A 57,671-nucleotide genomic window follows, 5' to 3' on the forward strand; every position below is an offset into this window, starting at 1 on the left:
CCGCCGCCAAGTTGAGACAGGATTGACCGTCGGGGAAGGCGCCGATGACACGGGGTCGTCGCCGGATCTCCTTCATGATGCGCTCGAGCGGATTGTTCGTTCGAATCTTCCGCCAATGGATATCTGGAAAGGCATAGTAGGCGAGCGTCTCGTGAACTGCCTGCTCGACGAGATCAGCAGCTTTGGCCATACGGCTTGCCCGCAGATCCGCGATGACGGTCCTGGCTTTGTCGTCGGCCGCGGCGCGGCTCTCCTGGGCATGAATGGCCTTGAGCATGTGGCTCACCTCGCGGACCCGGGTCGACGGCACGTGGCTGAAGACATTGCGATAAAAATGCACCATGCAGCGTTCATAGCGTGCCTCGGGCAGATAATCCGCAACGCTTTCGACAAGACCTCGGCACGCGTCGGAAACCACCAACTGCACGCCCTTGAGACCGCGATCGACGAGATGCCGCAGAAACGATGACCAGCCGGATTTGTCCTCCTTGGCGCCCTCACAGATGCCGAGGATCTCCCGGACCCCCTCGGCATTGACTGCCGAGGCCACCAGCAGCGAGACGTTGCGAACCTCAGCGTGCCGCGCGTCCAATCCGCTTTGATTCCCTCGCTCAAGCCGCGTTCAGCGCCTGCGCGAGGTCCGCGATCAGATCCGACGGGTTCTCGATGCCGATCGACAGCCGGATGGTGGAATCGAGCACGCCGATCTTTTGGCGGATGTCGGCGGGAACGCCGGAATGGGTCATGGTCGCGGGCAGGCTCGCGAGCGATTCTGTGCCGCCAAGGCTCACCGCCAGCTTGAGGATCTGTAGCGCGTTGAGGAATTTCACCGCCGCGTCCTTGCCGCCGACGATGTCGAACGAGAAGGTCGATCCCGCGCCCAGGCATTGCCGCGCGAATACACGGCCCGAGGGCGAGGCCTCCTCGTGATGACCGAGATAGTGAACCCTGGCGACCTTGGGGTGGTCGCGCAGATAGCTCGCCACCAGCCGCGCATTCGCATCGGCCTTTTCCATGCGCAGGTTCAGCGTCTCCAATGAGCGGTTGATCATCCAGCACGAATGCGGATCGAGCTGGGTGCCGATGGCGCCGCGCAGCGCCTTGATGCCCTTCATGATCGCCTTCGATCCGAGCGCGGCGCCCGCGATCAGGTCGGAGTGGCCGCCGACATACTTGGTCAGCGAATACAGCGACAGGTCCGCGCCGTGCTCGATCGGGCGCTGAAACACCGGGCCGAGCAGCGTGTTGTCGCAGGCGATGATCGGCGTGTGTCCCTGGGTCTTGCCGACGGAATCGGCGATGCGGCGGATCATCGCGATGTCGACGAGGCCGTTGGTCGGATTGGCCGGGGTCTCGATCAGGATCATTGAAACCCGCCCCCGACCCATCGCTTCCTCCGCGGCCTGCCTGACCAAGGCTTCATCGATTCCGTCGGCAAAGCCGGCCGCGCCGATCGACAGCCGCGCAAGCGTGTTCGTCAGCAGCGTTTCCGTGCCGCCATAGAGCGGCTGGGAATGCAGGATGACATCGCCGGGGCGGACGAAGGCGAGAATCGTGGTCGCGATGGCCGCCATGCCCGACGAGAACAGCGCGCAGCTTTCGGTGCGCTCATAGACCGCGAGCCTGTCCTCGACGATCTCGCTGTTGGGATGGTTGAAGCGCGAATAGACCAGGCCCGCGCCCATGCCTTCCGGCGGCTCGCGCCGGCCGGCGACGTAATCGAAGAAGTCCTGGCCGTCTTCGGCCGTCTTGAACACGAAAGTGGAGGTCAGGAACACCGGCGGCTTGATGGCGCCCTCCGACAATTGCGGATCATAGCCATAGGTCAGCATCAGGGTTTCCGGATGCAGCATATGGTTGCCGATATGGGTCTTCGACGGGAACGGTTTTACCATGGCTGCCTCGCTGTTCTGATGCTTGCCCCGCGTTGCGGGCCGAATCGGTGGTACACGGCGGTGGTCACAAAATCGAGCCCCGCCTTTTTGGACTCCTTGTTTTCCGGCGGTTTTCGTGCAGTTGCGGCATCGGGGAAGGGAGTCCGACTCTCACCGCTACTTGCACGAATTTTAGCCGCTCACCTGAGCATGCGCCGGCTTTTAGGTCGGCGCTCCGCAGTCTGACGGACAGCGCTACGCCTCATGCGAATTAACAGCCTCCTGCAGTCAAAGGCTGCTTCACAGCCTGAGGCCGTGATCATTGAGCACCCTATCCCTTAGAGCGCCCTTGATCTCGCGGGCAATTTCCTTACGGACCTCGGCACCTAATTCTCGCTTGGCATCCTCGACGAGATCAGAATCAGTTCCACTCAAGCCTCTGTCGGCGAGCTGTTGCTCCAGTCTGTTGTCGAACTCTTCGCCCATTGCATCAATGAGCTGGTCCTGCATCGCAGCATGGTCGTCAGGGGCGATGCGAGAAACCACATCGTCCCAAGGTTGCCAGTCCGTCGCCAAATAGTCAGCAATTTCCGCCGCTTCCTTATTCCGCACGGTTATCTCTGCATTGTCAACGTGAGCGTCGGTGACGCCGGAAACTTCAAAGAAGCGCATATTCGGCGCGACGTGCTGCAGTCCCAGCCGCTCGCGTAGCTTGTTCTGATAAGCAAGATAGACCTCGATGGGATCGATGTTTTCGGCGCTGTCGACGGAGCCGAGCGAGTCAGCCTTCTCGCGCGCGATCCCCTCCAGAGCGTCCAAGCCGAACATGACGCGCCCCAGTTCGATGAGATCGGGAAGGCGTGCCCCATCGTCATAGACGCCGTTCTCCACGTCTGCGATGAGACGTGCGGTTTGCATACCGTTCCAAGTCAACGTTCTGCGATCCTCGCAGGTCTGGTTAGCATCGGCGGCCAGCTGAAAGTACTGCGCACGCAATTGCGGGTTCTTCGCCGCCTCTCGTAGATCATTCGCCACCGACTGTTGGAATTCCTGATTGTCAGAGTTGACGGACTCGAACAGCTTGCCGAGGAAAAGCGCGTACTCTTCAGCACCCGGCTCTTCTGCAGAGGTCCGCCAAGCGTCCAGCACCTCCCGATCGCCGTCTTTTGGATTGCCCCTGAGCCAGCCTGCGACGGCTTCAGTGAGAGAGGCGTCCTGTTCATCGTCTGTCGATGATAGTTCACTCGCGTCGTTGTCCGGAAGCATGACGGATGGACCGGCATAACCCGCGGCGCTGACGGCTGTATGCAGGTTCGTCAGCACCTGCTCCGGCAGCGGATTTCCATACAGATCTACGTTGGCATCAGCCCCCAACTGCGTCAGTAGGTTCTCGGGTAGGCTGGTTAGCTGGTTATAGTTAGCAAAGAGGTGCTCGAGCCCGGGCGGGAGCGCCTCGGGTAACCTGGTTAGCTCGTTGCGGTTAACTGCGAGAGTAGTTAGCGTAGCAGGGAGGTTCTCCGGCAGACTGCTCAATTGATTGTGGCTGACGTCGAGCCACTCAAGCCCAGCAGGGAGGACCTCCGGCAGATTCGGCAACTGATTGTGGCTGACATCGAGAAACTGAAGCGCGGGAGGAAGATGCTATGGGGCGGTGGCGAGGATATTGCATCTATCGTTGCTAATGTGAACCGATGGAGCGCCCCATGCAAAAGTTGAACGATCTGAGCCGATCCCCGAGCCCACTCGATCCGGACGGCACGCTGATCGCCGTTATCGAACTGAGCCTGTCGAGCTGGCTCGTCGCCGGCATTGTGCCTGGTGTCGAGCGCCAGCCATTGAAGAAGCTCGCGGTCGATGAGAGCGCATTGCTGAAATTGCTGCATCGATGGCGAGATGAAGCGGCGAAGGCTGGGCATCACATCAAACGCATCGCTGTCGCTTTCGAGGCCGGCCGTGACGGCTTCTGGCTGGCGCGCTGGCTCAGGGCACATGATATTGAGGTCCACGTCATTCACGCATCGAGCGTCGCGGTATCGCGCGAGCACCGGCGCGCCAAGACCGATCGGCTCGACACCAGCTTGCTCAAACGCTCTTTTCTCGGCTGGCTGCGCGGCGAGCGTGATCACTGCAAGATGGTGGCGATCCCGACAATCGAGGACGAAGACGCCAAGCGGCCCAACCGCGAGCACGAGAGCCTCGTGGGAGAGCGGAGTCGGATCGTCAACCGAATGAAAGCAGCGTTAATTCGGCTGGGCATCCGCGGCTTCAATCCCAAGCTAAAGAAGGCAGCCGGACGCCTTGAAGATTTGCGCACTCCTGAGGGAGAGCCAATACAGCCCAACATGTTGGCTGAGCTGCGTCGCGACATGGAGCGCCGCCAGCTGATCAATGATCAGATCCGCCAAATCGAGGATGCTCGCCTGGAACGCATCGAGCAAGCGCCCGGTGATGGACCAAACGCCATGGTGCTCCTACTGGCGCGGGTGATCGGGGTTGGCATCGAGACGGCCGCCATGCTGGTGCAGGAGGTGCTGGCGCGAAACATGCGCGATCGACGGGCCGTCGCACGTTATGCCGGCCTCACGGGTTCGCCCGACGAGAGTGGATAAAACGGCGAGAGAAAGGGCTGGCCCGTTCCGGCAACGCTCGGGTTCGACGCGGCATGATCCAATTGGCGTGGCGATTTCTCATGCTCCAGAAGGACAGCACCTTGGCGCAGTGGTTTCGAGGCCGCACTGAGAGCACCCGCGGCACTCGCAAGACCATGATCGTGGCCTTGGCGCGCAAGCTTCTGATCGCCCTGTGGCGGCTGGTGCGCGAGGGCGTGGTACCGGACGGCGTCGTTCTGCGCCCGGCGCAATGAACGGAGGTCACTGAAGGCACCCGACAGTTTCGGCCCACTCCGTCCGCTTGTGACGGGCCGCCGATGACGGTTCGAGGTGGCGGGGTCCCGAGTTGCCCCATGGCTGTCATGCCGAGAGGAAGAATGGGTCCGCCGCCTCGGAGCTTCGCTGCCGATGCGCATGACTGCATCATGGTTCGGGTCCCTGGACCCACCGGATACAAGGTTGTGGCGCGACTGATCCGCGCCCGAAAGCGGGCTCCCCTCTGATCGTCATCCCGACCGCACCCACCGTGCCGGCGTGCTCGAAGCTGTCAAGGTGTGGCCTCGCAAGAGCGAAGCATCTCGAAAGGTTGGTCCGCCGGCCAACCTTGACAGCCCCTGCGCGCGACGGCCTGGCGCTGCCGCGGGTCGGGACGAAGAAACGGGCTTTCAGATCGAACAAAGAAACTGACGAAGGACAAGACATGCGTTGCACTGCCGAACTTCTTGACAAAAGAAGCCCCATACAAGGGCCTCAGGCAGGCTAGCTAGTCGGTTATCACTCGCGTTGAGATAATCGAGACGGGCCGGAAGGGCGGGCAAGTTGGTCAGCTGGCTGTGACTGACGTTGAGCGACTCGAGGGTGGCGGGCAGGCTATCGGGCAGCCTGGTTAGGCGGTTGAAGGGAACGTCGATCCGCCTGAGGTCGGTCGAAAATCTGGGCAAACTGGTCAGGGACAACGATTCGAGATCGAGATGTTGATTGAACAAAGATTTAATCGCGTTAGGGCTTCTTCTCGATCCTCGAGCGGGCCCACGTCCCGTTCGGCAGCCCAATTTTCAACCGTCCGGTCTTGGTCGTCCTCCACATGAGCTGAATCTGCCACGTCATAGCCTGTCAGCACTCCGTCCCACTGCGTTTTCCTGCCCCTCTTGTCCGTTCGAAGAGATCCCATCGCCGCGCTGAATACGTCCTGCCTCAAAAGGATCCATTCCATACTCCCTTGCCAAGACTGAGCAGACTCAGTCCACTACGACACGTTGTAACCTCTGAAGCACTTACCTGTCGGTAAGCTGACGAAGAAGCTATCGCCAGGTGGCGGCTATCGGATTGGAAAGGCGGTGATGTTGCTCCTGAGGGGTAAGCGCGATTTTCCCCGCACGTTGACGCCGGCGGTTTTGATGGATTACCGCAGTATCGGGCGATGCCGGCCGTTCAGGCAGTGGCGGCTTTGTGGAAGTTGAAGGGCAGCAGATCGGTAATATCGGCGTCGCCGGCGCGCTGAGGCAATTCAGTGAGGACGTGGCGCAACCACGCTAACGGCTCGACACGTGAGGCGCGGCAGGTCAGCATCAGGCTGTAGACGACGGCACTGGCCTTGGCTCCGTCCACGGTATCGCTGAACAACCAACTCTTCCTGCCAGTTGCAAAAACCCTGATGTCGCGCTCCAGAAGATTGTTGTCGATCGGCATGCTGCCGTCCCCGGTGTAACAAGATCGACAGGGCTGCTCTGCGCAAAACCGTTCTGGAATGGCCTTGCCCGTCAGGTCAATTGATTCTCGACCTCGGCCAGGGCACCTTCCCTACTCGACCTTGACGTGGCGCTCCTCGATCACCTTGCGCCACGCGGGTATCCCTGCCGCAATCAGGTGGTGCAGTTCGGCAGGCGTGCTGACGCCGTACGCAGAAAGCGATCGCGCGCCGACTGATAAGCTTTGTGTAATTTCCTTATCAGTTCGCCGACTGACCCCATTTCTGCAATTTGCTTGTAAGTAGGCGAGTTTACTCAATTTTGTCTGAAACCTTATCGCAGCAGACCAACTGTACGACTCGCCGATCAACTTCCATATGTAGAGCCTTTGTATCCGGTCGAGTCGAAAAGACGGAGCGCGAGCTCAGCGCATGCGTCCTATCTGCCCAAGCCGGGAATTGCCGGCCGGAACACGTTCATGATATCTTGAGTCCGCTCTTTCCTAGCTTCAAGGCCGGGTAGATATGGTGCAACCCATAGCTCGATATGCAAGTGGGTCGGAATGCTGATACCTGCCCTTGATCTGTGGATGTAGTTCAGCCGCAACTTCCACGTCTGACCTCGCAATGTATCTGCCACCCCACATCTCGATGATGTTCTTTAAGAGGTAAGTTGGCTTTGCGAGCCTCTTTGTCGTGGTTTGCGCATCAAACCACTCAAACGCGATCCTGATGCAGTCATCGTGTTCATGCACATTGGTCGGCTGTTGGTATCGGACGCGTTTTTTGGCCTCGGAGATTTGTTCAGTGGTGAGCATACGAGATCATCCTCGTCGCGTCCGCCGCATTGCTAGCCTTGCTACAGACCGTCGATAAATGTCGGGCCCGTTTCCGCAGCACTACGGACGCCTTTGCTCGCGAACAAGCGCGCAGCGGCTTCCCGCCCCCGCTCGTATCCTCTACCATAGCCCAAGCGCCAAGCAAGAAAACCGCTGACGCAAGCTATCAATACGAACGCACACCCAATTACAAAAAGAGAGGGGGCTGCTTGCGGCACAATGCATTCAGGGGTCATTGCGCCTGATCCATCGTCGGGCGCGAGTTGTCCTTCCCGCATTTCACCTCGATTAGATCAAACAGATCTGAACCTCCAACATTCATAAAATTCCGGCCCACTGAAAGTGCCGCCAAACTTACGGAGGTTGTATTGCCGACGTCGAAGGTTGTGGGTGACCCCACATACCATCGGCCGTCCGATCGCTTTGAAAATGCAGAACAGTCGATCGTATTGGACTGTGCGTCCTGCGCGAAAGCCGCGCTCATGAGAGCAATCGGAGGCAATAGGATGCAAGCAATATTCTTCAGCATGGCATGGACCACCAATGAAGGGAGACACCATATGCTGAGGCACTCGCTCCGAGCTAACAAGCTACCAAAAGTTGGAGGGAAGCCATTCTGGAGCATCGCGACGTACAGTGACAATCTCTTGGCTCTATCTGAGTGCAGATGACCAAGACTCTCGGTGCGGTGGGGTCAAACCCCGCCCCACCCGGTTAGCCAAACGGCTCAGTCGACGGCGTGGGCCGACGAACCTCTGCAACAACGTCGTCCTCCGGGCCACGAATGATGACGACGAATCGATGGTTAAACGAATCCTCCACTGAGCCGCCGACCACGGTGCAGGGGCGCCAGGCTTTGCGTCCGGCACCGTTGCGGCGGGCTGACCTCGGCCTCGGACTGCGGCGACAGGAGTTCGCCCACAAGGTCGACCGCGCCAGCGTGCCGGACGATTGGTTTCGGTTTGGGTTTTGGCTGCTGAGTGACCCAGCCCAACAGCGCGCGACGCTCCTCCTGGCCCAAGGGATTGGCCTCTGCTTGCGCGGCAGCTTGGCGGTCGAGAAGCTCGCGCTGTTTTTCCAGTAGCGCCGCGTATTTCGGGTGCACTTCGCGGATGCGATCGATCAGGGCGGGTTCGGAGTTTTTAGCCAATTGATTGACTCTCGATAGGTACGCACACGTGGCGCGATGGTGGGGTGGAAGGTTAGTCGGCAGGGGTTAGTGGTTGGCGTGAACGTTGTGCTCGATTGCCACAACGACCGGCCTGCCATCGCGTTCGCCGATTTCAAAAAGAACGCGCGTCCCGATTGCGGCGGCCACGCCAGCGCGCTGCAGGTCATTGAGCCTGCAAAAAACGCGAACGCCGCGCCGGTCATCGCGCGCAACGAAAGCGTAGCGCTTCGACTCGTTGATGTGGACGATCCGACCAGCGATCGGCCTGTTGCTGAGCCCCGCGTCGGCAGGGTGCTGCGCTTCAGGTTGATGATAAACGTGGTCTTTGTCGAGCAGCCACAAGCATCAGACGGAGAAGCGCAGCATGAAACATTACGCTGGACTGGACGTGTCGGTCAAAGAGACGTCCCTGTGCATTGTCGACGAAACGGGCCGCATTTGCCGGGAAGCGAAGTTGGTGAGTCACCCGGACGATGATCTTCTTGCTGCACTCAACGATCCGATTTGGCGGTTTGATCGGATTGGGCTCGAGGCTGGACCGCTGTCGCAATGGCTGTTCAGCGGGCTGGCGGAGGCTGGCCTGCTGGTAATCTGCATCGAGACGCGACATGCCAAGGCGTTCCTCAAGGCGCAGGTGAACAAGAGCGACCGCAATGATGCGCGTGGCATTGCGCAGATGATGCGCGTCGGCTTGTTCCGGCCTGTCCACGTCAAGACCCTGACCAGCCAAAAGCGACGGGTCCTGCTTGCCGGTCGCAAGCTGCTTCAGGAGAAGGCCATTGCCATCGAGAATGACATTCGTGGGCTGTTACGCAACTTCGGCTTGAAGGTCGGAATTGTGGGGGTGATCGGCTTTGAACAACGTATCCACGAACTCGTCGGCGGTCAGCCGGAGCTGGCCGAACTCATGGAACCGCTTCTCATCGCCCGACGCGTTTTACGCGAACCGGCGACGCCGCGGTTCCTCAGATCGTTCATGACCTTGAGCCAGAATTTGGCGCCTTCGGTTTGCTCGATCCAAAGCCCGAGCACGTCTTTCTCGCCCGATGCAGTGATGCCCAGCACGACGTAGACTGCCTTGTTCTTGACCATCCCCTCATCGCGAATCTTGACCCTGAGCGCGTCGAAGAAGACCACCGGATAGATCGCTTCCAGCGGCCGGCTCTGCCATTCGCGGACCTCGTCGAGAATCGCGTCGGTGACCTTGCTGATCAGATCGGGGGACACCTCGGTGCCGTAGAGCTCGGCCAGATGGCCCTGGATCTCCCGTACCGTCATGCCCCGCCCGTAGAGACTGATGATCTTCTCGTCGAAGCCGTCGAAGCGGGTCTGGCCCTTCGCGACGATCACCGGTTCGAACGTGCCGGCGCGGTCGCGCGGCACCTCGATCTCGATCTCGCCGTCGTCCGTCAACAGCGCTTTGCTGCTTGTGCCGTTGCGGCTGTTGCCCGACCCGCGGCCCGCCGGGTCGCCCTTCTCATAGCCAAGGTGGTGGGTCAGCTCCGCACCCAGTGCGCGCTCCAGAAGCGCCTTCTTCAGTCGTCTGAAAAGCCCGTCTTCGCCGGCTAAGTCTTCTGGCTTGAGGCTGCCCCCGGCAAGAAGCTGGTCCAAAATCTCAGGTGAAAAATTCGTAGCCATGTGAGTCTCCTGTCAAAGGTAAACTCACAGAAACCATCTTACACCGAGTTACTGACACCCTCTCAGCACGCGAGTCAGATTGTTCCGTCTCGTTCTACTGATCCCATGCTGGGAGAGCCATACGGCTGATCCCGAAGAGAAGCACGGCCCCGCGAGCGGTACCGAACCCAAGGAGGCACCCAATCAAGCCCTTGACTAATTCCGGCTCGAGTGATTTCCAGCTTCTGTCTGATCTTCGGATGCTAGCCGGGGAAGTCGCGGAACTCCTTGACGAGATTGAACGGTTTCACACAACTGCATCGCAAAGTGCTTCTACTTGCCCGGGAAAGCGAGGTCTGTCATCGGTTGATGACGATCCCTGGTGTCGGCCCCGTCACGTCGCTGGCCTTTATCAGCACGATCGACGTTCCCGCCCGCTTCAAGAGTTCGAAAGCCGTCGGGCCGTCCCTTGGATTGACGCCAGTTCTCAACCAGTCCGGCGAAAGCCACCGCATCGGCCGGATTTCGCTGTGCGGTGATGAAGCCATGCGAGCGCTACTCTATGAGGCCGCACAGGTCATGCTGACGCGGGTGCAGAAATGGTCCTGGCTCAAGGCGTGGGCCATGCAGATCGCCAAACGAACATCCTGATCGCCGTCGTCGACGGTCTGAAGGGCTTTCCCGAGGCGATCAACAGCGTCTTTCCCAAGGCGATGGTCCAGACCTGCATCGTGCATTTGATCCGCAACAGCCTATCCTTCGTGTCCTGGAAGGATCGCAAGGCGATCCTTCCCTCGATCAAGGCGATCTATCATGCCGAGAATGCCGACGCCGCTCTGCTCAGGCTCGAGGACTTCGAAGCCGAGTGGGGCAAGCGCTATCCCGCGATCGGGGCGGCCTGGCGCCGGGCGTGGGAGCACGTCATTCCGTTCTTCGCCTTCGCGCCGGAGATACGCAAAATGATCTATACCACCAACGCGGTCGAGGCGCTGAACCGTTCGCTGCGCAAGATCATCAAAACACGCGGCAGCTTCCCCAACGACGAGGCGGCGATGAAGCTGCTTTACCTCGCCATCAGAAATGCCGGCATCCATTGGCGACGACCGGTTGCATGGACGGCCGCAATGGGCCAGTTTGCCATCCAGTTCGGCGAGCGCTTTGCAGGCTCAGCGGACTGACCCCATGGGGTCAGTCCGCTGACCCCGCAAACCCCTCACAGAGACGCTCTTACACAAAACTTCTGACACTCCCCGTGCTGATCGCAAGGACGCGACCGTACAAGAGCCCAAAGCGAACTCATCTCGTCCATCGTCCCGCGAGGGACCTCCTCCCGCTAAACAACGGGTGCGTGGACCGCGCGTCGCACTATTGTGCCGCGGGCGTGGCCTCCCGTGTCCAGCGGAATTCCGTTCCGTCGCTCCACATGCGGTGCATGATGACGGCGAGCCGCCGCGCCAAAGCGACGATCTGGACACTCGAGGTTCTCGGGTTCGATCACCTGCTCGATGCGCGGCAGGTGCGCGGGAAAGGCACGGGCAGCGCGCCTGGTCCGGCGGCTGGACGGCGCCGTGCCGGCGCGGCGCGCACGATCGTCCTGGCGTTCCTGGACTTCGGCGATGGCAATCTCGATGTCCTCGAGAACCAGTTGCATCTGATCGGGATTGAACTTCTCCGAGCGTTTACCGAAACGTGCGCGCTCGTACTCCTTCACGAGCAGTTCGAGGCGTTCGACGCTCTCTTTGGACGCAGCCAGTTCACTCTCGACATGAAGGCGCGCCGAGCATTCATCGTCTGCGCGACGACGCTCGGCTTCAATCATCGCTTCCTGCGCGCGGAAGAGCGCGCGCACATCGGCGGGCAGCGCTGCAAGACGGGCGGGATCAATGGGGGACGGCGGCACATCCGCAAGCTATCATCCCAAAGCCCCGCGCGAAACAGGTTGTCGGGTCTGAGTCAGTTCGCCGCAGCTGGCGTCGTCGCGACAATCCGTTCGCCCACTCGCTTCCAGTTCAGCCCTTCAAACGAGGGGATTGAGGAATGTCCCTGATAGTGAGTCTGACGAATCATTTCCGGAGGTGGTCGAGGTTGGGGACCCCCACCATCCTTTGTGGGGGCGCTCATATCGAGTGATTAGGAAGATCGGTCAGCGAGGCCGAGGCATTCCCGCTTCGTATGAAGTTGAGTATCGCGCAGGAAGCAGTCTTCTGATTCAAGCAACCGCAATCGAATATTATGAGCAAGAGGCAAATCAGATTAAGCTGAGTATGGAGGCTCTACTCGAGCTTTTATCGACAGCGGATTGTCCCGACGCACATGAGCATGGATCCAGCCGATCTTTGGTCGACGCTGACGCCCGCGCTCCGACGCCAGATCGTCGAAGACGTCGCCGCAATTTTGGCGGAGATCCCTCATGAAGTCCGAGCTGGTCACACCAAGCCACTTGGCGCGCAAAGCCGTAGTCTACATCCGGCAGTCGACGCCCCATCAGGTCGTAAGCAATCAGGAGAGCCTGCGCCTTCAATACGCGCTTCGCCAGCGCGCCCGCGAACTCGGATGGCGTGAGGCGGCCATCGACGTGATTGATGCCGATCTCGGGTTGAGCGGCGCGTCTATAGCACAGCGTAACGGCTTCAAGGAACTCGTTGGCCGTGTTGGCCTGAGTGAAGTGGGACTCATCCTGTCGATCGACGTGACCCGCTTGGCGCGTAATTGTACCGACTGGTATCCGCTCCTGGATATCTGTGGTCTACGTGGCTGCCTGATCGCCGACCGCGATGGTGTCTATGATCCGGGCACTCCCAACGGACGGTTGCTTCTCGGGCTGAAGGGTTCGATCTCCGAGCTTGAGCTACATACGATCCGCAGCCGGCTGACCGCCGGCCTGCTGGCCAAAGCCGAACGCGGCGAACTTGCGGTTATGCTGCCAATCGGGCTGATGCGGGACCCGAGCGGTGTGGTCGTTAAGGATCCCGACATGGCCGTGCAAGGGCGGCTCGGTCTCGTCTTCCAGTTATTCCTGCAGCTGCGCAGCGTTGCCAAGGTCATGCGAGCGTTGAACGAGCGTGACCTGGAACTGCCGCGTCGTGATCGATATGGCGATTTGTGCTGGACGCGCGCGACGCTGGCTGCCGTCGCGGCGATCTTGAAGAACCCCGCATACGCGGGCGCCTTTGTCTATGGACGAACCCGCTTCCGGCCGCCGAAGCGGGAGGGGGCCCTGCCACAAAAGGCTCCGCGGCCGATGGAGGAGTGGCGGATCGTCGTTAAAGATCGATATCCAGCCTATATCGACTGGCCAATTTATGAAAAAATCCGATCCGTCATCAGAGATAACCGAGCCGAATACATGCGCATCAAAACCCGCGGCGCGCCTCGCAATGGCGAGCTCCTGCTCCACGGCATTGCCTGGTGCGCACGATGTGGCCATAAGATGTACGTCCGCTACAAGGGCGGCGGCGAATATGTATGCAATCACCTGCGTACCCAGGAAGGTCAGCCAACCTGCCAACACATCCGCGCCGCCCATATCGATGCAGCCGTTGGCGACGCATTCCTAACCGCACTAGCGCCGGCCGAACTCGATGCCTTGTCGCGCTCCCGCCGGGTGCAGCAGCAGACGAACAATGCGCTACGCTCCAGTGCAGAACGAGAGCTCGAGCGCAAGCGATACACGGCGGCGCTCGCCGAACGGCAGTTCAACCGAGCTGATCCAGATAATCGGTTGGTCGCCTCGGAACTCGAGCGTCGATGGGAAGCGGCGCTAAACGACGTGCGCGCCGCCGAAGAGGCGCTTGCCCGACAGACGCCGCCCAAAGCCATCACACAAGTGGCCATAAGCAAGGAGCTCAACGACAAGGTCATCAGCCTCACCGGCCGCCTCCCGCAGATATGGGGTGACGAGACTATCTCGGATGCGCATCGCAAGGCGTTGTTGCGATGTCTCATCGAAAAGGTCGTTCTCGACCGCGGTGAGCGCGACTTGGCCCTGGCTAGGATCGTCTGGCGGGGAGGCGCCGTGACGGAGCTCGAAGTGAAGATGAGCGTCAACTCCGTCACCAGATTGACGCGAGGCACAGAGATGCGGGAACGCCTTCTGACGCTCGCTCGCGACGGCGTCCCAGACGACAAGATCGCCACAATCCTTACTCGGGAAGGTCACCGCTCTCCCCGTTGCGCCGATAAGGTGCTGCCTATCACCGTTGGGCGGCTCCGTCGTGCCGCCGCCATCAAGGTAACTGCCCAGCGCAGCCGATGGGAGCATGACGACTCATACCTCAGCCCGCCCGAACTGGCCCGAAGGCTCGAGATTCCAGTAAACTGGCTCTATGTTCAGATCCGAACCAAGCGTTTGCTAATTGATCGCCAGCCCAGCGGCGCCTATCTCTTCCCGAATACACCATCCGTTCTTCACGCCATCGGAGACCTTCGAAACCACGTCATCGCGCAACTTGATCTAAGAATCTGTCAGCCTAACAAGGAGGGGCATCAACATGGGTGATCGAACAGCGCTTCGAACTGCACGCGCGTCAGATGCATGACGCCGTCGCTGATCTGCGGCCACTCGAAACGACCATCGCGGCCAAGGCGCTTGTAGACCAAAACGAGGCCCGTGCCGTCCCATAGCAAAATCTTCAGCCGGTCGGCGCGCTTCGAACGAAAAACCACGATCAGGCCCGAATGCGGATCGAGCCCAAGCGTGTTTTGCACAAGACCGGCCAGCGCGTCGTGCCCACACCGGAAGTCAACAGGACGCACAGCAAGCACAATCCGCAGTCCCTGCGCCGGAATGATCATGCGCCGCGCTCGATCGCAGTCACGATCTCCGCGATCCGCACCGCCGACACGTCCGCATCCAGGCGGACCGAAACCTTGCCAATCGTAATCTCGACGGGCCCCTCGCTCTTGCCTGACGCCGCTGGATCGCTCAGCTCGATCGACACGAAATCCGCCGCGTCGTCCGTGACCAATGCGAGCCGGCCAGCACGCGCCAATCTGCGCCACGTCGTCAACTGCTGGGCCTTCACACCATAACGCCGTGCGACATCACATACCCGGGCGTCGGGCTTCATGCTCTCGAAAACAGCGCGCCCCTTGATCTCCGCAGACCATAACCGGCCTCCAGAACGCGTCCGGCGCGTAAGCTTCCCTACAAAGCCATCAGCTTCGGCTCAAGCCGCGCCGAACTGTTTGCCGAACTCGACAAACCCAAGCTAACCCCGCTGCCAGATCAGCCTTATGCCTTCGCACGCTGGAAGCGCTGCCGCCTCGCTCCCGATTATCATGTCGAGGTCGACGGCCATTGGTACTCCGCGCCGTATCGTCTGATTGGCGAGCTGGTCGATGCCCGTATCGACGATCGGACGGTCGAGATCTTCCACAAGGGCCAGCGGATCGCCAGCCATGCCCGCGCGCCCAACCGACGCGGACACACCACCATCGCCGACCACATGCCCAGCGCCCATCGCCGCTACGGCAAATGGACCCCCGCCGCGGTGATCGCCGCCGGCGAGCGGATCGGTCCTTCGACAGCAGCGTTTTTCCAGGCCGTGATCGACGCCCGGCCCCATCCAGAACAAGGCTTTCGAACCTGCCTTGGTATTCTGGCGCTCGTCAAAAGCTACGGCGCCGAACGCCTCGACGCAGCCTGCCGGAGGGGCATCCTCATCAAGGCGCGCTCCGTCGCCTCGATTAGATCGATCCTCCAGAACGGCCTCGATCGCACGTTCTTCGACGAATCTTTCGAGCACCAGCCCCTGCGCCACGGCAACATCCGCGGACGCGACTACTTCCACTGAAGCAAGGAGAGACCCGGCATGCTTAACCACCCAACCCACGAACGGCTGATCGAGCTTGGCCTGACCGGAATGGCCAAGGCCTTCGAGGAGCAGCGCCGATCGCCCGATCTCGAAGCCCTGCCGTTCGAAGATCGCATCGGCCTGTTGGTCGACCGCGAAGCCGCCGAACGCGACACCAGGCGGCTCACCACGCGCCTCAAGATCGCCGCACTGCGCCAGACTGCTTGCGTCGAGGACGTCGATCTGCGCACCCCGCGGGGCATCGACCGCGCCGTTTTCGCCAAACTGGTCGAAGGTCGCTGGATCGATCGCCACGAGAATTTGCTCGTCACCGGGGCAACCGGCCTGGGCAAAAGTTGGTTAGCCTGCGCGCTCGGCCACAAGGCCTGCCGCGACAACCGATCAGTCCTCTATCATCGCGTTCCAAGGCTGTTCGAGGCGCTCGCGCGCGGAGACGGACGTTACGCCCGGCTCCTCAAAAGCCTCGGCCGCGCTCAGCTTCTGATTTTGGATGATTGGGGACTATCGGTGCTCACCGCCGCGGAACGCCGCGATCTGCTCGAAATCCTCGAGGACCGCCATGGCCGCGCATCCACCATCGTCACAAGTCAGCTCCCCGTGGACACCTGGCATGGAGCCATTGGGGACCCCACGGTCGCCGACGCCATTCTCGATCGCCTCGTCCACAACGCCCACCGCCTCCAGCTCACCGGAGAAAGCATGCGAAAACGCAGCGCCAAAACCATCACCCTTGACGGCCAACCAGAACACTGACTCTATCTCCCATCGGCCGTAGCGGGCTGCTCACGATCGTCTGAATTCAGTGCTCACGATCGCGCGAAATCGATGCTCACGATCCGTGAAATCCGCAGCCTTGCCCAGCAGGGCCGTCAACGCCTCCTGGAAATCGCCGGTCGAGATGCCGCGCAGATACAGCACCGGCAACAGCGCATCCAGGCTCCGGGTGCGCCGCGCCCACAGCGGCAGGATCGCCGAGCTGAACCGGATCCGCTCGCCGTCACCGGCCGCTCCGCGGTCCCGAATCTTCGCCCGCGCGACCTCGACCGGTCCGATGCCGGTCGCAATCGTTCGGGCGGGCCGTAACCATGCCGCACGACACGGGCGCGCCCGTCGGCAAGCTTCAAATCTTCACCGTGGCAAGAAACGTCTCGACTTCGATCTCCACGGCCTGCGCCAGAAGCTGCCGCGCTCCGGCTCGCAGGATATTGGTCAGTGGATCGTCGATCTCGTCGGGCTGACAAAGGGCAACAATATTGCTAGTCTCGTTCATGGCGTATCGCTCTCCTTGAGAGGTTCTGGCAGGCTCGACACCCGCCTCGATACGCCGGCCTATCTCAGGCCGTCATCACCCAGCTTCCCCTCCGTCAAAGGCGGCTAAGCTTCGAACGGCCCACGCGGGCCGCTTTCCGTTTTTTGGATACCGCGCGGTCTCGTCAGCTTTCAGTAAGCTAGGCCCGATACATGATTGTTGGGTTTAGCGGGGGTGGGACGGACATTGCTGTGGCTTCCAGAGCAGTGGGGTGGAGTGTCACCTTTCCGCTAAACCCACCAGCAGTGCGGATGCGGCAGGGACCGTGCCTTCAACTCAGCCCCCCAGCCGTCAGGCGCCGAGTCGCGCCCGCACTGCTTCCAAATCCCGTTCCAGTAGATATACGCTCGCTCTGCGGGCGATGTCCTGCCGGTCAGCTTGAGGCTGGCCGTGCGAGGGTTAGCGGCGCGTGGCAGGGACAGCGCTTCCCCTGTGTATGCGTGGGGCCTTTCAAGCGCCGAGTCACGTAGCCGCTAACTTAATCGGCAGTGCGGGCGGGGCAGGGACAGCGTCCGCCCCAGCGCAACTGAACGGCGCCGAGTCGCGCCCGCGCTGCCTGCGATCTGAGGCCGATCGTCAAGCCCAGTGAGGGGCAAGCGGTTCTGGTAGTTGTGGCACGGCTTTTTGCGGTGGATGTATCCTACCGTCAGCCTCTTTCGCCGCGAGGCTGGCGGTGGAGTTAGCGACGCGTGGTAGGGCCAAAGGATGCATATATTAGAGCGGCACATCACAGCCCTACGGTCGCAAGCGCTTGAGGTGCTTGCGGCCAATCAGGCCCGCGCGGCCGATCAGTCTTTGAGCCTGGCAGATCGCCAAGTCGCGACGTTTGATGCAGAGGAGGCTCAGGCAGTGTTAGGCATACTCGATAGCGTGAAGCTCAACTCCGGGCCGAAGGAGGCGGGGAAGATCGCTGCACGTATACGCGCGCTTCTAGAGGGGGAGGGGTGAGTGCCACCCGACTCTCTCGGGGCTAGTCGTCCGTTCTTTAATCGCGGGCACGATGTCAACCCCGATAGATAAAAGTGATCCACTGCCGGGTTCATGGTTCTTTCCGCGGTCGTCTCTACAGCCGCCGCATGATGGCGTTCAACAGGTGTGCATCTCGATGTGAAGAGCGCGGTGCGTAACGCCCGCAGGGACGACTTCGAAATTGCCAGCACCCTCGTCCCGGCAGGGACGCTTGTTACGCCGAAGGCGGATCTGGGTCGGTTTAAGGCAGCTTCATGCGGCGCGCATCTCTGCCTGGAACTCAGTGCCGTCGGTCCAGATGGTGTGGAGGATGACAGCCATTTTGCGAGCAACGGCAACCTTCGCCTTTTTGGCGCCGATCCGTTTGGTCAGCTTGCTGCCCCAGCGCTTGAGGGCAGAACCTCGCCTGACAACGGTCAGCAGGACGTTCGCGGCTTCGAACAGATAAGTCCGAACCTGATGGTTGCCGCGTTTGGAGATGCGGCGAGTTCGGTCGACCTCGCCGGATTGATAATGTCTTGGTGTCAGGCCGAGATAGGCACCGACGTCGGCGGAATGTCTGAAGCGAGCGGGGTTGTCGATGGTAACGACGAAGGCCAGAGCGGTCAGGGGACCGATACCGGGAACGGTGTAAAAGTATGCACTTGACCTGACAACTGGCTCTTCGTCGTGGCGGGGTGTCCGACGAAGATTTGTGTCCGGCGCCTACGCGGCCGGCAGCAATTTCTCCCTCGCAACGGGCAGCGCGTCAAGGAAGGTTTGCATGGGTGTTTTTCCATAGCACCATCGTCCCTGATGCGGGCGCGTTTCGTTGTACGCCGTCACCCAACCATCGAGATCATTCTGCAACTCGTCGATGGGCGGCTTGACCGCCGCGGTCCGGACCCGCTTCCAGTCCATCCCATCGAACGAGGGGATTGAGGAATGTCCCTGATAGTGAGTCTGACGAATCATTTCCGGAGGTGGTCGAGGTTGGGGACCCCCACCATCCTTTGTGGGGGCGCTCATATCGAGTGATTAGGAAGATCGGTCAGCGAGGCCGAGGCATTCCCGCTTCGTATGAAGTTGAGTATCGCGCAGGAAGCAGTCTTCTGATTCAAGCAACCGCAATCGAATATTATGAGCAAGAGGCAAATCAGATTAAGCTGAGTATGGAGGCTCTACTCGAGCTTTTATCGACAGCGGATTGTCCCGACGCACATGAGCATGGATCCAGCCGATCTTTGGTCGACGCTGACGCCCGCGCTCCGACGCCAGATCGTCGAAGACGTCGCCGCAATTTTGGCGGAGATCCCTCATGAAGTCCGAGCTGGTCACACCAAGCCACTTGGCGCGCAAAGCCGTAGTCTACATCCGGCAGTCGACGCCCCATCAGGTCGTAAGCAATCAGGAGAGCCTGCGCCTTCAATACGCGCTTCGCCAGCGCGCCCGCGAACTCGGATGGCGTGAGGCGGCCATCGACGTGATTGATGCCGATCTCGGGTTGAGCGGCGCGTCTATAGCACAGCGTAACGGCTTCAAGGAACTCGTTGGCCGTGTTGGCCTGAGTGAAGTGGGACTCATCCTGTCGATCGACGTGACCCGCTTGGCGCGTAATTGTACCGACTGGTATCCGCTCCTGGATATCTGTGGTCTACGTGGCTGCCTGATCGCCGACCGCGATGGTGTCTATGATCCGGGCACTCCCAACGGACGGTTGCTTCTCGGGCTGAAGGGTTCGATCTCCGAGCTTGAGCTACATACGATCCGCAGCCGGCTGACCGCCGGCCTGCTGGCCAAAGCCGAACGCGGCGAACTTGCGGTTATGCTGCCAATCGGGCTGATGCGGGACCCGAGCGGTGTGGTCGTTAAGGATCCCGACATGGCCGTGCAAGGGCGGCTCGGTCTCGTCTTCCAGTTATTCCTGCAGCTGCGCAGCGTTGCCAAGGTCATGCGAGCGTTGAACGAGCGTGACCTGGAACTGCCGCGTCGTGATCGATATGGCGATTTGTGCTGGACGCGCGCGACGCTGGCTGCCGTCGCGGCGATCTTGAAGAACCCCGCATACGCGGGCGCCTTTGTCTATGGACGAACCCGCTTCCGGCCGCCGAAGCGGGAGGGGGCCCTGCCACAAAAGGCTCCGCGGCCGATGGAGGAGTGGCGGATCGTCGTTAAAGATCGATATCCAGCCTATATCGACTGGCCAATTTATGAAAAAATCCGATCCGTCATCAGAGATAACCGAGCCGAATACATGCGCATCAAAACCCGCGGCGCGCCTCGCAATGGCGAGCTCCTGCTCCACGGCATTGCCTGGTGCGCACGATGTGGCCATAAGATGTACGTCCGCTACAAGGGCGGCGGCGAATATGTATGCAATCACCTGCGTACCCAGGAAGGTCAGCCAACCTGCCAACACATCCGCGCCGCCCATATCGATGCAGCCGTTGGCGACGCATTCCTAACCGCACTAGCGCCGGCCGAACTCGATGCCTTGTCGCGCTCCCGCCGGGTGCAGCAGCAGACGAACAATGCGCTACGCTCCAGTGCAGAACGAGAGCTCGAGCGCAAGCGATACACGGCGGCGCTCGCCGAACGGCAGTTCAACCGAGCTGATCCAGATAATCGGTTGGTCGCCTCGGAACTCGAGCGTCGATGGGAAGCGGCGCTAAACGACGTGCGCGCCGCCGAAGAGGCGCTTGCCCGACAGACGCCGCCCAAAGCCATCACACAAGTGGCCATAAGCAAGGAGCTCAACGACAAGGTCATCAGCCTCACCGGCCGCCTCCCGCAGATATGGGGTGACGAGACTATCTCGGATGCGCATCGCAAGGCGTTGTTGCGATGTCTCATCGAAAAGGTCGTTCTCGACCGCGGTGAGCGCGACTTGGCCCTGGCTAGGATCGTCTGGCGGGGAGGCGCCGTGACGGAGCTCGAAGTGAAGATGAGCGTCAACTCCGTCACCAGATTGACGCGAGGCACAGAGATGCGGGAACGCCTTCTGACGCTCGCTCGCGACGGCGTCCCAGACGACAAGATCGCCACAATCCTTACTCGGGAAGGTCACCGCTCTCCCCGTTGCGCCGATAAGGTGCTGCCTATCACCGTTGGGCGGCTCCGTCGTGCCGCCGCCATCAAGGTAACTGCCCAGCGCAGCCGATGGGAGCATGACGACTCATACCTCAGCCCGCCCGAACTGGCCCGAAGGCTCGAGATTCCAGTAAACTGGCTCTATGTTCAGATCCGAACCAAGCGTTTGCTAATTGATCGCCAGCCCAGCGGCGCCTATCTCTTCCCGAATACACCATCCGTTCTTCACGCCATCGGAGACCTTCGAAACCACGTCATCGCGCAACTTGATCTAAGAATCTGTCAGCCTAACAAGGAGGGGCATCAACATGGGTGATCGACCAGGGCCATCAACTGCGCAGCATTCAGCTGCACCCGATGATGTCCGATTCGTGGCCAGCAGAACCTCGCTTTCTCCAGCCGTTTTAAATAGAGGCACACGCCGGAGCCATCCCACCATACGATCTTTATTCTGTCGGCTCTTTGGCTCGGAACACATAGAGTGAACCGTCGAACGGATCTGAGCCCGCATCGCGCACCAGCGCAACAAGGCCATCGATACCCTTACGATTATGTGGTGCACCACATAATCGTAATTATGCGGAGCCCACGATTATGCGGAGTGTGCGGCCGTTCAATCCGAGACCCGCTTCGTTATCAACAGTTTAGTTCCTGCTGCCCTCTTTCTCACTCAGCATAATCTGAGGCCTTTCTTCCTGCCTTGATGGCAACGAAAGGGAGACAAGGAATGGCCAAGTCGAGTGAGGATCACTGCCACGGGCTGCGCTGCATGGACGCAGGCGATCTCGACCCGCTGGTGACGGAGTTCACACGACACCTGACGGTGTTGGGGCATAAGAGCTTGACGGTGAGCGGCTATGACGCTGCAGCCCGTCACCTCGCGCAATGGCTGACGCTGGCCAAGATCGCAGTCGCTGATATCGATGATGGCGTCGCCGATCGGTTCGCTCGGCATCGCTGTCGATGCCACGGCATCCGTCGCGAGAGGAGCGTGTCCGCGAAGTACGTGAGGCGGGTACGCCGGTTCATCGAGTTTCTCGGCGAGCGCGGAATCGTCCAGCGCAAGCCGAAGCCCGCATTACCGACGCCCCACCGCCGGGTGGTCGAGTTCCAGGACTGGCTGCGACAGCATCGCGGCGTCACAGAGCTGACAATAGATCGGCACGGTCGCATGGTCATGCGGCTGCTCCCGGCGCTTGGCATCAGGCCGCGAAGTTGGAATGCTCAGCTCATTCGCGACGTGATCATTGCAGAGACGAAGCGGGTCTCGCTGGCCTATGTGAAGACGATGACGATGGCGCTGAGAGGATATTTGCGGTTCCTCAGCGCACGGGGGTTGTGCCGAGCTGGACTCGATCAGGCTGTGCCAATCATTCCGCAGTGGCGACTGTCGTCGCTGCCGCGATACATCCGCTCGTCGGATGTCGAGACGTTGATTGCAACGTGCGATCAGACCACGGCGACTGGCGTGCGTGATCGGGCGATCCTGCTGCTGTTGGCACGACTGGGCTTGCGGGCCGGCGACATTCTCTCTCTTCGTCTCACCGATGTTGATTGGCAACAGGCGACACTGTCGGTTCGTGGCAAGGGGCGGCGGGAGACGAGATTACCATTGCCGCAAGACGCCGGGGATGCCTTGCTCGCTTATCTGGATCAGGCCCGGCCGCACGTCGCCGATGTTCGAATCTTCTTCATGTCGAATGCACCAATCCGGCCGCTGACAGGTTCGAGCGCAGTCTCTGATGTTGTGCGTAGTGCAATACGAAAGGCCGGTATCCCCGTTCCGTCGAATGGGGCCAACCTGCTTCGGCATTCGGCCGCGACGGCCATGCTCCGGGGCGGCGCGACGCTCGACACGGTTGGCGCCGTACTGCGCCACCGCTCACCGGACATGACCGCACACTACGCCAAAGTCGACGTGACGATGCTGCTGCAGATCGCGCAGCCCTGGCCGGGAGATGCGTGATGCTGAGTCGATATCTTGCCAAATATGTGGACCAGCAGCAGTCGCTGGGGTTCAAGTTCCGTGTCCAGCAAATCCTGCTGAGGGGCTACGTCAGCTTCGCCGAGGAGTGCGGCGACCGGCACATCAGAAGTGCCCGGGTCCTGGCATGGGCCGCACGTGCGCCGTCACCGGAGCAGCGCCGCAACCGGTTGCTTACCGTGCGGCGGTTCGCGCTGGCGATGCACGCCGAGAATCCGCGCCATCAGGTTCCGGCGGCGGATGCACTCGGCCACGCTGTCGTCAAGAGGCGACCGCCGTATATCTATAGTGCGGACGAGATCGCACGATTGCTTCGTGCTGCGGCGGCACTCCGGCCAGCGGGCTCGATCAGACCGACCATGTATGCAACGCTCTTCGGCCTGCTCACCGCTACTGGCATGCGGATCGCAGAAGCATTGGCGCTGCAGATCGACGATGTAACTGCCGATGGGCTCGTCGTCCGACAGACCAAGTTCCAGAAGAGCCGGCTGTTGCCACTTCACGCAACAGCTCGGCTGGCGCTCGACAGATATCTGGTCACCCGGCGGTCGCTAACCACCACAGATCGTGCTCTCTTCGTATCGGTTGCCGGGCAGTCGCTGCCCTACAACACCGTGCGACGCATCTTCCTGCAACTCCTCGACAGTACCAATCTCAGGGGCGCCTACGCGGGGCGAGATCCGCGCATCCACGATCTGCGCCACACCTTCGCGGTCCGCTCGCTGGAGCAGTGCCGCCACGATCGTGCTGCGATCGCCCGCCATATCGTGGCGCTCAGCACCTACCTCGGCCACGCCCACGTGACCGACACCTATTGGTACTTGCAGGCGACGCCGACCCTAATGGGCCAGATCGCCGAGGCCGGCGAGGCATTGCTCACTGGAGGCGTCGCATGACTGCGCTCACCCCCTACCTGAGCAGCTTCCTGCGCGAGCACCTGCCCAAAGAACGCAGGGCGAGCCAGCATACCTGCGAGGCGTATGCCCAGAGCTTCCAGCTGTTGCTCCAATTTGCCGCCGGCCGACTCAAGCTCAAGCCATCGAAGATCGAGATCGAACGGCTCGACGCGCCGCTGATCTTGGCATTCCTGGAGCATCTAGAGAAGCAGCGCGGCAACTCGGCGCGAACCCGCAATGCCCGGTTCGCTGCGATCAACTCGTTCTTCCGTTACCTGGAATACAGAGTGCCATCCTGCCTCGACCAATCACGTCGGATCCATGCGATCCCGATGAAGAAGACCGATCAGGCGCTCGTCGGCTATCTCACCCGTGACGAGCTACAGGCTCTGTTAGACGCGCCAGACGTCAGCACCGTGTCCGGCATCCGTGATCGAGCGATGCTGCATCTGGCCTTCGCCGCAGGCATGCGCGTGTCGGAGCTGGTCGGCCTCCGGCTCGATCAGATCGACCGCCAGACCATGTCCAGCGTGCACATCATGGGTAAGGGCCGTCGTGAACGTGTCTTGCCGCTCTGGAAACAAACGGCTGCAGCTGTGAAGGCTTGGCTCAAAGTGCGCCCAGTCACCGACGCTCCTGAGCTGTTCTTCAACGCCCGTGCTCAGGCGATGACCCGCTCGGGCTTTGAATACATCCTGACCAAGCATGTCGCCGCGGCCGCTCGCAAGGCGCCGTCGATCGCCGGCAAAGGCGTCAGTCCGCACGTACTGCGCCATACCTGCGCCATGCATACGCTTCAGGCGACTCGCGACGTCCGGAAAGTCTCGCTATGGCTCGGACACGCCAGCCTGCAAAGCACCGAGGTCTACCTTCGCGCCGATCCGACAGAGAAGCTCGAAGCGCTCGCCGCCATGTCGCCGCCGATGCTGACGCCCGGTCGATTCCGGGCGCCCGACAAGCTCCTGGCCATGCTGAATGTGGCCGGACGCAAGCCGAATTATGCGGAGTGAAATAGGCGAGAAGACCGCGGCGGGAACCAACTTCCCGCCGCACACTCCGCATAATCGTGGGCTCCGCATAATTGCGGAAGTCGACTGGATGGCTGGCCAGGAACACCTTCACGCCGGAGGGGATCATGCCGAACGGACCGCCCGGATCACCCGCTGCAACTGCGCCTCGTCGACGTCCACGTCGGCGCGCACGATCACCTCGCCAATGGCAATTTCGATCACCGCGCCTGACACAGACGCCACCACAACCTCGCGACTTGACGGCCGCGAGGGACAATGCAACTCGGCCCGAGCATCACGGCGCCAGGCGAACAGCTGCGACGGGTGAATGCCGATCCGGCGGGCGATCGCCGATACGCTCGCGCCAGGCTCCAGCGCCTCTACCACAATTTGTGCCTTGAACTCGTCCGACCAGCGTCGGCGAAGCTGCCGCGGTGCTCCATCGAGACGGTCGGCGACCGCCTCGATCATATGGAAGGTTCTAGTTCCAGAACTAGCCCGTCCTATTCGTGAGAGTGCGGCTTTTGGGCCCGATTGATGCGGCCGCACATCTTGTCTGACGAGGCGCACAGGATTGCCTTCGGCTTTTCGCCGCCTGACGACCGGTACTTTGCAACGCGCTTGAGGGATGGGTTGGGCGAACGGGGGCGGACGCCCCGCCGGTCAAGGACCGAGCGGCAGCAGCGCGCCGGGCAAGCCGCAGATCAGGTCGGCTTCGGGACATGCCGCGGCAAACGCAAGGCGAATGCGGCTCGTGGTCTCGACGACACGGGCGGCGATTTTCAAGAGCCGAAGACGCAGCGTCGCGAACTCGGCAGCGGCCAATTCCCGGGCTTTGGGAATGGCGTCGCGCACGGTCAGCATCAGCCAATAAGCGGCCGTATGGAGCACGAGACGGACCTGGTTGGCGAGCGCCGAACGGCAGCTGGTGCGATCGGAGGCGAGCTGCGTCTTATGCAGCTTGATCAGATTCTCGGCTTGGCCGCGCGCGCAATACAGGCTGTCGTAGATCCACTCGGCCGAGCCGACATCGAGGCTGGTGACGACGAAACGGATGTCGAGGCCGAGCATCGTCGCCTCAATACGGGCGACAGTGCGCCGTTCGCGATCCCAGGACTTTGCCTTGTGGCGGGTCTCGGTATAGCCACGCAGAACCGGCAGGTTCTCGATGGCGCGTCGGGTGCGGATGTCGTCGGCGACCTCGTCGACTTTTCTGGCGAGAGGCTTGGTGCCGGACAGACCGAAGATGTAGTCGATGCCGTTGGTCTCGCACCACGCCATGGCCTCCGGCCGGGCATAGTGCCCGTCGCCACGGAACGTAATTTGCGTGTTGTGCCATCGCGTGCGGATATGCCGTACCAGGCGGCGCAGATGGGCACGCACCTCGACGCCGCCCGGCGTCTTGCCGGGCCGCAGCACGACCGCCACGGGCCGGCTCTTCTCCGTGTCGTAGACGTGGATCGGCAGAAAGCAGCGTTCATCATAATGAGCGTTGAACAGCGAGAGCTGCTGATGGCCGTGGACGACGTCGCAGGTATCATCGATGTCGAGCGTGACGGATGCCGGCTCGCGCGGGTAGCTATCCATCCATGCGTCGACCAAAATGTAGGTCAGCCGGATCACGTCGCGCAGGCGCGGCGCATTCTCCAGGCGTGACAGCGTCGGTTGGGAACACAAATCCCGGCCCGTGTCCGGTAGGCGACCGCAGGCCAGCTTGAATGCGGGATCGGACCGCAGATGATCGAGGTCGTCGGCGTCCTCGTAGCCGCAGCAGATCGCGAACATGCGCGCGCGGAACATATCGACCAGGCTGTGCACGACCCGCGTCGGATCGCGCCGATCCGGGAACACCCGGGCCAGATTGTCGGCCAAACCGAGACGCCGCTCGGCCATCGCCAGAAGCATCACGCCCCCATTCGAGGTTAGGCGTCCACCATCGAAGGCAGCTGTGACTTTCTTGGCGTGAATGGCTGGAAACGAGAAGGGCGGAATCGTATCGTCGGTCATGGCGGGCGTGGCGTTCGCGGTTGGAGGTGATGGGGTTGGCTTCACAACCGAATCCTACGCCGTATCAGCGCTTTACACCACGCTCGCCAGCCTCTCGGGCGCCTCTTACGAATAAGACGGGCTAGGCTCAGACATAGAAGCTCACATCGGCTCACAAACTCAACAGCCGATAGCCGATCGCTCACCCACTCCGCTAGACGGGGTCTCTTTGCTTTCAATTACCCATAGTTGTAGCTTCGATCGCGGCTCCCAGTTCGATGTCGGTCAGCCGCGATAATCCGCGCCAGATCACGGTGTTTCCTGGAGGCGGATCGTTGGCTCGGGCCAAGTATCCTCCGAGCCGCGCGATCTTGACGACATAGTGCGAGAGCGTGCTTCGTCGAGAGCAATCACCACCCCTGTGTTTCACCAAATGATCAAGAAGCCTGATTTCGGGATCTGTCAGCGCCATTTGCGGTACGGCATTCGGCGAGGAGCGATTGAGCATCGTCATCCAGAAGACGCGCCAACTCACAATGCAGAAGACCGCGATCAGATTGACCAGACGCTCAGCAGTTCGCAATTTTGAGTCCTCTGCTTTGCAGCCCGATTTGAGGATCTTATGGAAGACTTCGATCTTCCATCTCAAGGCGTACCATTCGATTTTATTGATGGCGTCCTTGCGCGATTGGACCGGGAGATCGGTGAGGAGCTTCCACTCGATTTTCTTCCGCCGTTTCGGCCTTCCCCGCTCTTGAGCATGGATCACGGTCAGAGTGAGTGCGGGATATTTCGTCTGTTTGCCAATCGGCGGCAGGACTCGTATCTTGCGGTACCTGATCTCAAGAACGGCGTCGTCGGGGTCGCCTTTGTCGTCCTTGACCTTGATCCGATGTAGACCCTTGATCGTAACCTCGTCCATTTCGTCGGCAATTGTATGATTGCCGTCCCCGGCAAGCCGATCAACACAGGTTCGCACCAGGAAATGCGTTCCAGCCTCCTGGGCCAGGCAAAATAGCTCATAGATGTCGCTCTCGCGATCACCAATATGAACGCATCGTCCAGGGGCAGCGAGAAGGTCGGTCGATTGCCGTAAGTTCTCGAGCCAGCGGATGCTCTCCTTCTGCTCGATCGGCACCCGCGTCGGATTGATCTTTCGCTTCAGCGCCGTCGTCCCCTTGAACTTCTTGCGGGTCCAGAACTTGATTGCCGACAGTCCGAGCGGAAGCCCCTCGGTCGTCACGGCGAGACTTGAATGCATCAGGATGCCGCACTGCGTGCGTCCTGCCGTCTTGCCCGTAAAGCCGATCAGATCCGGCTTCTCGCGCTTGAAGCTGAATTCCGTCGTGTCATGGAGGACGAAAATCGGTCCCTCCGTCGCCGCTACGCGCCCGCGCGTCGCCTCGAAATGACCGCAAAGAATATCCGCCTCGTCGACCCGCTCGTTGGAGAAGAAGCGATAGGCGGCCTTCGTGTTGGCCCAATCCTGACAAACCAGCGGGATGCTTTGACCCATGTCGCTCCCGATTTGTGCGAGCAATTTGCCGAACCGGCGACCAAGCCGCTCATCCTTAAACTCGCATCCCGCAACTTCCCGATCAACCCACGTCTCGATACCGGTCGTCAATCGCTGAGCACGCGCCCCCGCGCGTTCCTTCACCAAGCCCATCGAACACCCCGCGCTTCCGAATCAGGTGCTCAACACCGAATCACAACGGATTCTACCGATTCAAGATTTCGCCCGCGGCGCCTCGCTCAAATCCGACGTCAAATGTGGGTAATTGAAAGGTCTCTTTGCCGCTTACAGCTTTGCGGCGAGCCCGCCGCTTACGGACGGTGAGCCCTTGTATGGGGCTTGTTTTGTCAAGAAGTTCGGCAGTGCAACGCATGTCTTGTCCTTCGTCAGTTTCTTTGTTCGATCTGAAAGCCCGTTTCTTCGTCCCGACCCGCGGCAGCGCCAGGCCGTCGCGCGCAGGGGCTGTCAAGGTTGGCCGGCGGACCAACCTTTCGAGATGCTTCGCTCTTGCGAGGCCATACCTTGACAGCTTCGAGCACGCCGGCACGGTGGGTGCGGTCGGGATGACGATCAGAGGGGAGCCCGCTTTCGGGCGCGGATCAGTCGCGCCACAACCTTGTATCCGGTGGGTCCAGGGACCCGAACCATGATGCAGTCATGCGCATCGGCAGCGAAGCTCCGAGGCGGCGGACCCATTCTTCCTCTCGGCATGACAGCCATGGGGCAACTCGGGACCCCGCCACCTCGAACCGTCATCGGCGGCCCGTCACAAGCGGACGGACTGGGCCGAAACTGTCGGTGCCTTCAGTGACCTCCGTTCATTGCGCCGGGCGCAGAACGACGCCGTCCGGTACCACGCCCTCGCGCACCAGCCGCCACAGGGCGATCAGAAGCTTGCGCGCCAAGGCCACGATCATGATCTTGCGAGTGCCGCGGGTGCTCTCAGTGCGGCCTCGAAACCACTGCGCCAAGGTGCTGTCCTTCTGGAACATGAGAAATCGCCACGCCAATTGGATCATGCCGCGTCGAACCCGAGCGTTGCCGGAACGGGCGAGCCCTTTCTCTCGCCGTTTTATGCCACTCTCGTCGGGCGAACCCGTGAGGCCGGCATAACGTGCGACGGCCCGTCGATCGCGCATGTTTCGCGCCAGCACCTCCTGCACCAGCATGGCGGCCGTCTCGATGCCAACCCCGATCACCCGCGCCAGTAGGAGCACCATGGCGTTTGGTCCATCACCGGGCGCTTGCTCGATGCGTTCCAGGCGAGCATCCTCGATTTGGCGGATCTGATCATTGATCAGCTGGCGGCGCTCCATGTCGCGACGCAGCTCAGCCAACATGTTGGGCAGTATTGGCTCTCCCTCAGGAGTGCGCAAATCTTCAAGGCGTCCGGCTGCCTTCTTTAGCTTGGGATTGAAGCCGCGGATGCCCAGCCGAATTAACGCTGCTTTCATTCGGTTGACGATCCGACTCCGCTCTCCGACGAGGCTCTCGTGCTCGCGGTTAGGCCGCTTGGCGTCTTCGTCCTTGATTGTCGGGATCGCCACCATCTTGCAGTGATCACGCTCGCCGCGCAGCCAGCCGAGAAAAGAGCGCTTGAGCAAGCTGGTGTCGAGCCGATCGGTCTTGGCGCGCCGGTGCTCGCGCGATACCGCGACGCTCGATGCGTGAATGACGTGGACCTCAATATCATGTGCCCTGAGCCAGCGCGCCAGCCAGAAGCCGTCACGGCCGGCCTCGAAAGCGACAGCGATGCGTTTGATGTGATGCCCAGCCTTCGCCGCTTCATCTCGCCATCGATGCAGCAATTTCAGCAATGCGCTCTCATCGACCGCGAGCTTCTTCAATGGCTGGCGCTCGACACCAGGCACAATGCCGGCGACGAGCCAGCTCGACAGGCTCAGTTCGATAACGGCGATCAGCGTGCCGTCCGGATCGAGTGGGCTCGGGGATCGGCTCAGATCGTTCAACTTTTGCATGGGGCGCTCCATCGGTTCACATTAGCAACGATAGATGCAATATCCTCGCCACCGCCCCATAGCATCTTCCTCGCGATAAAGCCGGTAGATCCGGTTGATCCCCGATGGCTCGCCCTCCCGCCGCAGCAGGACGAACAGCCGGCGGTAGCCGAAACGCCGCCGCTCGTTGGCAAGATCGCGCAACCGGCCGCGCAGAGCCGCGTCCGCAGGGCGGCCGGAGCGATAGCGGATCATCTTCCGATCCGCGCCCACGATCGAACAGGCCCGCCGTTCCGACAGGCTCATGACGGCCTGCAGATGCGCGACCGCAGCGCGCTTGGCGGCGGGCCCTACCATTTTTTTGAAAGGAGCTCGCGAAGGGCGGCCGCATCGAGCATCTGCTCGGCCAGAAGCTTCTTCAGCTTCGCGTTCTCCTCCTCCAGGGCCCTCAGCCGCTTCGCCTCGGAAACGTCCATGCCGCCGAATTTGGCCTTCCAATTGTAGATCGTCGCTTCGGAGACCCCGTGCTTGCGAGCTAGGTCGGCCGTCTTCGCTCCGGCCTCATGCTCCTTCAACACCGCGATAATCTGCTCTTCTGTGAACCTTGCTCGCTTCATCTGTCCGTCCTTCTTCGGGCCGGACTCTAACTCCTTCTGGAGGAAATACTCAGTGGCAGGTCAGGCCCTTCAAACTCACGACGATAGCATGACGATCAAGCCCGTTGCCCACGTCACGAGGGCCGCGTAACATTCATTCCGGCAACGCCGGCCCGACCTAGTTCGACAGCGATCGGGAGATCCCAAAACTTGTACGGGCCAGCGCGACATCACCGCCTTCATCGAGGGCTTCTGCAACCGAACCCCGGCTCCATTCCGCACCGGATATATCACCGCGGTGTCGAGATGGAGGAAGATCAGTTCGGCGCGTCAGTGTGCGCACAGAGGTCGGATATTGAAGGATCCGATGCTGCGCGGCGGCACACATTCGCGACCGATCTGCTGGAGACCGGAGCCGAAGTGCGCATCAACTTTTGGAGCGAGAGATGAACAAGCTCGGGTTAGCGATCGTGTACTCGGCCAGACGCAAAGCTGGGTGCCGAAGCCTCTTCGAGTGTCATCTTCTCAAGCATCAGATCCGTGACAAGTTTGCGGAGGCGCCGGTTCTCGACCGTGAGCTCTTCCAACGCACGACGCATTTCATCCATGCTAGCACGAGGAGGAGGATCCCTGCCCGCGTTAGGCCCCTCCGAAGATTGCCCCACGTCCTTGCTGAGCGGCAGTTTCCGCCAACGATGGAGCGTCATAACGCTCACGCCAAGCGCCTCACAGATCGAGACCTGGGAGCTGCCTGCTCGAGCCAATTCATCCGCCTGAGCGAGTTTCAGTTTAATCTCTTGATGAGAATGTTTTTTCATTCGGACTAGGCCGGGTTCCGACAAAGTAACTCGCCGCCGGCTTGAACTGAGTGGCGGGTGCTGTCAAATAACATACAACGACGTCTGCTAACCTACAAAGGTATCATACAGCCCCGTTGTTAGCGCTACCAATGAAAGCGTTCAAGATGAATATCGAGTTTCGATCGGCATTTTCATCTTTCACAAAGCAGTCATCCGGCCTGAACGGCAACAAAGCAGGTGGAGCATGATGCGAGCCTCCAAGTTTTGAACTCCCAGCAGGCGCTTCATCCTGGAGCTAGGCAGGAACGGGGTTGCCGGCCGAGACCTCCCGAATGGCGGGATTGCCCAAGTTGCCCATCTGAGACGGAGAAGACCGAGGGGCTGCTGACCATCGATATGATCAGCTGAAGCGGACGGCAGAAGGGCGCCAATCGCAATGTGTGTTTGGGCAGCAAATGGAGGAAATCGTCCTTGCATTACGTTTTGACATCTTCATCTCAATGATCTGGATAGCCGGCAAGTGGTTGTTGCGCAAGGACCTTCAATGGGAATCAGTGACTCCGTCACGTGCCATGATTGTTCAGCATCGATGACTCTTTCGGGCAAGCACGTCGCAAAGAGCTGGCCCCGCAAATTCGGACAGTAGCTTGAGTGGATTTTCTGCCTGACAGCGGCGAGGATTCTTGCTGCGAATCAGGAGCGAAGATGACGAAGAAGAGCCGCCGGACGCATTCTCCGGCATTCAAGGCGAAGGTTGCTTTGGCTGCGGTCAAAGGCGACAAGACACTGGCGGAGCTGGCGCAGCTGTTTGATGTTCATCCGAACCAGATCACGATCTGGAAAAACCAGCTCCTGGAAGGCGCCGCCGGCGTGTTTGGGCATGACAAGACATCGGCCGAGACGCCGGTCGATTTGAAGGCGTTACATGCCAAGATCGGCGAGCTGGCGTTGGAAAACGATTTTTTGTCCGGCGCGCTCACCAAGGCGGGCCTGCTGAGCGCAAAGCGATGATCGACCGCGATCATGATCTTTCTATCGTGCGCCAGGCGAAGGTCCTGAAGCTGGCTCGCAGCACGGTCTACTATGAACCTCGGCCAGTTTCGGCCGAGGACCTTGCCTTGATGCGTCGGCTCGATGAGCTGCATCTCGATTATCCCTTCGCGGGAGCGCGTATGCTGCGATCGTTGCTGCGGCGGGAGGGCGTATACGCCGGTCGCCGCCACATCGCGACGCTGATGAAGCGCATGCGGATCGAGGCGGTCTATCGTCGCCCGAACACGAGCAAGCCGGCTCCGGGTCACAAGATCTACCCGTACCTGTTGCGCGGATTGAAGATCGAGCGGCCCGACCATGCGTGGGCAATGGACATCACCTACATTCCGATGCGGCGTGGCTTCGTCTATCTCGCGGCGGTCGTCGATGTGTTCAGCCGACGGGTCCTGGCCCATCGCGTCTCGATCACAATGGAGGCGGCCTTCTGCGTCGAAGCGGTCCAGGAGGCGTTGGCGAAGCACGGCAGGCCCGAGATTTTCAACACGGATCAGGGCAGCCAGTTCACCAGCCTCGAGTTCACCGATGTGCTGCTGGACGCGAAGATCGCCATCAGCATGGACGGCAAGGGCGCCTGGCGCGACAACGTGTTTGTCGAGCGGCTCTGGCGCACGGTCAAATACGAAGAAGTTTATCTCCGCGCCTACGACAGCGTGTCCGAGGCGCGAGCGTCAATTGCCAAGTATCTGGCCTTCTACAATCAGGGACGCCCTCACTCGAGCCTTGACGGGCGCACGCCCGACGAGGCTTACTTCGGCACGCAAGCTATGGTGATGGCCGCATGACCGTCGCCGACGGTTTTGTCGTCGCTCTGGTCGGGCTACGCCCTCCCGACGCAACGACAAAACCGTACAGCCCCGCGTTCAGCATAACCCGGCAGGAATCCACTTAAATCCAGCGGGGCGCTGTCCAAACAACCGGGGCCAGCTCTCAACCTGGTCGCGCTTGGTCACGTGCCGTGCTGACATCGGTGTAGTTTGTGGGCCATTCTTGCACAGGAAAAGCGACTATTTGCCGCGGGTCAACCACTGCAGAAGCTATCCAACCTTCAGCGAGGGGTCGTGTTGGTGGGGATCAGGCGCAGAACAGGACTGATCCAGCCTTTCCTGGGGGATAGCAATATCCCTCCCCGACCCGCAGTGTTGGCTCAGAAACCTCCGGAGTCGCCAAGCAGATCGCCGAACTTGCGAGGCTAAGCTCGGTGAAATGAGTGCGGCCAGTTGGATCTTTTCATCCTTGACACGCACTACTCACAATCTTAACATTGAACATAACATATGCTGCGGGTTTCTAATCTTCGCAATCCCGCGCGGCGACTGGATGGTCACAGCGTGAAGCGCCTTGACGTGACCGGAGCATCGCGTCGTCCTCAATAAAAACCGAAAGGGCCTCCAATGGCTATATCTTACCTGACGAAAACTGAGTTGGACCAGTTTCTCCACCATAACGGAAATCACATTGAGGCGAGCGTCAGGTCGGCACTGATCGACTCGTTAGAACGTAGCGGAGTGTACAGCGATCATCCTGGGGATACTTCGAAGGCTGCGTTTCAGTCTGGACCGTTCGGAGGGGCTGTTCCAGCAGGCGTTCAGATCCTCGACATTACGCAGTCGACCACCGTCGAGACCACGCCAAACCTGAAGGCGATTATTTTCGACGACGCTGGCGGCAAGACGCTCGATGTGATTGGCGGGCATAATGATGTGTTCATCGCCATGGGAAAAGGTTCCGATAGCGTGAACCTATATGATTATGGGAACGACACGGTCTATGGCGGTAGCGGCAACGACGCGATCCGCGGCGGACACGGTAACAGCTCACTGTTCGGCGGCGCAGGCAACGACAGTATCTATGGTGGCAGCGGCAACGACACTTTGGATGGCGGCAGCGGTAACGACTATCTTGAGGCGGGCACCGGCGCTCAGGTGCTCGAAGGCGGCAGCGGCAACGACATTCTGCGAGATCTATCGTCGGGACACAGCACGCTTATCGGTGGCGATGGCAACGATACGCTAATTGGCGTTCAGGGCGATGTCTTTGCGGGCGGTGACGGCAATGACGTCTTCTGGGTCTATGGTGAGTCAGGAGCGAACTCGACGCTGCAGGGAGGAAATGGCAACGATACATTCCATCTTCAGACCCACACCGGAAATGATACGATTATAGGCGGCGCAGGCTCGGACACCGTGGATTTCGCCGATCGCTCCTCCTTTGATGTCACCAAGGTCGATGTCGACGAGAAGACGAACTCCTACACGCTGCACTTCGGAGACAGCCAGACGGTGGTGGTCAGTGGCGTCGAATATCTCCACTTCACCGATGGAGACGTGCACTTGCCGAAGCTCTGAATCGGCACCTGCAAGCTGCGCTGAGAAAGCCCCGCTCATGGCGGGGCTTTGCCTTTGAGCTCAGCGCTTTCGCATCTTATGTAGGATGTCCTTTCGTTGGTGGCTGTGTTGTGGTTTGCTAATGTTATCATCTGGCCCTTTCACCGCGCGGTGCGGGCACGGATTGGTCTCTCACGATGAAGCGATTGCTCAACGCGGGCTCAGGATCCGGTACGGCACAGCGCATCGCCCGGATGATGCTCAACCATGATTGGGAAGAAACCCGATTCGACATCGACCCCGGCGTCAAACCAGATGTGATCGGCTCGATCCTTGAGTTGACTGGCGCGTTCAAGCCTCAGTCCTTCAACGCGGTGTGGACATCGCATGTGCTCGAGCACCTGTATGCCCACGAGGTCTACCCTACATTGCGGCAATTCCACCAGATCCTCAAGCCCGATGGTTTCGCCTTGATCGTGAGCCCGGATCTGCAATCGGTCGCTCACTTCATAGCCCAGCATGGGATCGGCGCAATAGCCTATCATTCGCCGGCGGGGCCGATCAGGCCGCTGGACATGCTCTATGGCCATTCGCGCGCCATCGAGGAGGGACGCGTCCACATGGCCCACCGCACCGGATTTACGGCCGAGCGACTCGGTAATCTCCTGCTGATGGCCGGGTTTGCGACCGTTTCGGTCAGCAGCCAAAATTTCGAGGTCTGTGCGCTCGCGCTGATGCCTGAGGCCGACGACGAGGCCATCCGAAGGTCTTTGTTAGAGTACGGCTTCAATTTCCAGGAAGCCAAGGCCTGAGGTATTTGTGAGTGCGGCCAGCCGTTCCTCACAATTTAACGATGAGTGAGGCTGGTTTTTTTCGCCGCTCAATGTTATGTTGGTGTTGAATGTGACGTCATAACACAACGGCGGATCGCTTGACCCCAATGACCGTCCACTGCGCCGATGACCGAAACCTGGCCGATGCGGCGCCCGCATCGGCACTAGGGTGCCTGATTATCGTCGCACGACAGCACGGGCTGCACCTCACGTCCTCACAGCTCATTCAAGACAACCTTCTGCGGGAAGAGAACGTCACACTCCATCAGCTTGTCCGCTGTGCGGAGAAAGCAGGCATGCGCGCGAAGTGCGTCAAGCTCGATTGGAGCGGGCTGTCTCATCTGAAGAAGGCGCTCCCGGTCATCATTCGGCTTCGCAATGGGAGCCACATGGTACTCCAGCGTGTCGAGGGAGACGCCCACAATACCCGCATCGTGCTGAGGGACCCGAATGCCGCGGAAGACGCGCTGCTCGTGATCGACCAACCACGCTTTGAAGGTATCTGGTCCGGCGATCTGGTCCTGATCAAGCGCAGCTACGAGATATCGGACGAAGCGCAGCCGTTCAGTTTCGGCCTGGTAGCCGCGCTGTTGTTCCGCGAACGCCGCATGGTCCGCGACGTCGCGATTGCCGCCGTGATCCTCGGGCTTCTCAGCTTGGCGCCGATCATGTTCTGGCGCCTGTTGTCGGACAAGGTGATCTTCTACAAGGCGTACAACACGTTCTATGTGCTCTGCGTCGCGATGCTGGTGGTCATAGCCTTCGAGGCAGCCTTCTCGTTCTTGAGACAATTCCTTGTCCATCGCTTGACCACCAGGCTGGACGTCAAATTGTCGACCTACGTCTTCGAAAAGGTCCTCAATCTTCCCATCGACTATTTCGAGCAGACGCCCGTCGGCCTCGTCGCGCGCGACATTCGCGAAGTCTTTCGCATCCGCTCGTTCCTAATGGGGCAATTGTTCGGCACCATTCTCGACTCTACGACGCTGATGTTCTTCCTGCCCGTCATGTTCTTCTTCAGCCCCGTCATGACGTTCGTGGTTCTCGCCTTGTCGGCATTCATCGTCGCGTGGCTCGTCCTAATGTTGCCGAATTACCGCAAGGCGTCGACTGCCGTGCTGGCCGCGGAGGGCGCGCAGGGCGCGTTTTTGGTTCAAACTTTGAATGGGATCCGGACGATCAAGTCCCTCGCGCTCGATACGCGGCAGCGCCACATGTGGGATGTTCTGGTCGCACGCGTTGCCAAGGCGCGGCTTGTGGAAGGCATGACTGGAAACGCCATCCAGTCGGTGGTGCGTCCCCTGGAGCGGCTGGCCGTCAGCGGCTCCTATGCGCTCGGCGTCTATCTCGCGCTCGAAAGCAATGACCCGGTCTATATCGGGGCGCTGTTCTCATTCCTGCTGTTGTCACAGCGCGTCTCGGGTCCGCTGATGCAGATGGCGCAGCTCATCAATCAATACGACGAGGCACGAAGTGCGGTTGCAACCGTCGGCAATCTCGTCAACCTTCCTCCCGAAGAGGGACGTTCCGGCCATGGCGTGCGTTCGCCACTCGAGGGCAAGGTGGAGTTTTCCGGCGTCACCTTCAAATACAAGGGAGCGCTATCGCCAACGCTAAACAACATCTCCTTCGAGATTCCGCTAGGGACTACTTTAGGCGTGATGGGCAAGAGCGGATCTGGCAAGACCACGATTGCGCGGCTGCTGCAGCGGCTGCATTGCGACTATGACGGATTGATCAAGATCGATGGCATTGACGTTCGCGAGTACGACATCGACCATCTCCGTCGTAACGTGGGTGTGGTGCTCCAGGAGAATTTTCTTTTCAGTGGGACCATCCGCGAAAACATCACAGCGGCCACGCCGGACGCGTCGTTCGATGATGTGGTCAGGGCGGCGAGGCTGGCGGGTGCGGAAGAATTCATCGACAAGCTGCCGCGTGGCTACGAGACGCATATCTATGAAGGCTCGCCGAACCTCTCGGGAGGGCAGCGGCAGCGGCTTGCGATCGCGCGTGCGTTGATCGTCAACCCGCCCATTCTGATTCTCGATGAGGCGACAAGCGCGCTAGACGCCGACAGCGAGACGATCGTGAACGCCAACATAACGCGCCTCGCGCATGGCCGGACGCTGATTATCATCTCGCATCGCCTGTCGTCCCTGGCAAAGGCGGACGCAATTCTCGTCCTTAATCGTGGTGTGGTCGACGATATCGGGCGGCATGAGGAGCTCCTGGCGTGCAACGATATCTACAGCTCGCTGTGGTATCAGCAGAACGCGCATTTGGTGCCGGCAGCCCGCAACGATCGGTCAACATTCGGGAGTCCAACGCTTGTCTCGTGATGGTGCGCTTGCGACTGTTCGCCAATTTCAATCGGAAACGGATGCGATCCGAGAGGAGGCTGAGCCTCTGGTCGCGCGAGCAACGCTGTTTGTCCTCTCGGCCTTCCTGGTCACGATCGTTGCCATTCTGGCTCTGACGCGGATAGATCGCGTCATCACCAGCGTTGGCGGGCGGATCGTGCCGGTGGGACAGATCCGCGTCCTTCAGGCCCTGGATCAATCGATTATTAAGACGATCGACGTGCGGGAAGGCGAGCAGGTGCAACCGGGACAGCTTATTGCGACCCTGGACGCGACCTTTACGTCGGCGGACCTGACCCAGGCGAAGTTGCAGATCGCTAGCCTCGAGACTCAGGTGGCACGCGATGAAGCCGAGCTGAACCAGCATCCGCTGGTTTTTGCGAGCAAGCCAGACCCCAACGACCAAAAATACGCAGCCTTGCAGAAGGCGCTCTATGATCAGAGGATGGCGCAATATACCGCGCAGATCAATAGTTTCGATTCGAGGATCAAGCAGACCCAGGCGACGATGGAGAAGCTTCGCGGGGACGATGCGAGATATCGGCAGCGTGACGAGATCTTGCAGAAGATCGAGACCATGCGCACGACGCTGGCCGAGCACGGCACGGGCTCGCAGCTCAATATGTTCATTTCCCAGGACTCAAGGCTTGAATTGCTGCGGACCCTGGAGAACACCCACAACAGCCTAATCGAAGCCCAGAATACGCTCGCGGTGTCAACCGCAGACCGTGACGCCTTCAAGCAGCAGTGGTTTGCGCAACTGAGTCAGGATCTCGTGGCGACCCGCAACAAGCTGGACGAGGCGAGAGCGTCTTATGAGAAGGCGCTCAGGCACCAGGATCTGGTCCGATTGACCGCTGCCGAAGACTCGGTCGTGTTGACGATGGCAAGGCTCTCGGTCGGATCGGTGCTAAAGCCCGGCGATCCTTTCATTACGCTGATGCCGACCGACACCAAGCTCGAGGCTGAAATTCGCATCGCCTCGCGCGATGTCGGTTTCATCCGGCCCGGAGACCCCTGCACGATGCGGATCGATGCGTTCAATGCCGCGGAGCATGGTACAGCCGATGGCAAAGTGCGCTGGATCAGCGAGGGCGCGTTCACCACCGACGATGATGGAAAGCCTATCGAAGCCTACTACAAGGCGCGGTGCTCGGTGGACTCAGCCAACTTCAAGGATGTCCCAAAAAACTTTCGCCTGATTCCTGGCATGACGCTTGCGGGGGACGTCCATGTCGGCACGCGGGCGGTCGGAATGTATCTGCTTGGCGGAATGCTGAAGGGTATCCGGGAGGCCATGCGTGAGCCATGACGGTATTGACCCGATCGCTCCTCCAATGGCTTCGTCCCGCGTCTCGCGGATCAGATGAAAAGCGGCTCGGTCCGGCGGAGGCAGCGTTCGAGCGCGGTCACTATCTGGAGGCACTTAAGCTCTGGAAGCGTGCCTCGCAAAACGGCGACGCGGAAGCGGACTATCGGATCGGCATGCTCTATGCCGAGAACCGGGGAGTGGCAGGCAGCATTCCGGATGCCGCGGTGTGGTACGACCGCGCGGCGCAGCGAGGTCACGTCGAGGCGCAATATCAACTCGGCCTGATCTATCTTTACGGAGTCAACGCCAGCCTCGGACCGAGTAGGCCGGAGACCTGGCGTCAATCCTCAGCCGCGCGATTGGGCGATAGCGCGTCGGATGTGCATCACCTGATATTCCCGCACGGGATCAGTTTCGCGAAGGATATTTGCGCCGCGTTTCGCTGGATATCGGCCGCCGCCGGGTCCGGCAAAGCGGATGCTCAGACCATCCTGGGCAATCTCTACAGTGAAGGGCAGGGGTGCACGAAGGACTTCGCTGCTGCATTGCGTTGGTATCTGGCGGCGGCCGATCAGAACTTTGCGCCGGCCGAGTTCGCGCTAGGCGATGTCTATTACCAGGGACGCGGAGTACTCGTCGATTTCGCGCAGGCTACGATCTGGTATGGCAAGGCCGCCGCGCAGGGGCACGTGAGGGCGCAGATTGGGCTCGCATTTATGACGTTGAAAGGTATGGGCTTGCCCGAGAACCCCACTGAGGGTGCTCGCCTGTTCCAGAGTGCAGCCACGCATGATGATCCGATCGCACTCTACAACATCGGCCTGTTACGGCTGAGCGGCAAGGGCGTCGCCAAAGACCTCGACCGCGCCGAGACCGCGCTGCGCAAGGCGGCGCGGAAGGATTATCTTCCCGCAATTCAGGCACTCGCGGAATTCTATTCGAGCGGAGCCGATGCCGAGCCCGATTTGCGTGAGGCGGCGATTTGGTATGAGAAGGCGGCCGAGCGGGGCGATGTGCAGGCGCAATTCTTCGTCGGCCGGTTTTATGCGACTGGTGTCGGTGTTTCGCCTAACACTCGACAGGCCGCGAAGTGGTTCGAGCGCGCAGCCGAAAATGGCCATGCCACTGCGGCATTCAACGTTGCGATCTTCTATCTCAACGGCTCCGGCGTTCAGCGCAACGTGGAGGCCGCGATCAAATGGTTCGAACGTGCCGCAGATGGCGGCATGAGCGCCGCACAGGTGCAACTCGGAAAGCTCTATTCGACCGGTGCGGGCGTTCCCAAAGATCAGGAAATGGCTTCGGAATGGTTGAGCAGGGCCGCCGGTAGCGGAGATCCTGACGCCAAGACCGCCTATGCACTCTTTATGATTCATCAGAATGCGTCCGATGATAACGTCGCACGCGCGCACTCTTTGCTGGCAGAGGCGGCCGAGGCAGGTCATCCTCCGGCGGCGTTCCAACTGGGCGCGCTGAAGATGGGTAAGTTCGGCGGGATCGCCGATAAGCTAGGCGCGACCCCATGGTTCACGCGGGCGGCGGATGCCGGCCATGTCGAGGCTCAGTACATGCTGGCACTTCTCCATCTGGATTCGACGAGCGGCGTGGGGAATGCGCGGGCAGCATCATCGTGGATGACCAAGGCGGCGCGCGCGGGGCATGCACCAGCGCAATTCCAACTGGCCGTCATGTACTGCACGGGCTACGGAGTGGGCCTGGATCTTGCAGAGGGTGTGAACTGGTACGAGGCCGCTGCAGAGCAGGGACATAAGATTGCGCAGTACAACTTTGCCGTGATGCTCCGGAGTGGGCAGGGGCGCGCGGCTGACGTGACGAAGGCGACGGAATGGTTTCAGAGGGCCGCCGAGCGAGGAATGGCGGAAGCGCAGGTTGCGCTGGGCGACGCGTTGATGTCGGGCCGAGGCACGGCGCAAGATCGCGAAGCAGCGGTCAATTGGTATCGATACGCGGCGCGGCAACGCAATGAAGGCGCCGTGCGGCGCCTCCAGTCGATCGGCGGCGACGGGGCTGTCACACCGTACACAGAAACTTTGTGCGGAACGATGCCTCTAATGCACGAGTGAGTAACAATGGCTGATTTTCTTTCGAACCTCGCGCGCGACGCCGGTCGAAGAGGACCTCGGGCGAGGCGCAGCGCTGCTGCAAGGCTGCAATCCAAGTCAGAGCCGGTCGCCGCAAAACTGAACGGTTCTGCGAAGCTGCTCGCCGCCGAGGGATCGGCGAGCAGTCCTGCCGGCGACCTTGCAGATGCCGCGCGCACCCTCAAGGGCCTCGGGCTTTTTGACCAGGATTTCTACGCGGCCAGCTATCCGGACGTGATCGCGGTCGGCGCCGATCCGTTTGAGCATTTCTTCCTCTATGGCTACAGGGAAGGTCGAAAGCCAAATCTGATCTTCGACCCGATCTGGTACGTCACAACCTATCCCGATGTGAAGGAGGCGGATGAGCATCCGTTCCTGCACTATGCGACGGTCGGCGAGCGCGATGGGCGGCGGCCAAGTCCCTATTTTCAACCGGCCTGGTATCGGGAGAAGTACGGCATCCCGGAAGGCGAGAGCCCGCTCGCGCACTATCTGAAGAACCGCCTGGGCCCGTTCAGCCCGATCCCGGAATTCGACGCGCAGTATTATCGTCAGATCTATCCGGACGTCGCAGCGGCCGGCGTCGATCCGTTCGAGCACTTCATCTTTCATGGCTATAAGGAAGGGCGCAACCCGTCGGCGGAGTTCGACACCAAGTTTTACATTCAGCGCTACTTCAAGGGTAAGACGGATCAGAATCCGCTTTTGCACTATCTTGCGCATCGCCACGAGGATGGCATCTATCCGTCACCTCCGGAGAACGAGGCCACCATCCCGGCCGAGATCAAGCGGTTCACCCGTCCGAGCCGGCTATTCGAGGAACTGCGTCCATTGCCCGACGGCGCAAAGCCGCGCGCCAAGGTGCTGGCCTACTATATGACGCAGTTTCACGCTTTCCCTGAGAACGACAAATGGTGGGGCACCGGCTTCACCGAATGGACGAACATCGCGCGCGGCATACCTCGGTTTAAGGATCACTATCAACCGCGGATTCCGCGCGACCTGGGTTTTTACTCTCTCGCCGACATCGAAACCATGCGCAAGCAGGCGAAGCTAGCCAAGGCGGCGGGCATCCACGGCTTCGTCTTTTACTACTACTGGTTCAACGGCAAGCGCCTATTGGAAAAACCGCTGGAGAAATTCCTGAAAGCGCGCGATATCAACATGCCGTTCTGCCTGATGTGGACCAACGAGAACTGGACGCGGCGGTGGGACGGCATGGAGGGCGAGGTCCTGATTTCGCAGGACTACCTGTCTGACGATGACGAGCGCCTGTTGTCGGATTTCAATCGTCACTTCACGGACAAACGCTACATCCGTGTCCAGGGCCGTCCCCTCTTGATGATCTATCGGCCGCGCCTCATTCCGGACACGGCAAACGTCATCGCGCGCTGGCGCGCGATCTTCGCGAAACGGTTCAACGAAGATCCAATCATCATCATGAGCCAGAGTTTTGATGATTACGATCCAACTCCGAACGGCATGGACGGCGCGATCGAATTTCCGCCGCACAAGCTTACCAAATACGTGCCGCTGGTGAACTCTGACGCCAAACTCCTGGACGATACCTATGCGGGGCAAATCTACAGTTACGACGACGTCGCCAAATATTCAGTTGATGAGCCGCGTCCGAATTTTCCGCTGATCAAGACGGTGGTGCCGAGCTGGGACAACGATGCGCGCCGGCAAGGCTCGGGCCTCGTGGTCCAGGGCTCGACCCCCCAGAAATACGAGGCGTGGTTGTCAGCGCTGGTCGAACAGGCGCAGACGCACACCTTTTTCGGCGAATCGTTCGTCTGTATCAACGCCTGGAATGAATGGTGCGAGGGCGCGTATCTCGAGCCCGATCTCCATTTCGGTTCGGCCTACCTGAATGCTACCGCGCGCGCGGCCACTGGTCTGACCTCCGATCGGTCAGTGTCCAAGATTCTGCTGGTCGGACATGATGCGTTTCCCGCCGGCGCGCAGCATCTCTTGCTGAACATCGGCAAGACGCTGCGCAGCGCCTTCAATATCGAGATCGACTTTCTCCTGCTTCAGGGCGGAGCGCTGGAAGCCGAATACGCCTCGGTCGCGCCGCTCACCGTACTCAAGCAGGCTTCCGATATCCCTGCGACCTTACAACACTTCCGGGAGAAGGGCTTTACAGCGGCCATCGCCAACACGGCCGCGAGCGGGCGCGCCACAAAATTCCTCGTCGAAATGGGCTTTCGGACCGTTTCCCTGGTCCACGAATTGCCGCGGATCCTGCACGAGAAGCAGCTGGAAGAGGCCGCTGCCGCGGCGATTGGGAGTGCGCATCGTGTGGTGTTCGCCTCGGATTTCGTGCGCGACAAGCTCGTCGAAGCGCTTGGGCTTGACGGGACGGATGAGCGTTTCCTCATTCGCGCGCAGGGCAGTTACAAGCAGATTGAGCCGGTGCCGACGGAAGCCGTGCTGTTTCGCAAGGAATTTGGCATCGCCGCTGGCGACAAGATGGTGCTCGGCGTCGGATATGCTGATCTGCGCAAGGGCTTTGACCTGTTTTTGCAAGTCTGTAACTTGGTTCGACGACGCAATGCAAATGTCCATTTTTGCTGGGCCGGCGGCATCGATCCAAGCCTCCAGGAATGGCTGGGGCCGGAGATCAAGCGTGCCGAGGCCACGGGCCACTTCCATCTCGCCGGCTATCGCTCGGACATGCAGGCGCTCTATTCCGCATCCGACGTCTACGCGCTGACGTCGCGCGAGGACCCGTTTCCGACGGTGACACTGGAGGCGCTCAGCGTCGGCGTGCCCGTCGTTGCGTTCCAGGACTCTGGCGGTATCCCCGGCTTGCTGCACAAGGAGAACGTGGGGTGCGTCGTGCCCTATTGCGATGCGCCGGCGATGGCACAGGCAGTGGAGACTTTTCTACGCTGGACACCGCCCGAGTCCGAGCGGGACCGCATGGCCGAGATTATCCGGAGCAAATTTGACTTCGCGGACTATGTCCGCGATCTGCTGCGGTTAGCCGTTCCATCATTGCCCAGCGTCTCGGTCGCCGTACCAAACTACAACTATGCGCGCTGCCTTCCTGAGCGGCTGTACACCATCTTCGATCAGACCCATCCGGTCGAGGAGATTATCGTGCTGGACGACTGCTCGTGCGACGATAGCACTTCCATCATCATGAAGCTTGCCGATCAGCGCCAGCGCGATCTGACGCTCGTCATTAACGAGCAGAATTCCGGCTCGGTGTTCGCGCAATGGGCCAAGGCTGCAGAGATGGCGAAGGGAGAGTTCCTTTGGATCGCCGAAGCCGACGATCTCTCGGAGCCGATCTTCATCTCGAGCCTGCTGGCGCTGATGCAGGGTGACCCCGACATCGCTATAGGCTTCACCGATTCGAAGTCGATCGACGCCGATGGCGCTCATCTTTACGCGAGCTACAAGCCGTATTTTGCCACGATCGAACCTGGCGCGCTGTCGCGCACGGAAGTGTTTGACGGTCGCGATTTCGTAACGCGCTATCTCGGTGTCAAGAATACGATCCTGAACGTCAGTTCAGTGCTGTGGCGTCGCGAGACGTTGCTGCGCGCGCTGAACGCCTGTCGCGATCGTCTGAAAGAGTTCCGGATGGCCGGCGACTGGGTGCTCTATCTGGAGGTTCTGGCTGGACCGGGCGCAAAGATCGCCTACGTTGCCGACCCCCTCAACGTCCATCGGCGCCATGCGGCGAGCGTCACCAATTCGTTGAAGGCCCAAAAGCACATCGAGGAGATCGACACTATGCATCGTCTCGCGCGGAGGCGTTTCGGCTTCGGGGAGCGGGAGCTTGGGGCACAGGCCGCTTATCGCAACGAGGTGTCGGCGCAACTGGCGAGCGCCGCTACCAAGCCTGATGCGCCCAGGCGGGCAGCGAAATCCGCAGTGCGTGCGACGGCGACGACGTGATCGGCTAGGGAAAACAACCAGAGCAAGTCGGGGCTGTCATGTTCGTGCCTTCCGCCGTTTCACTGTTGAGTGCACTCAACGTAGACAGTGCGGCCTTCGAGAACGGAGGCAAGATCGAAATACCAGGTGCGCTTCTGAAGCTGTTGTTGCAAATCGCATTGGCGGCCGCTGAGTTTGATGAGGACGGTTATCTCAGGGACAATCCGGACATAGCGAAGGCGCTCGTGAGCGGTGAAATCGAGAGCGCGCACGTGCACTATATCGGCTTCGGCTATTTCGAGGGACGACAGGGTGGAGGACCCGAAGTCGACGAAGCTTGGTACATGGGCAAATATCCGGATGTGGCGATTGCCGTTCGGGAGGGTCGGATCAAGTCGGCCAAGCATCATTTTCATTTGGTCGGGGCGGCGGAGGGACGCAGTCCTAACCTCGATCAGGAGGAGAATGCCGCTCAATGGAAAAACGCGCTTCGCTCCTGAAGCAAAGCGCATGATTACGGATCGAATTAGGTGGAGGACCACAATTTGCCGAATTGATATGTGAGGTATCTCGGAACAGGCGTTAATTCATACCGAAGCGAGTCCGATGATCGTTGGATCGGCAGCGCAGGCTGAGCATCGTCGAAGCGCTTTCCTGACAGGGGGGGAAAGCTCAAAATGTTAGAGAGATGTTTGAGATGTCGGTTCTTCAATGGGACACGGATCAGCCGGAGATTCTGAGGCGCCTGCAAAACCGGGCCAAGCTCAAGATTTGCTGCAAGACTCTCAGCGAGCCCGAATTTGTCCAGAGTTGGATTAATCATCATAGCGCCATCGTCGGTCCGCAAAATCTGATCATAGCGGACAATGGATCGTCAGATGCCGCGACGCTCGACGTCTATCGTCGGGCTGCCCCTGATATCACGATCTTCCGCTTCTCCGGGGTTCACAACGATATTCACTGGCATCCTAGGTTCCGGCCATTGTTCGATCGCTTGAGGGAGACCGTCGAGTTCTTCTCCTTCGTCGACGTCGACGAGCGGCTCGTCTGGATCGATACGAAGCGTTGGTTCGCGGATGAGCGGATCCTGGATTGCCTGAAAGAGCGTGGCGCAATCTATCCAGCAACGTGGCTAATCAACGCGATCGGACGCATGGATCAATTCACGTTGTTGGACACCGAGCGCCGGCGCAACTTCTCGAACAATCTGAAGTGGGGAAAGCCCATTCTTCCGCCCGAGCTGATTGCGGCTCAATCGGGCATTCACAACATCCAGTACGCCGGTAGCCGATTTTCGGCGAGTTGCAGCAGTAATCTGTTTCTGCTGCATTTGACACAATTTCCTGATCAGCGGATCGCGGCCAATGTGAGAAAATTGGCGAACCGGAGTCTTGTCGATCACGCCATCGATCCGGAGGCGGTTTCGAGGATGGACTTCAGCAGACATCCCGATCCAGCCGTGCTTCGGTTCCAGAAGGAGGTTGCGGAAATGATTGCTTATCTCAAGGGCGACAAATCGATTCCCGATAGCGAGACCGAGGTTATAGAACTAGGACGGGGAGGGACGGTGGTCTTCTCCAACGCGGACGCGCGCGGGATTTTCTCGAAGTTCATTGAGGATGGCCCCTCCATCATCGTGAAGAGTTTCAAGTGAAGGGTCGCGCCATCAGAGCCGCGACCGTGATTGGGACGTTCCTGCCGCTCGTGCTGGGCGGACACCGCGCGACTGAAGCGGATGATCTCCCTCACGTCGTGCCGGACGCGAAATGCGACGCCCTGGACATTTCTGATGCTCCGTTGCGGGCATTTCGCTCGCCGGATGGTTCGATTACGGCATTCGCGACGCATTATCGCAACCGGGCGCTGGTTGGCAGTAGCTTCGGTGCGATGGCGAAGAACTGCTCGGTCGCGTATGAGGGAACGTTGGATCCCGATCCCTCGCATTTCAACTACAAGACGTGGATCACGGCGACGTGGATCGGCGATGATGGATCGGTCATTGCGCTTGGGCACAACGAGTATCAGGCCCACGAGTTGGTGGGGCATTGCCGTTTCGCGGACTATTCGTCGTGCTGGTACAACAGCATCGTGCTCCTCAGGAGCAATGACCGTGGTCGGACGTTTCACCGGGCTGACGATTTGGACAAAGCAGTCGTAGCCCCCGACTTTGCAGACACGCTCGGCCAGGGCCATCCCAGAGGCTATACGAGTCCGACAAACCTAGTGAAATGGGGGGACTATCTGTACACGCTGGTTGGCTATTCCGGCGTGGATAAGGGCGATTCTGGGAGATGCGTGCTCCGCAGTCGGCTGCCGGTGACGACGAGCTCTTGGGAGATTTTCACGCGCGACGGCTTTGTGCGGCCAAACCAGAGCGCTTATGAAGATCAGGCGCGCGTTCGCTGCGAGTATGTGACGGGCATGCGAGGCTTTGTCGGATCAATTGCCAAGCTAGCAAATTCGAATCTCTTCGTCGCAACCGTCGCGGAGGACATCAATGGTGGAAGCATCGTCGCATATTTCTCGGACGACCTGGTTCATTGGCACGATCGACAGGTCCTGGAGCAGGTCCCCCTGTTCTGGTCGAAGGATTGCTCGATCGGAAAGCGGTTCAGCTATCCAAGCCTGATCGACGAAAACTCCCCTGGGCCAAATTTTGATCAGGTCGGCCGAACGCCGACGCTCTATCTAGTGCAGGGGGGATGTGAGATCGGATCGGACCTAGCGTTGGTCAAGACCAAGGTCAAGATCAAGCCGCCGTCGGAAGCTCATTGAGCTTGAGCGGGAACTGGGGTGCGGTGCTAGGACGGCTCCGTGTAATGGGAGCGAAGGATAGCTTCCGCGGCGTCCCGTCTGGGCAGCGGAAGGAAAAACGATAGGTCGCCGGCCGTTGCGATCTCCTGGGCTATCTTTCTCACGCAATGATAGGGACGCCGGGAGCTGAAGTCGTGAAAGCCGATGATGGCTGTCGGCTTGCAATGCAAGACGGTCTGCGCAAAGCACGCAATCCTGAAGCGGCCATCGACAAGGTAGAGATCAGCGTCTGCACTCTGCTCATACCTCCAGATGGCCGAATGGTAATCAGGCCAGCGCGACTTGGTGGCACCATCGGTTGGAAAACCCCAATCGCCGGTGGGACCGATGTCGACAAGCATCAGCTCGGGTTGGGTCTGGCATTCGGCGCATGCGCTGCCCACGCGCTTCAACCATTCCTGAGAGGAGTCAACGGACCGTATCGAACGTTTGACGTACTTCGAAGCGAGAACGGTGCTGCCACCCGTGCCGAATTCCACGTAGTCGCGGCTGTTTCTGACAAACGACAGGAACAGAGCCGTTTCTTCCTCTGACATTCTTGGCAGCATGAGCGCCTCGCGTTCAGGTGGACGCGGCAAGAGAGGCCTCACCGCCGTACGACGCGATCCTTGAAACCGAGTGACGGTTAATCATGAATTCAGTGAGACGACGCGGTTCGGCGACGACTCATTGACTCTATTGACTCAGTCCGACCCGCTTGGTCTGATATCCGCGCTCCAGGATCGCCTGCCACCACGGCTTCTGCTCGATATACCAGCGCACCGTCTTGTCGAGCCACTCTCGAAATTCTCCACCGCGCTCCAGCCGAGATCGCGTTCGAGCTTGGAGGCGTCGATGGCGTAGCGGCGGTCGTGGCCGGGGCGGTCGGTGACAAAGGAGATCAGGCGGCGGCGCGGGCCGTCCGTGCTCGGGGCGAGGTCGTCGAGCAAGTCGCAGATCGTCTCCACCACATGCAGATTGGTCCGCTCGTTCCGGCCACCGATATTATAGGTCTCGCCGACGGCTCCGTGCTCGAGCACGAGTGTGAGGGCCTTGGCGTGATCCTCGACATAGAGCCAATCGCGAACGTTTTTTCCATCGCCGTAGACGGGAAGCTGCACTCCGGCCAGACCCTTAATGATCATGTGCGGGATCAGCTTTTCCGGGAAGTGATAGGGGCCGTAATTGTTCGAGCAGTTGGTCAGGAGCGTCGGCAGCTCGTAAGTCTTATGCCAGGCGCGCACCAAGTGGTCGGATGAAGCTTTGCTTGCGGAGTAGGGTGAATTGGGCGAGTAGGGCGTGTTTTCCGTGAAGAAGCCGTCCTCGCCGAGCGAGCCGAATACTTCATCCGTGGAGATATGCTGGAAGCGGAACCGCGCCCGCTTGTCCGGACACAGCGCCCTCCAGTAGCGTAGGGCTTCCTGGAGCAGTGTGAACGTTCCTACAATATTGGTTTGGATGAATTCGCCGGGGCCGTCGATCGAGCGGTCGACGTGGCTCTCTGCGGCAAGGTTCAACACAGCGTCGGGCTGATAGCGCTCGAACAGTCGGCGTACACCGGGCGCGTCGCAGATGCATTGCTTCTCGAAGGCGTAGTTCGTTTTCGTCGCGCCGGTCAGGGGAGAAAGGACCGCGGCGTAGGTGAGCTTGTCGAGGTTGACGACGCGTGCGTGGCTATTACGCAGGAGATGTCGTACGACCGCGGAGCCGATGAACCCGGCCCCACCCGTCACGAAGATGGTGATCCCCTTCAAACGCATGATCAATCTACTCCGTCTGCCGAATCAGTCTGCTCGGTGCGCGCGTGCGACAGATTGTAGATATTCGCCGTAGCTGCTCTTGGCGGTTTTCGCAGCCACCCGCTCGAACGATTGAATCGTAATGTAGCCCTGTCGCAAAGCGATTTCTTCTGGGCAGGCGATGCGCAGGCCCTGGCGTTGCTCGAGGATCTGGACGAAATGGCTGGCTTCGACGAGCGAGGAATGCGTACCGGTGTCGAGCCAGGCAAAGCCGCGACCGAGCACGTCCACGTAGAGATCGCCCCGTTCCATATAGACCTCGTTGACGTCCGTAATCTCGATCTCGCCACGAGCCGACGGCTTGATGCATGCGGCAATGTCGAGCACGTCGTTGTCGTAGAAGTAGAGGCCGGTCACTGCGACGTTGGACTTCGGCTGTTTCGGCTTCTCCTCTATCGAAAGCGCGCGGCCGGCCTGATCGAGCTCGACCACGCCATATTGCTCGGGTGTGTTGACGACATAACCGAATATGGTAGCGCCTTTATTGCGCAGGGATGCCTTAGTTAACATTCCCGGCAGGTTGTGCCCGTAGAAAATGTTATCACCTAACACAAGGGCGACCGGATCGTCGCCGATGAAATGCCGTCCGACTTTGAACGCGTCGGCAATTCCGCGCGGCGTCGCTTGCGTCGCGTAGGAGAAACGCAAACCGATTTCGCTGCCATCGCCGAGCAGGCGCTCGAAAAGCGCCTTGTCGTGCGGCGTGGAGATGATCAAGATTTCCCTAATTCCGCCCAGCATTAGCGTGGAGAGCGGATAGTAGATCATAGGTTTATCGAAGACCGGCAGAAGTTGCTTCGAAACGACGGTCGTCACGGGATAGAGGCGAGAGCCGGTGCCGCCTGCGAGAATGATGCCTTTCATTGCTCCTCACAGTTTACTTATCACAAGCATACCATATAATGTGAAGAGTGCAAGTTAGTGCGGACGCCGAGAGAATCGGGTCGGTCGGCAAATTCAAAGTGCTGCGGAATGAATGTGATCCGGACCGAGCTCCCCGAAGTTCTCATCATCGAGCCCAAGTTCTTCGGCGACGACCGTGGCTTCTTCGTCGAGAGCTATCAATTGACTCGTTACAACACATGCGGTATCATGCGACGCTTCGTGCAGGACAAGCTTCGTGCAGGACAACATGTCCCGTTCGCGTTACGGCGTGCTGCGGGGTCTGCATCTGCAAAATCCCATTACCCAGGGCAAACTAGCCGCCGTGCTGCGGGGCAAGGTGCTCGACGTCGCTGTCGACACCCGCGTCGGCAGCCCTAATTTCGGACGTCACGTTGCCGTCGAGTTGAGCGAGCAGAACCGGCGCCAGCTATGGGTTCCGCGCGGCTTCGCGCATGGTTTCCTGGTGCTCTCACAGGTCGCGGACTTTTTCTACAAATGCGATGATTTCTATAATCCGGAGCACGAGGTTTCGATCCGCTGGGACGACCCGGCGATCGGTATCAACTGGGGTATCGAAAAGCCGTCGCTCTCGGCCAAGGACGCGGACGCGCCGCTGCTTGCCGACATCAAAAACCTTCCATTGTATGGGCAAGTCTGATGCGGATACTGTTGACGGGAACCGGCGGGCAGGTCGGAGGTGCATTGCAATCACTCCTGGCTCGACGGGGCACAATCATCGCGCCTGACCTCAATAAGTTCGATCTGTCGAAGCCTGACAGACTCGTCAGGGCGCTCGACACGTTCCAGCCGGATCTCATCATCAACCCCGCGGCCTATACCGCCGTGGATCGCGCCGAGGACGAACGCGAGCTCGCATTCCGCATCAATGCCGGGGGACCCGAGGTGATCGCCAAATGGGCTGCAAAACGTTGCGTGCCGCTGGTGCATTTTTCCACAGACTACGTCTTCGATGGCTCTGGGAATGCGCCATGGCGCGAGGATAGCCCAACGGGGCCGTTGTCGGTCTACGGCGCGAGCAAGCTTGCCGGTGACACTGCCATTTGCGCAGCAGGCGGTCCGCATCTAATTGCACGTACCTCTTGGGTCTACGCCGCCAAGGGCGCCAACTTCCTACGCACCATCGCGCGGCTTGCGGCGGAGCGCAAAGAGCTACGCATCGTTGGTGACCAGATCGGCGCGCCGACCACTGCGAGAACGGTCGCCAACGCCATTGCGGATATCGCGCTGCCAAATCTGTCGAACCTGAATGAGCTCTTTGCGCGCAAAGGCGGCGTCGTCAATCTCGTCTGCGCCGGCGAGACAAGTTGGCATGGCTTTGCCAGCGCGATCGTCGCCGGCCTTAGGTCGCGCGGCCTAAGGCTCGAGGTGGAACGCGTCATTCCGATCGCCACGGCCGATTTCCCGACCAAGGCGATACGGCCCGGCAATTCGCGGCTCGACCTGTCGCGCCTGAAGAGACAGTTTGGAGTGACCACGCCGAATTGGCATGAGGCGTTACCGGTCGAGCTCGACGATTTCGTTGCCTTGCAAGAAAACGCAGCACGCGCCGAGCCGGCGCGCAGCTCCCGCACCGAGCCTATTCGTGATTGAACGGCGGATCAGCGAAGGGAGCGCGCAGCGGCTGAATGACGAAGAGGCGCCGCATCAGAACCCCAACGGCACGTCACGCGCCGATTCGAGATGATTGTAGCGAGGGGCGCGCGGCCCGGGCGGCCAGGCGAGGCCGCTGTAGGGAATCCCATCGCGTGAGAGCTGCGGATTGTAGGCAGGGTCCTCGTTGAGCCATTCACCCCAGCGCGCCCGAAGCAGATTAAGTTCATGCTCGAACCGGCCGCGCCGGTCGGCGCGATCATCCCGCCCGCGGCTGGCTGATTCGGCGTGAACCAACTTCGCATGCGGCGTGAAAACGATTCGCTTGCCCGCTTGGCGCAACCGCAAGCAATAGTCGACGTCATTGAAGGCGATCGCGAAGCGCGACTCGTCCATCCCGCCAACGGCAAGATAGTCTCTGCGTCTGGTGGCGAGGCAGGCCGCAGTCACGGCGCTGCATTCGTGCGCCACAAGGAGCTGATCGAGAAACCCGGGATCATCACCGAATCTATCGGTAAAAGCGTGAGTCGCCGCGAAATTCATTCCCAGGACGACACCGCCATGCTGAACGACGCCACCAGGCCAAGTCAGGAGCGCGCCGACCGCACCGACATCAGGCTCGGCAAGCCGCGTGAGCATCTCCTCGAGCCAGTCTTTGGAACTCGCCTCGATGTCGTTGTTGAGGAGACAGAGCACGTCACTGTCGAGTGTTGCTGCGGCGTGATTGTTCAGCCTCGCGAAATTGAAGGGACCTTCGACCCGCAAAGTCCGTACGCCGCGTCTCGCCAAGCCCGCAAGATAGGCGATCGTCTTGGGGTCGACACTGTCATTGTCGACAACGAGAATATCTGCGCGGCAGAACTCGACCGCCGGCGCGATGCTGTCGATACAGGTCCGCAAGAGCGGGAGACCGTCTCGGGTCGGGATGACCACTGTCACGCGCTGGTGCGGAATCGCTCGACCAATTCGAACCGCAGGAAACAGGTTAACTTGTTGCGGGGTTACATCGGCACTGACGGCACGTGCGTCGAGGTGCATTTGGCTCGCCGCGGCGAGCAGACGGCTGGCGTACGTTCGATCGAGGTTAGGAAGCGTCGCCAGAGCTCCCGGCAGATGAAGGATGTTGTCCTCACGTGGACCAGCGTGATCGAGCAAGCAGTTGAAGAGGCGGTAAAGATTGTCGGGACGGGTCTCAAGGCCGGCGAGCAGGGCGTCTCGTCGTACAGCAAACAGATGCGCACAATAGCCTTGCTCTAGCATCCTTTCGTAATCGAATGCAGGAAAGGCCAGCGGCCAGAGCCGGCCATCCTCGGCGAGAAAATCGAGGTCGCCGTACAAGGCGATCGCCTCCGGATAGGCGTCGAATGCTGCGGCAATGCGGGCCAGGGCATTCGGCTCGAGCACCACACCCGCCATCGCGATGACGACGTGATGTGAATCGGATGCGGCGCTGTCCAGAAACTCCAACAGAGCGTCGCTGTCGACGGACAGTAGCTCGCCGTCAATCACGCCTGCCGTCCAGCTTTCGTGGGTCTGAATCGAGAGCGCGGCGAGCGTCTGCTCCGCGCCGGGCGCGCCGGCGACGACGACCGCGAGCGAAAGGCCACTTGCTCGCGGCATCGGCAGCGGGAAGCGATCGCACCAATTCACGTAGTCGGAGAACGGAAGCGAGGCGGGAATCAGTTGATCATACAGCTGACCGCGCAGGCGCTCGGCACCGTAGCCGCCGAGCGCGTCGATCATTCCGGCAAGGCCGTCGGGAAAGGCGACAAAGACGGCCGTCGATGGAATTGGCTCACCGTCCTCTCTGCGCAACGAAACGCGGTGAACGCGGCCGTCGGCAAAGCGTCGCGGGGCGTGGAAATCAAAGGCGCGCGCATTCCGGTGTGCCGCAGCTTCCCCAACATGCGTCCAAGCGGTTGCATTAACCTGAGCGACGGCCTCTCCGTCGACGATTGCCTCCAGAAAGAGCGCGGAGTCGCTATCGATCCAGCCCTGGAAATGGAGGCCGCCGAGCCAGCGCAACTGGCACGTTTTGCGCAGATCGGCGCGATTTGCGCCCTCGCTCTCCAAATTGACCGATTGGCCGACAGGCGTGCCGAGATTGGCCAGGCGGGCCTCGAGCGTGCGTGCAGCGCGCAGCAGATCGGGCTCAATCGTGATCGCGAATCCGCAACTCGCCTGGTGCGCTTGTTCAGCAAGCTCGGGAACGAAGGCGTCGGCATAGGTTGTGCTGAACACCAGGCCGTCGAGCAAAATTTCTATGCTATAGCGGCGCTCCGGCTCCTGGGCGTCGTAGACGAAGCCGGACAACGTACCATCGCGCGCGAGCTCGAGCCGGCTGACGAGCTTTGGTCTGATCGTCCGTTCGGATGGCTGGCGGGACAGACGCGACATGCTCAGGACCGCGCGACCCAGTCGACCACGAGATCGGCAAGCGCTGCCGCGTTCGCAATGGCAGAAATGGCAAGGTCGCCTTTGCGAGGCTTCAGCGCGCCGCCGGACCAGTCGCGGTAGGCGACTGGCCTCGTCGCCTGTCTGGCAGTCTCGACGAGAGGATGGCCGAAGACGGGCTGCTCAAAATCGGTGAGGATCCAGCCCGGATTGTGCGGTCTCAGGACATTGCCAAGTTCGTCCGCAGTAATCGCGCCCGTGACGAAGATATTGGGCCGTGACATCAGCCGATCATCGCCGCAGGTCGCCCCGGCGATAACGATCGGTAGCGATGGTTCGCGCCCCCACAGACAATCGGCCAATGTTTTTATCATGCGCATGGATGCGAGCGTTGGCGTCGAGGGAACGATTACAAGGGATTTATCATTGGCCGAGATCGGCGGCAGTGTCAGGAAACATGTGGGCCAGTCATGCAGCACGATCTTGCGATCGGGCCACCTGCTTTGGGCATAGGCCTCTGCCATTTTGCTGGGAACGAAAAGTGGAGTTGTGCAGGAGGGCAGGGAACCAATCTCGCCAATGCTCTCTGATACCAGCCAGCGATCGATCGGAACATCGAGGCACCGGATCAGCTCGATGAGCCGCGGCGGCGGGTTTGGCTCAAGGATCTCAATACGCATCGGGGATAGCCGCCTCAGGATGTCGCCAGAGCTGGCGAGATTTGCCTCTGCGTCGAACCTCAAACGCATGGTCTGCGGCAAACCTCCGTCGGCAGCTCGGAGATGAAGCACGTTGTTGTCCCGCGAGAGCAGGACCGTGCGCTCGCCATGCAGGCGGAGATGGCGTATTCGCGCGTCCGTTACGGCAGGGCAGGTCCGCTCGCCCGCGAGAACTAGTACCGATGGCTCAGCCGGCCATGGCAGCGCACGCTCAAGCGCGGCGCGCGCCGGCCGTAACGGATCGGCGATTTCAAAGGCGCGGCATTCCTCCCGGTAGTCTGGGAATCGCTGGTCTAAAAAGCTGAGATTGCGAAGCACGAGACCTCGCTTCTCCTCTTGAAAAGATTTCGAGCCGTGATGTCCGACATAGACCGACGGCGCGCAAACATTCCGGAAGCCGTTGGTCCGCGCGCGGAGGCAGAGATCGATGTCTTCGAGATAACCGCGATCGAATTTGTCCGAGAGCTCGCCCACACTGTCGAGGCAGGCGCGTGTAATATAGAGGCAAAATCCGATGCCGCTTGCGACATCGATCGCTTTCCCTGCATTCGTTGCGCTGGCGACGTGATCGATCGCGACAATCTCGTCATAGCGCTGCATCGGATTAACGTCGTTCGGCGTTGGAAAGGAAAAGATGTCGCCGTTGTTGGAAAGTGGTGTGACGGTTCCGATGTTTGGCGCCGAATACGCCACGTCGGCCAACCGATCGACGAAGCCGGGCGGAACGAGCGTATCGGAGTTGAGCAGTACTACGTCGCCCCTCTGGATCTCCTTCAGCGCCCGATTGATCGCGCCGACAAAGCCGAGATTGACCGGGTTTACGAGGAGACGAATCTTGCGTTTCGTCGCAAGCTCGCTCAGATGGCGCTGCAGCTCCACTTCCGGGCTGGCATCGTCGATGGCGAGAACCTGAAAGGCGTCCTTACCAGTTCCTTGTGGACGCCTTGCCTTGTCGAGGCTCTCGAAGCATTCGATCGTTGCCCGCGCATCTGCATAGACGGGGACGATAACGGTCGGCAGGTCGACGTTCGGGCCTATTCCAATGGAAGGATCGCGAGCGGCTCGGAGGTTCATCGTCGAAGTGAGGTTAGGCGCCACGCGTCGAACCTGGACGACGTCTTCGCCGCATCTCAGCGTCACGATTTGAGCTGTCGTGGACGGTGGCCGCCGAACCAAGAAGGTTGTTGCCTGCACATCTGCGCTCGCCAGCGCGTGAAACGGATTGGGTTCGAGAATGCTCGTCAGCGTGCCGTCTTCGGTTGCGAGGCTCACTTCGACGAAGAGGGCGTTGGTCCAGGCGACCCAGCCCGTCACGTGATTGTCGAACACAGAGCAGGCCGCCCAATGACGGCCCCCGGCACGCCGCAGCTCCGCGATGGCAGCTCGAAGGATGGCCAGATTGCCTTCGCGGCATATTAGTTGAGCGGCTGCGCCCAGTCGCCGTTCGTCGGCGGCCCACGCCAGCATCCGGCGGTTGGCGCCGACATCATAAGGATCGACAAGACGCGCCCGCGCAAGATCGGACAGCGCAGCTTCGGTAAGTCCGAGCCTCCAAGCAGCTTCGGCGCGGAGAACGAAGCAGTGAGCTGCTGGTGGAGGCGAAACTCGAATGCGTCGATCGGCGTATTTGTGCGCCGTCGCAAACTCCTGCGTAGTCAGCGCCTCGGCTGCGAGGCGTTCGAGCGCGATATGCGCGTGAGGCCCGACAAGCAAGGAAACATCGAGATTCTTGCGATGGTGGTCTAGCCCGGCCGAACGCTCACCCATGCTACGCGGCTCCATTTCGGATTGCCTCTAGCCGATGGAGCTCTCTTGGCGCGCCCGGCTGCGGAAGACGCGGACCCGGCTGGAGCCGACCGGCTTTGGTGACGGTTTTGCGGGAA

General features: G+C 60.3%; 34 protein-coding genes and 16 pseudogenes (3 of these 50 running past the window's edge). 24 read left to right on the plus strand and 26 right to left on the minus strand.

What is annotated here, in order from left to right:
* Positions 1-15 carry the end of a DUF4365 domain-containing protein gene (locus J4G43_RS54105; protein ID WP_129557665.1) on the plus strand. It extends 393 nt beyond the left edge of the window, so 15 of the gene's 408 nt are visible here — the last part of the coding sequence; its start codon lies beyond the left edge, outside the window; it ends in the stop codon at positions 13-15.
* Here J4G43_RS54105 and J4G43_RS54110 read toward each other — a convergent pair.
* The 3 genes and pseudogenes from J4G43_RS54110 to J4G43_RS54120 form a co-directional block, all read right to left on the minus strand.
* Positions 1-574 (minus strand): annotated as a pseudogene (locus tag J4G43_RS54110) (IS256 family transposase); its annotated part reaches 104 nt to the left of the window's first position; the annotation flags it as partial. The gene J4G43_RS54105 and the pseudogene J4G43_RS54110 sit on opposite strands and share 119 nt — an antisense overlap.
* Before the next feature lie 37 nt (positions 575-611).
* Complete coding sequence (locus J4G43_RS54115) at positions 612-1,895, minus strand: cystathionine gamma-synthase family protein (protein WP_028154486.1); 1,284 nt, start codon at positions 1,893-1,895, stop codon at positions 612-614.
* Between the two features lie 279 nt (positions 1,896-2,174).
* Positions 2,175-3,470, minus strand: coding sequence for an NEL-type E3 ubiquitin ligase domain-containing protein (locus J4G43_RS54120; RefSeq protein WP_166354479.1), 1,296 nt, complete (start codon positions 3,468-3,470; stop codon positions 2,175-2,177).
* Between the two features lie 107 nt (positions 3,471-3,577).
* On the opposite strand from J4G43_RS54120, the pseudogene J4G43_RS54125 reads away from it, so the two are divergent.
* Positions 3,578-4,737: pseudogene (locus tag J4G43_RS54125) on the plus strand (IS110 family RNA-guided transposase).
* A gap of 1,177 nt (positions 4,738-5,914) precedes the next feature.
* On the opposite strand, the pseudogene J4G43_RS54135 reads toward J4G43_RS54125, so the two are convergent.
* The 4 genes and pseudogenes from J4G43_RS54135 to J4G43_RS54150 form a co-directional block, all read right to left on the minus strand.
* A pseudogene (locus J4G43_RS54135) lies at positions 5,915-6,190 on the minus strand (transposase domain-containing protein); the annotation flags it as partial.
* A 1,051-nt stretch (positions 6,191-7,241) separates the two neighbouring features.
* On the minus strand, positions 7,242-7,538 hold the full coding sequence (locus J4G43_RS54140) for a hypothetical protein (protein ID WP_080586951.1): 297 nt from the start codon (positions 7,536-7,538) through the stop codon (positions 7,242-7,244).
* Positions 7,539-7,814: 276 nt separating this feature from the next.
* Positions 7,815-8,159, minus strand: coding sequence for a hypothetical protein (locus J4G43_RS54145; protein ID WP_129557693.1), 345 nt, complete (start codon positions 8,157-8,159; stop codon positions 7,815-7,817).
* 66 nt (positions 8,160-8,225) lie between these two features.
* Positions 8,226-8,522 (minus strand): hypothetical protein, encoded by a 297-nt coding sequence (locus tag J4G43_RS54150; RefSeq protein WP_028154587.1) that lies wholly within the window; start codon positions 8,520-8,522, stop codon positions 8,226-8,228.
* Positions 8,523-8,544: 22 nt separating this feature from the next.
* On the opposite strand from J4G43_RS54150, the pseudogene J4G43_RS54155 reads away from it, so the two are divergent.
* Positions 8,545-9,123, plus strand: a pseudogene (locus J4G43_RS54155) (IS110 family transposase); the annotation flags it as partial.
* 8 nt (positions 9,124-9,131) lie between these two features.
* Here the strand turns inward: J4G43_RS54155 and J4G43_RS54160 are convergent.
* Positions 9,132-9,818, minus strand: a pseudogene (locus J4G43_RS54160) (IS256 family transposase); the annotation flags it as partial.
* A gap of 285 nt (positions 9,819-10,103) precedes the next feature.
* Between J4G43_RS54160 and J4G43_RS54165 the strand changes: the two are divergent.
* Both J4G43_RS54165 and J4G43_RS54170 read left to right on the plus strand, forming a co-directional pair.
* Positions 10,104-10,439 (plus strand): annotated as a pseudogene (locus J4G43_RS54165) (transposase); the annotation flags it as partial.
* Positions 10,439-10,975: pseudogene (locus J4G43_RS54170) on the plus strand (IS256 family transposase); the annotation flags it as partial. The pseudogenes J4G43_RS54165 and J4G43_RS54170, both read left to right, overlap by 1 nt.
* Before the next feature lie 383 nt (positions 10,976-11,358).
* On the opposite strand, the pseudogene J4G43_RS56445 reads toward J4G43_RS54170, so the two are convergent.
* Positions 11,359-11,616 (minus strand): annotated as a pseudogene (locus J4G43_RS56445) (transposase domain-containing protein); the annotation flags it as partial.
* A gap of 591 nt (positions 11,617-12,207) precedes the next feature.
* Between J4G43_RS56445 and J4G43_RS54180 the strand changes: the two are divergent.
* Positions 12,208-14,295: a recombinase family protein gene (locus J4G43_RS54180; protein WP_049810452.1), complete on the plus strand. Its 2,088-nt coding sequence runs from the start codon at positions 12,208-12,210 to the stop codon at positions 14,293-14,295.
* Here J4G43_RS54180 and tnpB (J4G43_RS54185) read toward each other — a convergent pair.
* Positions 14,283-14,591, minus strand: a complete 309-nt coding sequence (gene tnpB, locus J4G43_RS54185) for an IS66 family insertion sequence element accessory protein TnpB (RefSeq protein ID WP_060907863.1) — start codon at positions 14,589-14,591, stop codon at positions 14,283-14,285. The two genes, J4G43_RS54180 and tnpB (J4G43_RS54185), sit on opposite strands and share 13 nt — an antisense overlap.
* On the minus strand, positions 14,588-14,866 hold the full coding sequence (locus J4G43_RS54190; protein WP_208089252.1) for a transposase: 279 nt from the start codon (positions 14,864-14,866) through the stop codon (positions 14,588-14,590). Before J4G43_RS54190 ends, tnpB (J4G43_RS54185) begins: the two co-directional genes overlap by 4 nt.
* A gap of 93 nt (positions 14,867-14,959) precedes the next feature.
* Here J4G43_RS54190 and istA point away from each other — a divergent pair.
* Positions 14,960-15,592, plus strand: a pseudogene (gene istA, locus J4G43_RS54195) (IS21-like element ISFK1 family transposase); the annotation flags it as partial.
* Between the two features lie 18 nt (positions 15,593-15,610).
* Positions 15,611-16,366, plus strand: a complete 756-nt coding sequence (gene istB / locus J4G43_RS54200; protein WP_063778799.1) for an IS21-like element ISFK1 family helper ATPase IstB — start codon at positions 15,611-15,613, stop codon at positions 16,364-16,366.
* A 93-nt stretch (positions 16,367-16,459) separates the two neighbouring features.
* On the opposite strand, the pseudogene J4G43_RS54205 reads toward istB, so the two are convergent.
* The 3 pseudogenes from J4G43_RS54205 to J4G43_RS54215 all read right to left on the minus strand — a co-directional run.
* Positions 16,460-16,883 (minus strand): annotated as a pseudogene (locus J4G43_RS54205) (transposase); the annotation flags it as partial.
* 1,260 nt (positions 16,884-18,143) lie between these two features.
* A pseudogene (locus J4G43_RS54210) lies at positions 18,144-18,521 on the minus strand (transposase); the annotation flags it as partial.
* Between the two features lie 75 nt (positions 18,522-18,596).
* Positions 18,597-18,749, minus strand: a pseudogene (locus J4G43_RS54215) (IS481 family transposase); the annotation flags it as partial.
* A 439-nt stretch (positions 18,750-19,188) separates the two neighbouring features.
* On the opposite strand from J4G43_RS54215, the gene J4G43_RS54220 reads away from it, so the two are divergent.
* Positions 19,189-21,276 carry a recombinase family protein gene (locus J4G43_RS54220; RefSeq protein WP_049810452.1) on the plus strand — a complete coding sequence of 696 codons (2,088 nt, stop codon included), beginning with the start codon at positions 19,189-19,191 and terminating at the stop codon, positions 21,274-21,276.
* On the opposite strand, the pseudogene tnpB (J4G43_RS56450) reads toward J4G43_RS54220, so the two are convergent.
* Positions 21,264-21,478 (minus strand): annotated as a pseudogene (gene tnpB, locus J4G43_RS56450) (IS66 family insertion sequence element accessory protein TnpB). The gene J4G43_RS54220 and the pseudogene tnpB (J4G43_RS56450) overlap by 13 nt on opposite strands.
* 209 nt (positions 21,479-21,687) lie before the next feature.
* Here tnpB (J4G43_RS56450) and J4G43_RS54225 point away from each other — a divergent pair.
* The 3 genes from J4G43_RS54225 to J4G43_RS54235 are packed head-to-tail and all read left to right on the plus strand — an operon-like array spanning position 21,688 to position 24,850.
* Positions 21,688-22,926 (plus strand): tyrosine-type recombinase/integrase, encoded by a 1,239-nt coding sequence (locus tag J4G43_RS54225; protein ID WP_166354471.1) that lies wholly within the window; start codon positions 21,688-21,690, stop codon positions 22,924-22,926.
* Positions 22,926-23,840 carry a tyrosine-type recombinase/integrase gene (locus tag J4G43_RS54230; protein WP_208088574.1) on the plus strand — a complete coding sequence of 305 codons (915 nt, stop codon included), beginning with the start codon at positions 22,926-22,928 and terminating at the stop codon, positions 23,838-23,840. The genes J4G43_RS54225 and J4G43_RS54230 overlap by 1 nt, the downstream gene beginning before the upstream one ends.
* Positions 23,837-24,850 (plus strand): tyrosine-type recombinase/integrase, encoded by a 1,014-nt coding sequence (locus J4G43_RS54235; RefSeq protein ID WP_035696431.1) that lies wholly within the window; start codon positions 23,837-23,839, stop codon positions 24,848-24,850. The genes J4G43_RS54230 and J4G43_RS54235 overlap by 4 nt, the downstream gene beginning before the upstream one ends.
* Before the next feature lie 123 nt (positions 24,851-24,973).
* Here J4G43_RS54235 and J4G43_RS56455 read toward each other — a convergent pair whose 3' ends face one another.
* The 5 genes and pseudogenes from J4G43_RS56455 to J4G43_RS54260 form a co-directional block, all read right to left on the minus strand.
* Positions 24,974-25,321 carry a transposase gene (locus J4G43_RS56455; RefSeq protein WP_038946114.1) on the minus strand — a complete coding sequence of 116 codons (348 nt, stop codon included), beginning with the start codon at positions 25,319-25,321 and terminating at the stop codon, positions 24,974-24,976.
* A gap of 192 nt (positions 25,322-25,513) precedes the next feature.
* Positions 25,514-26,857: an IS1380-like element ISBdi2 family transposase gene (locus J4G43_RS54245; protein ID WP_208087761.1), complete on the minus strand. Its 1,344-nt coding sequence runs from the start codon at positions 26,855-26,857 to the stop codon at positions 25,514-25,516.
* A gap of 214 nt (positions 26,858-27,071) precedes the next feature.
* Positions 27,072-28,505, minus strand: coding sequence for an IS4 family transposase (locus J4G43_RS54250; protein WP_166354477.1), 1,434 nt, complete (start codon positions 28,503-28,505; stop codon positions 27,072-27,074).
* A gap of 665 nt (positions 28,506-29,170) precedes the next feature.
* Positions 29,171-30,331 carry an IS110 family RNA-guided transposase gene (locus tag J4G43_RS54255; protein ID WP_038945959.1) on the minus strand — a complete coding sequence of 387 codons (1,161 nt, stop codon included), beginning with the start codon at positions 30,329-30,331 and terminating at the stop codon, positions 29,171-29,173.
* A 45-nt stretch (positions 30,332-30,376) separates the two neighbouring features.
* Positions 30,377-30,927, minus strand: a pseudogene (locus J4G43_RS54260) (transposase); the annotation flags it as partial.
* A gap of 1,484 nt (positions 30,928-32,411) precedes the next feature.
* On the opposite strand from J4G43_RS54260, the gene J4G43_RS54265 reads away from it, so the two are divergent.
* The 10 genes from J4G43_RS54265 to J4G43_RS54310 all read left to right on the plus strand — a co-directional run bounded on the left by J4G43_RS54265 (position 32,412) and on the right by J4G43_RS54310 (position 48,362).
* Positions 32,412-33,541 (plus strand): IS3-like element ISRj2 family transposase gene (locus J4G43_RS54265; protein WP_085967151.1). Its coding sequence is split into 2 segments (ribosomal slippage): positions 32,412-32,664 and positions 32,664-33,541, totalling 1,131 coding nucleotides; the frame shifts between segments, so codons are not numbered across the junction.
* Between the two features lie 639 nt (positions 33,542-34,180).
* Positions 34,181-35,104: a calcium-binding protein gene (locus J4G43_RS54270; RefSeq protein WP_306421922.1), complete on the plus strand. Its 924-nt coding sequence runs from the start codon at positions 34,181-34,183 to the stop codon at positions 35,102-35,104.
* A 176-nt stretch (positions 35,105-35,280) separates the two neighbouring features.
* On the plus strand, positions 35,281-35,895 hold the full coding sequence (locus J4G43_RS54275; RefSeq protein WP_038945027.1) for a class I SAM-dependent methyltransferase: 615 nt from the start codon (positions 35,281-35,283) through the stop codon (positions 35,893-35,895).
* A gap of 128 nt (positions 35,896-36,023) precedes the next feature.
* Positions 36,024-38,258: a peptidase domain-containing ABC transporter gene (locus J4G43_RS54280; RefSeq protein WP_049807962.1), complete on the plus strand. Its 2,235-nt coding sequence runs from the start codon at positions 36,024-36,026 to the stop codon at positions 38,256-38,258.
* Positions 38,248-39,591, plus strand: coding sequence for an HlyD family type I secretion periplasmic adaptor subunit (locus J4G43_RS54285; RefSeq protein ID WP_028153474.1), 1,344 nt, complete (start codon positions 38,248-38,250; stop codon positions 39,589-39,591). The genes J4G43_RS54280 and J4G43_RS54285 overlap by 11 nt, the downstream gene beginning before the upstream one ends.
* Positions 39,588-41,675, plus strand: coding sequence for a tetratricopeptide repeat protein (locus J4G43_RS54290; protein WP_028153475.1), 2,088 nt, complete (start codon positions 39,588-39,590; stop codon positions 41,673-41,675). Before J4G43_RS54285 ends, J4G43_RS54290 begins: the two co-directional genes overlap by 4 nt.
* A 6-nt stretch (positions 41,676-41,681) precedes the next feature.
* Positions 41,682-45,608 (plus strand): glycoside hydrolase family 99-like domain-containing protein, encoded by a 3,927-nt coding sequence (locus J4G43_RS54295; RefSeq protein WP_225006000.1) that lies wholly within the window; start codon positions 41,682-41,684, stop codon positions 45,606-45,608.
* A gap of 38 nt (positions 45,609-45,646) precedes the next feature.
* Positions 45,647-46,087 (plus strand): hypothetical protein, encoded by a 441-nt coding sequence (locus J4G43_RS54300; protein WP_028153476.1) that lies wholly within the window; start codon positions 45,647-45,649, stop codon positions 46,085-46,087.
* Positions 46,088-46,284: 197 nt separating this feature from the next.
* Positions 46,285-47,241 (plus strand): hypothetical protein, encoded by a 957-nt coding sequence (locus J4G43_RS54305; protein WP_035696954.1) that lies wholly within the window; start codon positions 46,285-46,287, stop codon positions 47,239-47,241.
* Positions 47,238-48,362, plus strand: coding sequence for a hypothetical protein (locus J4G43_RS54310; protein ID WP_028153478.1), 1,125 nt, complete (start codon positions 47,238-47,240; stop codon positions 48,360-48,362). Before J4G43_RS54305 ends, J4G43_RS54310 begins: the two co-directional genes overlap by 4 nt.
* Before the next feature lie 26 nt (positions 48,363-48,388).
* Here J4G43_RS54310 and J4G43_RS54315 read toward each other — a convergent pair whose 3' ends face one another.
* The 3 genes and pseudogenes from J4G43_RS54315 to rfbA all read right to left on the minus strand — a co-directional run bounded on the left by J4G43_RS54315 (position 48,389) and on the right by rfbA (position 51,043).
* On the minus strand, positions 48,389-48,949 hold the full coding sequence (locus tag J4G43_RS54315) for a hypothetical protein (protein WP_225006010.1): 561 nt from the start codon (positions 48,947-48,949) through the stop codon (positions 48,389-48,391).
* A 127-nt stretch (positions 48,950-49,076) separates the two neighbouring features.
* Positions 49,077-50,140, minus strand: a pseudogene (rfbB, locus tag J4G43_RS54320) (dTDP-glucose 4,6-dehydratase).
* A gap of 24 nt (positions 50,141-50,164) precedes the next feature.
* The gene (gene rfbA, locus J4G43_RS54325) at positions 50,165-51,043 is read right to left on the minus strand and encodes a glucose-1-phosphate thymidylyltransferase RfbA (protein WP_028153760.1); all 879 of its coding nucleotides are present in this window, start codon (positions 51,041-51,043) and stop codon (positions 50,165-50,167) included.
* 108 nt (positions 51,044-51,151) lie between these two features.
* Here rfbA and rfbC point away from each other — a divergent pair.
* Positions 51,152-51,722 (plus strand): annotated as a pseudogene (rfbC, locus tag J4G43_RS54330) (dTDP-4-dehydrorhamnose 3,5-epimerase).
* On the plus strand, positions 51,722-52,675 hold the full coding sequence (rfbD, locus tag J4G43_RS54335) for a dTDP-4-dehydrorhamnose reductase (protein WP_028153757.1): 954 nt from the start codon (positions 51,722-51,724) through the stop codon (positions 52,673-52,675). Before rfbC ends, rfbD begins: the two are co-directional and overlap by 1 nt.
* 54 nt (positions 52,676-52,729) lie before the next feature.
* Here the strand turns inward: rfbD and J4G43_RS54340 are convergent, their stop codons facing one another.
* The 3 genes in view from J4G43_RS54340 to J4G43_RS54350 are tightly spaced (at most 27 nt apart) and all read right to left on the minus strand, a layout consistent with a single transcriptional unit that may run on beyond the window.
* Entirely contained in the window at positions 52,730-55,072 is a 2,343-nt protein-coding gene (locus J4G43_RS54340) for a glycosyltransferase family 2 protein (protein ID WP_038945154.1), read from the minus strand.
* Between the two features lie 2 nt (positions 55,073-55,074).
* Entirely contained in the window at positions 55,075-57,555 is a 2,481-nt protein-coding gene (locus J4G43_RS54345; protein WP_208089652.1) for a glycosyltransferase family 2 protein, read from the minus strand.
* A 27-nt stretch (positions 57,556-57,582) separates the two neighbouring features.
* Positions 57,583-57,671 carry the 3' portion of a hypothetical protein gene (locus tag J4G43_RS54350; RefSeq protein ID WP_035677107.1) on the minus strand. 784 nt of this gene lie beyond the right edge of the window, so only the last 89 of its 873 coding nucleotides appear in the window; its start codon lies beyond the right edge, outside the window; the stop codon is at positions 57,583-57,585.

The sequence above is a fragment of the Bradyrhizobium barranii subsp. barranii genome (assembly GCF_017565645.3).
In the GTDB taxonomy this organism is placed as follows: Bacteria; Pseudomonadota; Alphaproteobacteria; order Rhizobiales; family Xanthobacteraceae; genus Bradyrhizobium; species Bradyrhizobium barranii.

Coding starts and splice junctions, on each gene's coding strand:
- J4G43_RS54280 (WP_049807962.1), top strand. CDS start 36,024: ATGACCGTCCACTGCGCCGATGACCGAAACCTGGCCGATGCGGCGCCC.
- J4G43_RS54275 (WP_038945027.1), top strand. CDS start 35,281: ATGAAGCGATTGCTCAACGCGGGCTCAGGATCCGGTACGGCACAGCGC.
- J4G43_RS54140 (WP_080586951.1), bottom strand. CDS start 7,538: ATGCTGAAGAATATTGCTTGCATCCTATTGCCTCCGATTGCTCTCATG.
- J4G43_RS54315 (WP_225006010.1), bottom strand. CDS start 48,949: ATGCTGCCAAGAATGTCAGAGGAAGAAACGGCTCTGTTCCTGTCGTTT.
- J4G43_RS56455 (WP_038946114.1), bottom strand. CDS start 25,321: ATGATCGAGGCGGTCGCCGACCGTCTCGATGGAGCACCGCGGCAGCTT.
- J4G43_RS54345 (WP_208089652.1), bottom strand. CDS start 57,555: ATGGGTGAGCGTTCGGCCGGGCTAGACCACCATCGCAAGAATCTCGAT.
- J4G43_RS54245 (WP_208087761.1), bottom strand. CDS start 26,857: ATGACCGACGATACGATTCCGCCCTTCTCGTTTCCAGCCATTCACGCC.
- istB (WP_063778799.1), top strand. CDS start 15,611: ATGCTTAACCACCCAACCCACGAACGGCTGATCGAGCTTGGCCTGACC.
- J4G43_RS54235 (WP_035696431.1), top strand. CDS start 23,837: ATGACTGCGCTCACCCCCTACCTGAGCAGCTTCCTGCGCGAGCACCTG.
- J4G43_RS54230 (WP_208088574.1), top strand. CDS start 22,926: ATGCTGAGTCGATATCTTGCCAAATATGTGGACCAGCAGCAGTCGCTG.
- J4G43_RS54115 (WP_028154486.1), bottom strand. CDS start 1,895: ATGGTAAAACCGTTCCCGTCGAAGACCCATATCGGCAACCATATGCTG.
- J4G43_RS54300 (WP_028153476.1), top strand. CDS start 45,647: ATGTTCGTGCCTTCCGCCGTTTCACTGTTGAGTGCACTCAACGTAGAC.
- J4G43_RS54295 (WP_225006000.1), top strand. CDS start 41,682: ATGGCTGATTTTCTTTCGAACCTCGCGCGCGACGCCGGTCGAAGAGGA.
- rfbD (WP_028153757.1), top strand. CDS start 51,722: ATGCGGATACTGTTGACGGGAACCGGCGGGCAGGTCGGAGGTGCATTG.
- J4G43_RS54305 (WP_035696954.1), top strand. CDS start 46,285: ATGTCGGTTCTTCAATGGGACACGGATCAGCCGGAGATTCTGAGGCGC.
- J4G43_RS54190 (WP_208089252.1), bottom strand. CDS start 14,866: ATGAAGCCCGACGCCCGGGTATGTGATGTCGCACGGCGTTATGGTGTG.
- J4G43_RS54290 (WP_028153475.1), top strand. CDS start 39,588: ATGACGGTATTGACCCGATCGCTCCTCCAATGGCTTCGTCCCGCGTCT.
- rfbA (WP_028153760.1), bottom strand. CDS start 51,043: ATGAAAGGCATCATTCTCGCAGGCGGCACCGGCTCTCGCCTCTATCCC.
- J4G43_RS54180 (WP_049810452.1), top strand. CDS start 12,208: ATGAAGTCCGAGCTGGTCACACCAAGCCACTTGGCGCGCAAAGCCGTA.
- J4G43_RS54225 (WP_166354471.1), top strand. CDS start 21,688: ATGGCCAAGTCGAGTGAGGATCACTGCCACGGGCTGCGCTGCATGGAC.
- tnpB (WP_060907863.1), bottom strand. CDS start 14,591: ATGATCATTCCGGCGCAGGGACTGCGGATTGTGCTTGCTGTGCGTCCT.
- J4G43_RS54250 (WP_166354477.1), bottom strand. CDS start 28,505: ATGGGCTTGGTGAAGGAACGCGCGGGGGCGCGTGCTCAGCGATTGACG.
- J4G43_RS54340 (WP_038945154.1), bottom strand. CDS start 55,072: ATGTCGCGTCTGTCCCGCCAGCCATCCGAACGGACGATCAGACCAAAG.
- J4G43_RS54220 (WP_049810452.1), top strand. CDS start 19,189: ATGAAGTCCGAGCTGGTCACACCAAGCCACTTGGCGCGCAAAGCCGTA.
- J4G43_RS54255 (WP_038945959.1), bottom strand. CDS start 30,331: ATGCAAAAGTTGAACGATCTGAGCCGATCCCCGAGCCCACTCGATCCG.